This window comes from Acinetobacter sp. KAM396 (genome assembly GCF_021602765.1).
GTDB lineage: Bacteria > Pseudomonadota > Gammaproteobacteria > Pseudomonadales > Moraxellaceae > Acinetobacter > Acinetobacter towneri_A.
Map to the genome: position 1 here is coordinate 55,636 of NZ_BPPH01000002.1, position 57,671 is coordinate 113,306.

General features: G+C 41.8%; 51 protein-coding genes and 4 tRNA genes (2 of these 55 only partly in view). 22 read left to right on the top strand and 33 right to left on the bottom strand.

Features of this window, described 5'->3' with window-relative positions; translation table 11 throughout:
• On the top strand, positions 1-39 hold the final stretch of the coding sequence (gene rplQ / locus L6C30_RS01760; protein WP_004974746.1) for a 50S ribosomal protein L17. 327 nt of this gene lie to the left of the window's left edge; 39 of the gene's 366 nt are visible here — the last part of the coding sequence; the start codon falls outside the window, past its left edge; its stop codon occupies positions 37-39.
• 198 nt (positions 40-237) lie between these two features.
• Positions 238-1,728: an NAD(P)/FAD-dependent oxidoreductase gene (locus tag L6C30_RS01765; protein ID WP_230245408.1), complete on the top strand. Its 1,491-nt coding sequence runs from the start codon at positions 238-240 to the stop codon at positions 1,726-1,728.
• A gap of 81 nt (positions 1,729-1,809) precedes the next feature.
• On the opposite strand, the gene L6C30_RS01770 is transcribed toward L6C30_RS01765, so the two are convergent.
• Positions 1,810-2,982: an acyl-CoA dehydrogenase family protein gene (locus L6C30_RS01770; protein WP_019836856.1), complete on the bottom strand. Its 1,173-nt coding sequence runs from the start codon at positions 2,980-2,982 to the stop codon at positions 1,810-1,812.
• A gap of 185 nt (positions 2,983-3,167) precedes the next feature.
• Between L6C30_RS01770 and L6C30_RS01775 the strand changes: the two genes are divergently transcribed.
• From L6C30_RS01775 to L6C30_RS14960, 5 genes are all read left to right on the top strand, one after another.
• Positions 3,168-3,425: a succinate dehydrogenase assembly factor 2 gene (locus L6C30_RS01775; protein WP_004974752.1), complete on the top strand. Its 258-nt coding sequence runs from the start codon at positions 3,168-3,170 to the stop codon at positions 3,423-3,425.
• Positions 3,418-3,840, top strand: a complete 423-nt coding sequence (locus tag L6C30_RS01780; RefSeq protein ID WP_019836854.1) for a hypothetical protein — start codon at positions 3,418-3,420, stop codon at positions 3,838-3,840. Before L6C30_RS01775 ends, L6C30_RS01780 begins: the two co-directional genes overlap by 8 nt.
• A 445-nt stretch (positions 3,841-4,285) precedes the next feature.
• Positions 4,286-5,332 carry a hypothetical protein gene (locus L6C30_RS01785; RefSeq protein ID WP_004974758.1) on the top strand — a complete coding sequence of 349 codons (1,047 nt, stop codon included), beginning with the start codon at positions 4,286-4,288 and terminating at the stop codon, positions 5,330-5,332.
• 103 nt (positions 5,333-5,435) lie between these two features.
• Entirely contained in the window at positions 5,436-6,017 is a 582-nt protein-coding gene (rrtA, locus tag L6C30_RS01790; protein ID WP_070153792.1) for a rhombosortase, read from the top strand.
• 1,043 nt (positions 6,018-7,060) lie between these two features.
• On the top strand, positions 7,061-8,434 hold the full coding sequence (locus tag L6C30_RS14960) for a TRAP transporter large permease subunit (RefSeq protein ID WP_374706588.1): 1,374 nt from the start codon (positions 7,061-7,063) through the stop codon (positions 8,432-8,434).
• Positions 8,435-8,539: 105 nt separating this feature from the next.
• On the opposite strand, the gene L6C30_RS01800 is transcribed toward L6C30_RS14960, so the two are convergent.
• The 5 genes from L6C30_RS01800 to rnr all read right to left on the bottom strand — a co-directional run bounded on the left by L6C30_RS01800 (position 8,540) and on the right by rnr (position 14,867).
• Positions 8,540-9,433 carry a DMT family transporter gene (locus L6C30_RS01800; protein WP_236162865.1) on the bottom strand — a complete coding sequence of 298 codons (894 nt, stop codon included), beginning with the start codon at positions 9,431-9,433 and terminating at the stop codon, positions 8,540-8,542.
• A gap of 101 nt (positions 9,434-9,534) precedes the next feature.
• Positions 9,535-9,945, bottom strand: a complete 411-nt coding sequence (locus L6C30_RS01805) for a hypothetical protein (protein ID WP_236162866.1) — start codon at positions 9,943-9,945, stop codon at positions 9,535-9,537.
• A 21-nt stretch (positions 9,946-9,966) separates the two neighbouring features.
• Complete coding sequence (locus L6C30_RS01810) at positions 9,967-10,176, bottom strand: YheV family putative zinc ribbon protein (protein WP_171062592.1); 210 nt, start codon at positions 10,174-10,176, stop codon at positions 9,967-9,969.
• Positions 10,177-10,216: 40 nt separating this feature from the next.
• The gene (locus L6C30_RS01815; RefSeq protein ID WP_236162867.1) at positions 10,217-12,256 is read right to left on the bottom strand and encodes a M3 family metallopeptidase; all 2,040 of its coding nucleotides are present in this window, start codon (positions 12,254-12,256) and stop codon (positions 10,217-10,219) included.
• Positions 12,257-12,443: 187 nt separating this feature from the next.
• Positions 12,444-14,867 carry a ribonuclease R gene (gene rnr, locus L6C30_RS01820; protein ID WP_236162868.1) on the bottom strand — a complete coding sequence of 808 codons (2,424 nt, stop codon included), beginning with the start codon at positions 14,865-14,867 and terminating at the stop codon, positions 12,444-12,446.
• A gap of 264 nt (positions 14,868-15,131) precedes the next feature.
• Between rnr and L6C30_RS01825 the strand changes: the two genes are divergently transcribed.
• The 6 genes from L6C30_RS01825 (at position 15,132) to L6C30_RS01850 (ending at position 17,100) form a co-directional block, all read left to right on the top strand.
• A tRNA-Ser gene (locus L6C30_RS01825) sits at positions 15,132-15,221 on the top strand.
• A gap of 15 nt (positions 15,222-15,236) precedes the next feature.
• Positions 15,237-15,313 (top strand) — tRNA-Arg (locus L6C30_RS01830).
• Positions 15,314-15,362: 49 nt separating this feature from the next.
• Positions 15,363-15,439, top strand: a tRNA-Arg gene (locus tag L6C30_RS01835).
• 214 nt (positions 15,440-15,653) lie between these two features.
• A tRNA-Arg gene (locus L6C30_RS01840) sits at positions 15,654-15,730 on the top strand.
• A gap of 193 nt (positions 15,731-15,923) precedes the next feature.
• Positions 15,924-16,421 (top strand): YcxB family protein, encoded by a 498-nt coding sequence (locus L6C30_RS01845; RefSeq protein ID WP_019836845.1) that lies wholly within the window; start codon positions 15,924-15,926, stop codon positions 16,419-16,421.
• Between the two features lie 34 nt (positions 16,422-16,455).
• Positions 16,456-17,100 (top strand): fumarylacetoacetate hydrolase family protein, encoded by a 645-nt coding sequence (locus tag L6C30_RS01850; protein ID WP_308444293.1) that lies wholly within the window; start codon positions 16,456-16,458, stop codon positions 17,098-17,100.
• Positions 17,101-17,171: 71 nt separating this feature from the next.
• On the opposite strand, the gene msrA is transcribed toward L6C30_RS01850, so the two are convergent.
• The 7 genes from msrA to lgt all read right to left on the bottom strand — a co-directional run bounded on the left by msrA (position 17,172) and on the right by lgt (position 22,350).
• Positions 17,172-17,693: a peptide-methionine (S)-S-oxide reductase MsrA gene (gene msrA, locus L6C30_RS01855; RefSeq protein ID WP_070153293.1), complete on the bottom strand. Its 522-nt coding sequence runs from the start codon at positions 17,691-17,693 to the stop codon at positions 17,172-17,174.
• Positions 17,694-17,755: 62 nt separating this feature from the next.
• On the bottom strand, positions 17,756-18,223 hold the full coding sequence (locus tag L6C30_RS01860; RefSeq protein ID WP_070153290.1) for an META domain-containing protein: 468 nt from the start codon (positions 18,221-18,223) through the stop codon (positions 17,756-17,758).
• Between the two features lie 152 nt (positions 18,224-18,375).
• Positions 18,376-19,431, bottom strand: coding sequence for a DUF4105 domain-containing protein (locus tag L6C30_RS01865; protein ID WP_236162775.1), 1,056 nt, complete (start codon positions 19,429-19,431; stop codon positions 18,376-18,378).
• A gap of 70 nt (positions 19,432-19,501) precedes the next feature.
• A complete protein-coding gene (locus tag L6C30_RS01870) occupies positions 19,502-20,014 on the bottom strand; it encodes a dihydrofolate reductase (protein WP_236162776.1) in 513 nt (170 codons plus the stop codon).
• Between the two features lie 89 nt (positions 20,015-20,103).
• Positions 20,104-20,946 (bottom strand): thymidylate synthase, encoded by an 843-nt coding sequence (thyA, locus tag L6C30_RS01875; RefSeq protein WP_236162777.1) that lies wholly within the window; start codon positions 20,944-20,946, stop codon positions 20,104-20,106.
• 99 nt (positions 20,947-21,045) lie between these two features.
• A complete protein-coding gene (locus tag L6C30_RS01880) occupies positions 21,046-21,429 on the bottom strand; it encodes an AzlD domain-containing protein (protein ID WP_236162778.1) in 384 nt (127 codons plus the stop codon).
• Between the two features lie 111 nt (positions 21,430-21,540).
• Positions 21,541-22,350, bottom strand: a complete 810-nt coding sequence (gene lgt / locus L6C30_RS01885) for a prolipoprotein diacylglyceryl transferase (protein WP_236094042.1) — start codon at positions 22,348-22,350, stop codon at positions 21,541-21,543.
• Positions 22,351-22,443: 93 nt separating this feature from the next.
• Between lgt and L6C30_RS01890 the strand changes: the two genes are divergently transcribed.
• Entirely contained in the window at positions 22,444-23,226 is a 783-nt protein-coding gene (locus L6C30_RS01890) for an NRDE family protein (protein WP_236162779.1), read from the top strand.
• 42 nt (positions 23,227-23,268) lie between these two features.
• Here L6C30_RS01890 and L6C30_RS01895 read toward each other — a convergent pair whose 3' ends face one another.
• From L6C30_RS01895 to rdgB, 5 genes are all read right to left on the bottom strand, one after another.
• Positions 23,269-25,488 carry a PhoX family phosphatase gene (locus tag L6C30_RS01895; RefSeq protein WP_236162780.1) on the bottom strand — a complete coding sequence of 740 codons (2,220 nt, stop codon included), beginning with the start codon at positions 25,486-25,488 and terminating at the stop codon, positions 23,269-23,271.
• 190 nt (positions 25,489-25,678) lie between these two features.
• Entirely contained in the window at positions 25,679-26,467 is a 789-nt protein-coding gene (gene tatC / locus L6C30_RS01900) for a twin-arginine translocase subunit TatC (protein WP_070153269.1), read from the bottom strand.
• Entirely contained in the window at positions 26,464-26,949 is a 486-nt protein-coding gene (tatB, locus tag L6C30_RS01905; RefSeq protein WP_070153266.1) for a Sec-independent protein translocase protein TatB, read from the bottom strand. The genes tatC and tatB overlap by 4 nt, the downstream gene beginning before the upstream one ends.
• A gap of 32 nt (positions 26,950-26,981) precedes the next feature.
• Entirely contained in the window at positions 26,982-27,218 is a 237-nt protein-coding gene (gene tatA, locus L6C30_RS01910; protein ID WP_070153263.1) for a Sec-independent protein translocase subunit TatA, read from the bottom strand.
• 169 nt (positions 27,219-27,387) lie between these two features.
• On the bottom strand, positions 27,388-28,014 hold the full coding sequence (gene rdgB, locus L6C30_RS01915) for an RdgB/HAM1 family non-canonical purine NTP pyrophosphatase (RefSeq protein WP_019836835.1): 627 nt from the start codon (positions 28,012-28,014) through the stop codon (positions 27,388-27,390).
• 125 nt (positions 28,015-28,139) lie between these two features.
• Here rdgB and L6C30_RS01920 point away from each other — a divergent pair, with 125 nt between their 5' ends.
• A complete protein-coding gene (locus L6C30_RS01920; RefSeq protein WP_019836834.1) occupies positions 28,140-28,388 on the top strand; it encodes a hypothetical protein in 249 nt (82 codons plus the stop codon).
• Between the two features lie 49 nt (positions 28,389-28,437).
• On the opposite strand, the gene L6C30_RS01925 is transcribed toward L6C30_RS01920, so the two are convergent.
• The 8 genes from L6C30_RS01925 to L6C30_RS01960 all read right to left on the bottom strand — a co-directional run bounded on the left by L6C30_RS01925 (position 28,438) and on the right by L6C30_RS01960 (position 39,441).
• Positions 28,438-29,028: a tetratricopeptide repeat protein gene (locus L6C30_RS01925; RefSeq protein WP_070153255.1), complete on the bottom strand. Its 591-nt coding sequence runs from the start codon at positions 29,026-29,028 to the stop codon at positions 28,438-28,440.
• Positions 29,025-29,618 (bottom strand): methionine biosynthesis protein MetW, encoded by a 594-nt coding sequence (gene metW, locus L6C30_RS01930; protein ID WP_019836833.1) that lies wholly within the window; start codon positions 29,616-29,618, stop codon positions 29,025-29,027. The genes L6C30_RS01925 and metW overlap by 4 nt, the downstream gene beginning before the upstream one ends.
• The gene (locus L6C30_RS01935) at positions 29,618-30,778 is read right to left on the bottom strand and encodes a homoserine O-acetyltransferase (protein ID WP_019836832.1); all 1,161 of its coding nucleotides are present in this window, start codon (positions 30,776-30,778) and stop codon (positions 29,618-29,620) included. The genes metW and L6C30_RS01935 overlap by 1 nt, the downstream gene beginning before the upstream one ends.
• Positions 30,779-30,871: 93 nt before the next feature.
• Positions 30,872-32,569: a 2-isopropylmalate synthase gene (leuA, locus tag L6C30_RS01940; RefSeq protein WP_019836831.1), complete on the bottom strand. Its 1,698-nt coding sequence runs from the start codon at positions 32,567-32,569 to the stop codon at positions 30,872-30,874.
• Positions 32,570-32,793: 224 nt separating this feature from the next.
• Positions 32,794-33,903 carry an alpha-hydroxy acid oxidase gene (locus tag L6C30_RS01945; protein ID WP_019836830.1) on the bottom strand — a complete coding sequence of 370 codons (1,110 nt, stop codon included), beginning with the start codon at positions 33,901-33,903 and terminating at the stop codon, positions 32,794-32,796.
• Positions 33,900-34,583, bottom strand: coding sequence for a Fe2+-dependent dioxygenase (locus L6C30_RS01950; RefSeq protein ID WP_019836829.1), 684 nt, complete (start codon positions 34,581-34,583; stop codon positions 33,900-33,902). The genes L6C30_RS01945 and L6C30_RS01950 overlap by 4 nt, the downstream gene beginning before the upstream one ends.
• Before the next feature lie 160 nt (positions 34,584-34,743).
• Entirely contained in the window at positions 34,744-36,978 is a 2,235-nt protein-coding gene (locus L6C30_RS01955) for a catecholate siderophore receptor Fiu (protein ID WP_236162781.1), read from the bottom strand.
• A gap of 294 nt (positions 36,979-37,272) precedes the next feature.
• A complete protein-coding gene (locus L6C30_RS01960; RefSeq protein ID WP_019836827.1) occupies positions 37,273-39,441 on the bottom strand; it encodes a TonB-dependent receptor domain-containing protein in 2,169 nt (722 codons plus the stop codon).
• Positions 39,442-39,707: 266 nt separating this feature from the next.
• Between L6C30_RS01960 and tig the strand changes: the two genes are divergently transcribed.
• The 4 genes from tig to L6C30_RS01980 all read left to right on the top strand — a co-directional run bounded on the left by tig (position 39,708) and on the right by L6C30_RS01980 (position 44,086).
• Entirely contained in the window at positions 39,708-41,039 is a 1,332-nt protein-coding gene (tig, locus tag L6C30_RS01965) for a trigger factor (RefSeq protein ID WP_019836826.1), read from the top strand.
• Between the two features lie 191 nt (positions 41,040-41,230).
• A complete protein-coding gene (clpP, locus tag L6C30_RS01970; protein WP_019836825.1) occupies positions 41,231-41,836 on the top strand; it encodes an ATP-dependent Clp endopeptidase proteolytic subunit ClpP in 606 nt (201 codons plus the stop codon).
• A gap of 29 nt (positions 41,837-41,865) precedes the next feature.
• On the top strand, positions 41,866-43,176 hold the full coding sequence (gene clpX / locus L6C30_RS01975) for an ATP-dependent protease ATP-binding subunit ClpX (RefSeq protein ID WP_236162782.1): 1,311 nt from the start codon (positions 41,866-41,868) through the stop codon (positions 43,174-43,176).
• A 193-nt stretch (positions 43,177-43,369) separates the two neighbouring features.
• On the top strand, positions 43,370-44,086 hold the full coding sequence (locus L6C30_RS01980; RefSeq protein ID WP_236162783.1) for a DUF2846 domain-containing protein: 717 nt from the start codon (positions 43,370-43,372) through the stop codon (positions 44,084-44,086).
• 108 nt (positions 44,087-44,194) lie between these two features.
• On the opposite strand, the gene L6C30_RS01985 is transcribed toward L6C30_RS01980, so the two are convergent.
• Complete coding sequence (locus L6C30_RS01985) at positions 44,195-45,721, bottom strand: fumarate hydratase (RefSeq protein ID WP_004974861.1); 1,527 nt, start codon at positions 45,719-45,721, stop codon at positions 44,195-44,197.
• 235 nt (positions 45,722-45,956) lie between these two features.
• Here L6C30_RS01985 and L6C30_RS01990 point away from each other — a divergent pair, with 235 nt between their 5' ends.
• On the top strand, positions 45,957-46,568 hold the full coding sequence (locus tag L6C30_RS01990; protein WP_070153231.1) for a class I SAM-dependent methyltransferase: 612 nt from the start codon (positions 45,957-45,959) through the stop codon (positions 46,566-46,568).
• Between the two features lie 129 nt (positions 46,569-46,697).
• Here L6C30_RS01990 and pta read toward each other — a convergent pair whose 3' ends face one another.
• The 4 genes from pta to L6C30_RS02010 all read right to left on the bottom strand — a co-directional run bounded on the left by pta (position 46,698) and on the right by L6C30_RS02010 (position 52,312).
• Positions 46,698-48,839, bottom strand: coding sequence for a phosphate acetyltransferase (pta, locus tag L6C30_RS01995; RefSeq protein ID WP_019836821.1), 2,142 nt, complete (start codon positions 48,837-48,839; stop codon positions 46,698-46,700).
• 55 nt (positions 48,840-48,894) lie between these two features.
• Positions 48,895-50,112, bottom strand: a complete 1,218-nt coding sequence (locus tag L6C30_RS02000; protein WP_026438071.1) for an acetate/propionate family kinase — start codon at positions 50,110-50,112, stop codon at positions 48,895-48,897.
• A gap of 338 nt (positions 50,113-50,450) precedes the next feature.
• Positions 50,451-50,861 (bottom strand): hypothetical protein, encoded by a 411-nt coding sequence (locus tag L6C30_RS02005; RefSeq protein ID WP_019836819.1) that lies wholly within the window; start codon positions 50,859-50,861, stop codon positions 50,451-50,453.
• 185 nt (positions 50,862-51,046) lie between these two features.
• On the bottom strand, positions 51,047-52,312 hold the full coding sequence (locus L6C30_RS02010) for a glutamate-5-semialdehyde dehydrogenase (protein WP_019836818.1): 1,266 nt from the start codon (positions 52,310-52,312) through the stop codon (positions 51,047-51,049).
• 341 nt (positions 52,313-52,653) lie between these two features.
• Between L6C30_RS02010 and L6C30_RS02015 the strand changes: the two genes are divergently transcribed.
• Complete coding sequence (locus L6C30_RS02015) at positions 52,654-53,988, top strand: alpha/beta fold hydrolase (protein ID WP_026438070.1); 1,335 nt, start codon at positions 52,654-52,656, stop codon at positions 53,986-53,988.
• A 61-nt stretch (positions 53,989-54,049) separates the two neighbouring features.
• Here L6C30_RS02015 and L6C30_RS02020 read toward each other — a convergent pair whose 3' ends face one another.
• Positions 54,050-54,940: a class I SAM-dependent methyltransferase gene (locus tag L6C30_RS02020; protein WP_236162784.1), complete on the bottom strand. Its 891-nt coding sequence runs from the start codon at positions 54,938-54,940 to the stop codon at positions 54,050-54,052.
• Between the two features lie 244 nt (positions 54,941-55,184).
• Positions 55,185-56,288 carry a beta-N-acetylhexosaminidase gene (gene nagZ / locus L6C30_RS02025; protein ID WP_236162785.1) on the bottom strand — a complete coding sequence of 368 codons (1,104 nt, stop codon included), beginning with the start codon at positions 56,286-56,288 and terminating at the stop codon, positions 55,185-55,187.
• 195 nt (positions 56,289-56,483) lie between these two features.
• On the opposite strand from nagZ, the gene L6C30_RS02030 reads away from it, so the two are divergent.
• Positions 56,484-57,671, top strand: the 5' portion of a protein-coding gene (locus tag L6C30_RS02030; protein WP_236162786.1) for a carboxy terminal-processing peptidase. Its footprint extends 1,017 nt past the window's final position; the window shows 1,188 of its 2,205 coding nt (coding positions 1-1,188); its start codon is at positions 56,484-56,486; its stop codon lies beyond the right edge, outside the window.

The following is a 57,671-nucleotide window of genomic DNA, read 5'->3' on the forward strand; positions in this document are numbered from 1 at the left end:
ATGGCTTACGTTGAGCTTGTAGATCGCGAAGTTAAATAATTTCGCCAAGAATAACGCACGTTGTTCAGAAAAAGGCCGGTTTTACCGGTCTTTTTTTATGAAAAAAATAAGTTCAATATCAAAAATATTAAATTGTCCCGAATTGATATAAATTTAAGTGACTTTTGCTTAACTTGACATTGTGTATTGTCAAATATGTGCTTTAATAAAAAACATGATTCAAACTGGATAATAAACATGGATAAGCAGGTTGATATATTAATTATTGGGGCAGGGATTTCTGGCATTGGTTTAGCTGCACATTTGATTCAGAAGTGCCCACAGCGTTCTTTTGAAATTATTGAGCGTCGTCAAAATATTGGTGGCACTTGGGATTTATTTCAATATCCTGGTATTCGTTCTGATTCGGATATGTCGACCTTTGGTTATAATTTTAAACCTTGGAAAAAAACCAATGTACTTGCCGATGGTGCATCTATTAAAGGCTATTTAGCGGAAGTCATTCAAGAAAAAGCCTTGCATTCAAAAATTCATTTTCAGCATCGTGTGCTATCTGCCAATTATAATTCTCAAACACGAAATTGGACACTACGTATTGAAAATGCAGCACAGCAGATTGAAAATTGGGTGGCTAATTTTGTTATAGGCTGTACAGGATATTACAATTACGATCATGGTTTTCAGCCAGATTTCCCGAATCAGCAGGCATTTAAAGGCACATTTATCCACCCACAGCACTGGCCTGAGAATTTAGACTATCGTGGTAAAAAGGTGTTAATTATAGGCAGTGGTGCAACAGCCATTACCTTGGTACCTGCTATGTCGAAAGGTGGTGCAGCGCATGTCACTATGCTACAACGCTCACCGACTTATATAGCTTCTGTGCCTGCAATGGACTTCGTTTATCAGCAAATGCGTAAAGTTTTGCCTGAAGATATTGCATATAAAATCACCCGTGCACGTAACATTGGCATGCAACGCGCCATTTATGTTTTAGCGCAAAAGCAGCCGAAATTACTGCGTACTTTGTTATTGAAATCCATCCAAATCCAGCTCAAAGGCAAGGTGGATATGAAACATTTCACCCCACATTATAATCCGTGGGATCAACGTTTATGTGTCGTGCCCGATGGTGATTTATTTAAGATTTTGCGCGAAGGTCATGCCTCGATTGAAACGGATCTAATAAATAGATTTACCGAAACTGGTGTGCAATTAAAATCAGGTAAGCATTTGGATGCTGATATTATTGTGTCTGCTACTGGTTTGAATATTCAAATTCTAGGCGGTATTCAAGCCACGATTGATGGTGAACCTTTGGACACATCGAAGCACATGCTATATCAAGGTGTGATGCTGAGTGATGTACCGAATATTGCAATGATTATTGGCTATATTAATGCGTCTTGGACACTGAAAGTGGATGTGGCTGCTGATTATATTTGTCGTTTGCTCAATTATATGGATCGACAAGGTTATGACGAGGTAATTCCTCAAGGTGACCAAACAGAGTTATTGGAAGATACGGTAATGGGCAGTTTGAGTTCGGGCTATATCGCACGTGCTGCTGATGTGATGCCGAAGCAAGGCAAACATGCACCATGGCGAGTGACAAATAACTACTTAGAAGATCGCAAAACCTTAAAACAGGCAAGTTTTGAAGATGGTATTTTAAAGTTCAAACAGACTGTGCCTGTACAGCTGCGTAAACCTAAATTAGTATCTTAAATTGTCGGGTGCGAAAGTTGTATGATTATGATGCAAGGGATTTAAAATCTCTTGCGCCATTTTCATGTTGTGGTAGATATTTTATAAAGAACGTGAAATCAGCTCTTTCATAATTTCATTGGTACCTGCATAAATACGATTGGCCCGATTGTCTAAGTAAGCACGTGCAATTGGATACTCAAGCATATAACCATAGCCACCATGCAGTTGTAGACATTCATCTACCACTTTGGAATACATCTCTGAAATTTTATATTTGGCAGCTGCAGCAGCTTCGACACTGAGTTGTTCTTGAAGTTGTGACAGCATACATTGATCTAAAAAAGCACGACAAAAATCAATTTCGGTGCGTAATTCTGCCAGTTTAAAGCGTGTATTTTGAAAGCTTTGGATGCTTTTGCCAAAGGCTTGTCGTTGCTGAGTATATTGCAGTGTATGCGCAAAAGCAGCTTCCGCACCTGCTTGACAAATTATCGCGACAATCAAGCGCTCCCAAGCCAGTTCTTTCATCAACATGATAAAGCCCATGCCTTCTGTGCCTAATAAATTGCTGCGAGGCACGCGGACATTATCAAAAAATAATTCGCAAGTGTCCTGACCTTTCATGCCAATTTTATTCAGTGGTTTGCCTTTGCTAAATCCAGCTCGATCCGCTTCTACCAGTATTAAAGACAGATTGGCTGAACCTTTGTCTGTGTTCGCTGTTTTACACACCACAATCGCCATGTCGCATAAATAGCCGTTGGTAATAAAAATTTTAGAACCATTAATCAAGTATTCATCGCCATCCAATACCGCAGAGGTGCGTACAGCTTGTAAGTCTGAACCTGTACCGGGTTCAGTCATGGCAATCGCGGTGATCACTTCGCCAGTTGCCATACGAGGTAACCAGTGTTGTTTTTGTTCAGTCGTGCCAAAGTTATGAATGTAATTGGCAACAATATCTGAATGCAGTGAAAAACCTGTGGCACTGTCGCCTGCATAAGCTTGTTCTTCAATCAAAATCATGCTGTATAAGCGGTCTACCCCTGAACCTGCATATTCTTCAGGCATGGTGCTACACAGCAAACCCAAAGCACCTGCTTTACGCCAAAGCTCACGATCTACATGCTGCTGTGCTTCAAATTTTTCAGTATGGGGGATGACTTCTTGTAAATAGAATTTTCGTACCAAATCACGAAAACTGTCGTGTTCAGTATTGAATAAGGTGCGCGGCAACATATTAGCAATGGGGCGAATAGCGGCAGATTGCATTGTTTCATCTTCCTGATGTTGTTATTTTGAATTCACCTTAGAAGAATTCATAGGGGTGAACAAGGTGCAAAAGTTTCAATTGCAGATGCAATATGATGCTTTTGGTCAATGCTGCATAAAAGTCATCGAAACTTTAAAAGGGGTCGGTTAAACTAGCCTGAGTTTATTTTGAATGGGGAATCCGCATGAGTGATGACATCAGCTTAGAAGAACGCAAAGTGATTTACCGTGCCCGTCGTGGTTTAAAGGAAATTGATGTCTATTTTGACCCGTATGTGAAAAATCATTATCTGACTGCCAGTGCGGAAGAAAAACAAATGTTTGCCGATTTGGTTGAGCAGGAAGACCCAGATTTATTGGATTGGTTTATGGAAGTGTCTGAGCCACCACGTCCTGAGTTGAAAGATTTTATTCGTAAACTGAAACATTATGTGCATGGCTAAACAGCAGTTTCAGCTGAAACCTAGTCTCATCGCAATAGTGTTTCAGCTGATGATCGCTCTACTCATCGTTTGGCTTTTGCTGCAAATGTTAACGCCATGGCTAAGCGTTATATGTATTGTCATTATAGGTTGGACATATTTTAAGTTTGTTCGTGCAAACCGAATTGTTGGTTTAGATCAATTAGATGACCGTGAATGGTCAATTTCCTATCTCGTGCCTCGTGTAGTATCACAACAGATTAAAAGTACAGCTCGTCAAACAGAAATTCAGCGTGTGGAATTGCATCAGGTGATAGATCATCAAATTTATATCGTCTTGGAATTTCAGCAAGCTGTTAAACCTGTGGTGATTTGGTGTGATCAGGTTTCTAAGACGCAGTGGAAAGCGCTAAAAGTATTGGCGAAAATGTTCTAATTTGCAGACAGTTGTATATTTTTATTAATTAAAAAAACAATAATTATCATAATGATAAAATTATCATCTATTTTTCATGCCCTGACCAGTCATTTTATATTGGCATATAAGATTACACCAATCGCTATTTTCAGTTATATTAACTCTAGACAATTGTAGATCAATAGCAATCACATTGCTGAAATGCACAGATTTAAATTTGACTAAAAGATTTTTTAAGATAAGCCCGAATTGGGCACCAGTTAATAAGTAGCATGTGCTGAACCGTCGCAATGCTACTTTTTTTTGCCTAAATTTTGTCGGATGACAGATTTTGGTCAATTTTAGTCACTTTAAAACATGGCACAGTTATCCATCTGAAGCAGCAAGTAGTCGCTTTTATTCAGATATTGCTTCTGCTATGTTTGTTGCAATGGACATAAACACAATTATAGAGGACAGGAAAATGTCGCAAGTCCAAAAAATAGGCCAGGGTGTGGCCGTATTTGCAATCACAAGTTTATTATTATCAGGTTGTTCACAAGTGATCAAAACAGGAGCCAATGTCGCTCTTGGATTTACTGAAAAACATATCGTGCCGCCTATTTTAGCAATGGAAGATGCTGAAATGGTGTGTAATTCTGGTAATTCTTTAACCCCCGCCATTATGGCCACCAAAGATATGGGCGCAGACCCAACCCGTGTTGCGGTACTGATGTACTCGGCGGCAGGCATTTGTGCCGAAGAAAAAGCTTTAGATGCTGAATTGCGTTATTTACGTGCAGCAAAAGCAGGGCAAGTGGGCGAAGCGCAAGATGCGCGGATTCAGCAAAAGCGTTGGGCAGCTTTGGCTGCACAGCGTCAATACACAGGCTATCAATTATTTCAGCATCGTTGGGAAAAGAAATACCGGAAACCTTTGGGCGAAGGTTGTCCAAAAATGAACAGTGATATTGATCAAACCGTGTATATGTTGGGGATGTTGAGTGGCTTGCAAGCCATGACCAATGATATTAATTCAGGCGGGGCAGTGCATGTGCCTAAAGACATTGCCGCGATTGTTGAACGTGGCATGACCTGTTTAAATAATGAAAAATTCTGGGGTGCACCAGAGGCCACACGTGCAGTAATATGGACTTTGCTTCCTGGTGCGGGAGATGGTAAACCTGATCCTTATCAAACCTTAAAGCAGTCGATGCAAATTGGTGAAAATAAAGGCGTGCGTTTATCACACGCTTTATATGCGGTTGCTGCCCAAGCCAGTGGTGAAGATGCCAAAATCCGCGATGCACTCAAAGCCTTTTCTAATGCACGCAGTGACGAAAAACCTGTAAATCCACAATTTAAATTGATTGATGCCATGGCGGGAAGCATGGTACAAGGAATTTCAGACCGTTACTGGACTGAACATACAGGTGTGCGTACGGGTGATCAGCAACGTTTCTGGGATGAGCAAGATGATTCATCTGAATTAGATGATTTATTTAATGAGGATACGGCAGCTCAATTGTAAAAATATCAAGATTGCCCAATTCAATATAGACAAGAAGTTTTAGGATTGGGCAATCCGTTTGCCGAAGCACATAACAAGAATAATTTGGAGGATGCAAGCGCCTATGCAATATTCATCTCAATTTCTCAGTCGAAAAATTGTGTTTATTGCGGCATGTATGTCGGTTTCGGCATGTTTGCAGATTTTTGCAGAGCATTTTATTTATTGGTCTACACATTTATTGGATGAATTCTGGCGTTTATGGACAGGGCATTGGGTGCATGTGGGTTGGATTCATTATTTACTCAATATGATCGCCTTTGCCTGTTTACCTTTTATTTTCCCGCATGCCAAAATAGGGCATTTTGTGGCGCTTTTGCTGCTACTACCCCCAGCGATTAGTCTGAGTTTCTTTTACTTGCTTACCGATGTTGATGCCTATGCAGGGCTTTCTGGGGTATTGCATGGTGCTTATGTGGCGGTGGCGTGTGTGCATTTGCTCTATAAAAAAGAACGTGGTTTTGCCGCATTGGTCTTGCTGCTTATTTTATCTAAATTGATTTGGGAAAATACTTTGGGCAGTTTGGGTACAGCAGAATTAATCGGAAGTCCTGTATTAGTTGAGGCACATTTATTGGGAGTGATTTGGGGAGTAATTTTTGCACTCGCTTATATTGGTTGGGTCTATTGCATTGATTCGCATTAAATTTACATCGGAAAGGACTCACAAAAAATCTCACAATTGACCATTTTTACTTAAAAGAAAATCTATATTGTCATTTTAAAAATAACGACGTTCATTCACATTTAAACTGAATGCAAAAATGCTCGATGGAAGATGGATATTCCGTTGAATAAGGACAGACAGAAATTCGAGTGTCTCGGTTTCTGCATAGAATAAAAACAGGAAAATATATGCACAATAACGGACAACGCAGGTCTGGCTTGGCTTTGCTCAGACATATATGGACAGAATGGATTTCTACATTCGTTATTTTGATCTTGTTGCTACTGACCCTCATTATTGGTACAGGTGAAATGTTACATGGTCAGTTGTTGCGTATGGGTGAACGCCTATACGGTGACCCTGCAACGGGTATGCAATATTCATTTTTGCGTGCCGAACCCACTGCACCTGACTGCGAACGCAACCCCGATATCGATGCGCAGGTACATGCCCAAATGCAAGCCAATGCTGCTGATGAGTTTGCCGATATTTTTGGCACTGCCTCTGAATCAGATGTCCGCGCTTCCATTTTGGCAGCCAAACAAATTTGTGAAGAAAAATTTCAATTTCATGATCAGGCGATTCAGCATATTCAAGCCTATCCAAGCTTGAAAATGTATCGAAACATTGAAACCTCTTTTTTTGGTATTTTTAAATTTGGTACTGAAAACCGTGCCATTTTATTGGTGTTGATGGTGGTCTTTGCCGCAATTAGTGCCACTTTAAAAACCCATCACATTGGTTTACGTGGCCCTGCGACCAAAATTGATTTTAAAGTGTATTCGACCTTAATGGTGGTGGCGAATGGATTCTTAACCTCGTCAAGTATCAGTCAATATCGTTCAGTACTCAATTCAGGCGTACCGATGAGTGTTGAAACGCAAATCATTTACTGGATGTGGATGACTCTGTTTGCAACTCTGACTTTAATTAGTTTATTCCAGCTTATTAAGCCACCTACACCGACCCGTGAAGGCGGTAGTTTAGGTCTTGCTTTCCTGAGTGTACCTTTGTATGCCTATATGGCAATTAGTACAGGTTTCTCCTTTACCTTCCTAATGGATTATCCAATGGGGCAAGGGATATACCTGGGGCAACTGGTCGAATTCTCTAGTATCTTCCTGAACTTGGCATTGTTTATTTGGGCAGGGATGTTGCTCAAACAAACTCGAATTGTGGATTTGTTCCTGAATATTCTGCGTCCGTGGAATTTGGCACCTGAAACTTTAACCTGGCTGATTTTGATTGCTGCGGCATTGCCAACAGCTTATACCGGTGCATCGGGGATTTTTGTCATTGCCGCAGGTGCGATCATTTATAAAGAGGTTTGGAATGCGGGTGGACGACGTCAGTTTGCATTAGCAGCAACTGCCATGTCGGGTTCAATGGGGGTGGTGCTTCGCCCTTGCCTATTGATTGTTGTGGTGGCATCGCTGAATAAAGAAGTCACAACGGACATGCTATATCACTATGGTTTGTATGTGTTTCTCTTGACTTCAACCCTGTTTTTAGTGATTTCGTTGTTCTTTGCTGAAAATAAATTCCGCATTGCTGCACCAAGAATGGCTGCGCCATTGTCCCTACGTGCTATTGGCCCTGTAATGCCCTATATCCTTATTTTTGTGTTGATTTGGCTGTTCTATAAATATGCTTTAGACACCAATATGAATGAATTTACTGCTCCTGTCATGATGCCGGTTATTTTATTGATGATGGTGCTATTTGATAAATTGCGCCATGAACCTGCACCTATTCCAGCCATGGGGCAGTGGGATCAGAGTTTTGATTATAAGCCTACAGCACAACAGACAACAGCTTCATCTGAGCGTTCATTATTGACCGCACCTGATTCACCATTGCGTCAATATGGTTTTTTCAAAGCACTGCATTTATCGACCAGTGAAACGGTGGGTCATATTGGGGCATTGGTGATTTTGATGGCGCTTTCAGTCAGTGTGGGCGGCTATTTAGAACGCATTGAAATTATGGAAGCGTTTCCAACAGACATTAGCAGCATCTTTATTGTGATTAGCCTGATTGTTGCCCTCATGATTTTTGTGGGCATGATTATGGATCCATTCGGTGCGGTGATTCTAATTTCTGCAACGGTTGCGCCTGTAGCTTATCAATATGGGATTCATCCTGCGCATTTCTGGATGATTACCCTAATTGGTTTTGAATTAGGCTATGTGACGCCACCTGTAGCGCTGAATCACTTATTGGCAAGGCAGTCGATTGGAGATGAAGAAGTCGCTGCAGCCGATGCAGAAGTTCGTCATAAATCGTTCTATTATCGTTATGAGCGTTGGATTTTGCCTATGATTTTGATGCTTCCTGCGATGTTGATTATTGCCTATGCACCGTATGCATTTAAGCTATTCGGCTGGTATGAATAAGCACATGGATACTTAATCACTGTCATCTTATTATTTAACAGCACCCTGTAGTTCGCTATGGGGTGTTTTTTTAATAGGTTGATATGCAGGGAATACAAAGCAGCATTATGAATGCGGGGAGTGATGATTCAGGTGTTTTTGTAACACTGGACTGCACAAAATAATGGCAAGCAAAATCAGGGCAAAGCCAATTAAACTAAATAAGTCTGGTGTTTCATGCCAAAAGCTAAAGCCCCAAATCCCTGCAAAAATAATCGCAATGTAATTGACAGGGCCAATTTGCCCAGCAGGGGCAAGACGGTAGGCATTGGACATAAAGATCTGACTGATATTGGCCAGCAATCCTGCACCAATTAAAAAACTCAATTCTTTTAAGTTGTAAGGACGCCATGACCAGAACATCGGTATAACAGAAATGAGTGTCCCAATCATGCAAAAATAAAACACAATGCGTTCAGGCGGTTCGGTTTGAGTCAGGGCGCGTACCGTGACAAAAGCCATCGCTGCTAAAAAACTGGCACTGAGTCCAATTGCAGACATGCTATTAAACATACCTGCATCGGGTTTGGCGACAAATAACACGCCAAATAAACCAATGAAAGCAGCCCATAACATTGGTTTGGTGATTTTTTCTTTAAGGAATAGCCATGCAATTAAGGGAATAAAAATAGGCGATGAATAGGTAAAGACCATTGCATTGGACAGTTTTAGGTTGGCAATTGCGTAGAAAAAACCATACATGGCGGTTAATCCGACCACCGAACGCCAAGTGTGCATCCATAACTTTTCAGTTTTAAAAAAGCCCAAGCCTTTATTGAAAATGAGCGGGATAAAAATAAACAAACCAATAAAATTACGGAAAAATACTACAGTGGCATTATCTACCGTTTCTGAGGCGTAACGAACGCACACCCCCATGAGCGAAAACAGAAAGGCAGAGCAGGTCAACAGCATAATTGCTTTGAGCAAATTTTGTTGGGCAGAGCCAGAAGATGTCATACAAATAAAGCCAGAATAACCTCAGGCTATTCTAGCTTAAATTGGCTACAACACTGACCGTTTATCGTATTTTAAAACGACTGATGTGAAGCAGAGGAGGTTTACTGTGCCAGTTGGGCTTCCAGTATTTTGATTTGCTCCTCTTTTAGTTTAATCAACTCATCGGCATCACTATGTTGCTGTTTTAATAAGGCACGTTGATCATTCAGCTGATTTTGAATGTCATCTAATTTAGCCACTTCTTCTTTGGCAAGGGCTGCATTTTCAGAGACAGGTGCTTTGAGTAAATCTTCTGTGACCAACTGTTTTGGTGCTGCTTCATCTTCTTGCAATGGTGTTGCTTCAGCAGGTACAGCTTTCGCTACAGACGCCGTAGTTGGGGCAGTTTCTATAGGCGCAGTATTGTCGCTATCGCCCATCCATTGAAAGATAAATACGGCAATAATGACAATAATTAACCCGCCCGTAATGGCCCATAAGAGCTTAGGGTTATGTCGTTGATCTTCAGTCATGCGTTGTTGAACCTTATTGTTTTACTTTGACTGACGCGGCTTAAACTGTATCACCCCAATTTCATCTGAAACCTCTGGGATTTCAGGTTCATCAATATGTGTCGGACGGTTTTCCGTATAATCACACTCGATACATTCGATCCATTCAGCTTCGCCAGCGGTGAGCATGACAACCCGATCCATCGCCTGACATTTTGGACATTTTGCGCCTGCAATGAAACGACGTTTAATGGTCATCACGACTCCCCTAACTTCATCTAAAGGTCTTAGTTTAAGCATTTTTGACTGTGTTCGTCCAACCTTGATGACGTAATAGTGCGTCTATTTTTGGCTCGCGTCCGCGGAAATTGATAAATGCGTCAAGCGCTGAATCTTTTCCGCCAACTGCTAGAATAAACTGTCTAAACTGCTTGCCAGTTTCAGTATTAAATAGCCCTTCATTTTCAAAGCGATCAAAGGCATCGCTGGCTAAAACCTCTGCCCATTTGTATGAATAATATCCTGCAGCATAACCGCCTGCGAAAATATGGCTGAAGCTGTGCTGGAAGCGGTTGTAGGCTGTAGTTGGCGCAACGGCATAGTTTTGGCGGATATCATTCAGCATAGCTTGAATCTGTTCCGCATTTAAAGCAGGGTTGCTGCGATGAATACTTAAATCGAACAGGGCAAATTCAATTTGGCGCAGGCTCTGCATTCCCGACTGGAAGAAACGTGCATCTAACAGTGCTTTAAGCAGGTGTTCTGGCAGGGTGTCTTGGGTTTCAATATGCGCACTCAGCATATCTAAACTATCTTGATCCCAAGTCCAAAATTCCATGAATTGGCTTGGTAATTCCACCGCATCCCAAGCGACACCATGTGTACCTGCCACAGCAATATTATCTACTTCAGTTAGCATGTGATGTAAGCCATGTCCAAATTCATGGAATAGGGTGATGACTTCATCATGCGTTAAAAGCGCGGGTTGGTCTGCAACAGGTGGGGTAAAGTTACACACCATATAGCAAATTGGTTTTTGTAAACCTTGTGCCAATTGCATGCGTGAACGGAAACCACTCATCCATGCGCCGCCGCGTTTGCCTGTACGGGCATATAGATCAAAGTAAAAACCACCAATCACTTGACCTTGATCTTCAAGTTCAAAATAACGTGCATCAGGATGCCAAACAGGGGCAGCGCGCTCAATAATATCGACATCGTATAAACGCTTGACGATGCTAAATAGACCTTCAACCACTTTCGGTGCAGGGAAATATGGTTTTAACATTTCTTGTGAAAGGTTAAATTGCTGTAATTTTAATTTTTCAGAATAGTAGCCTGTATCCCACGGTTGTAAGGTATCAATCCCATCTTGGGCGGCAATGGCTTTGAGTTCGGCAATTTCTTGTTCTGCAGGTGCACGAGCATGTTCTGCCAGTTCACGCAGGAATTGATCGACTGCTTCGACACTTGGTGCCATTTTGCTGGCAAGGGATAATTCTGCATAGTTGTTAAAACCGAGCAATTGCGCCATTTCTTGACGTAAACGCAAGATTTCTTCCATGATCGGGGTGTTGTCAAATTCAGACTGGGCTGATTGATCGGACGCGCGAGTAGTGTATGCCTGATACAAGGTTTCGCGCAAAGCACGATCATCGGCATAGGTCATAATGGCTAAATAGGCAGGAATATCCAGTGTTGCCACAGGTTGTTCTAGCTCGCGTTGCTGACCATATTGTTTCAGCAATTCAACGCTGCTTGGTGGTAAACCTTTGAGCTGATCTTCTGATAATACTTTGTAATAGGCTTGAGTAGCATCCAAGACATGATTGGAAAAATCCGATGACAGTTGCGATAAACGCGCTGAAATTTCAGCATAGCGTTTTTTGGCTTCGCCTTCTAAGGCCACGCCTGACAGTTTAAAGTCACGCAAGGCCAGTTGAATTGCGCTTTGTTGTGCAGCAGGCAAATCTTTAAAGGTGTTGGCATCGTGAATATGTTGATAAGTTTGATATAACACTGTGTGCTGACCAAGCTGAGTATAGTAGTCACTTAAACTGGGTAATAACGCCTGATACATTTCACGGGTTTCAGTATTATTCATGACCGCATTTAAATGTGACAGCACGCCCCATGCTTCGCTCATATTATTTTCGAGCTGATCAATCTGTTCTAAAACATTTAATTGCGCCGTAATACTTTCAGGTACTGCAGTCAGCTTATTTAAAAAGCTTTGTCCCTGCTGAATAGCATGCTCAATTTTTTCTTTTAAATCTGCCAGTGTAATTTGATCAAACTGTGGAACAGGTAAAGTTGCTTGCTGTAATTTCATTTTTTGAGTGCCATCTAAATTTCTTTCATGATTAATAGATGTAGGGCTTTTGAGGGCTGAAATCAAGGCAAAAGGGCAGATTTAGCTAATCAAGGTCATAACTTTGTCAGAATATGGCTGTTTGAGGCGATCCCAAAAAACAAAAAGAGCCGTAGCTCTTTTTGAAGTGGTTGGAAAAAAGCCGATGCTAGTCAAATTTAGACTTGGCATTGGCTTTTTTCTTTTTCTCTTTGGTCTTTTTCTTGGTTTTTTCTTTCGGTTTTATTTCCGACTTCGCTGAGGTTTTTTTACCATAAGAACTCGGTTTGTTTTTTTGCTTTTTCTTTGGTACAGGTTGCTCACCGTTTTCACTTAAAGTCGCCTTGCTTGGACGCTCAGAAAAAACTTCTTCGGTGGCTTCACGGTTGAATGGTTTTGCCACGCGCGGTGCGCGCATACGAATAGCACGACCTGCATGGGTGAGTTGTTGCATAAGTTCAAAATCAATTTTGCGGTCTTCTAAATTCACGGCCGCCACTTTAATTTTGACTTCATCGCCTAAGCTAAAGGTTTGACCACGTGCTTGTCCAATTAGACTTTGACTAGCTTGATCAAATACAAAGAAATCATCGCCTAACTGGCTGACATGAATCATACCATCGACATAAAGGTCTTTGAGCGTAACAAATAGACCGAATTCTGCCACTGCAGAAATTATGCCCACAAATTCTTCACCTAAATGCTGCTGCATATAGTGGCATTTTAGCCATGTCGTGACAGAGCGCGAAGCTTCATCTGCACGACGTTCAGTTGCAGAATAATGTTCGCCTGCATCATCTAAAGCTGCGCCCGAAAGTGGGGATGGCTTGTGTTGTAAATGTGCTTTAATGGCACGGTGTAATAACAGGTCAGGGTAGCGGCGAATTGGTGAAGTGAAATGCGTGTAGGCATCATAAGCTAAACCAAAGTGTCCTGCATTGTTGGCACCATAATAGGCCTGCATCATGGAGCGTAATAACACCGCGTGAATACTTGGCGCATCAATACGATCTTTAGTGGCTTCAATCACCGCTTGATAGTCGGCCTGAGTTGGTTGTTCTGGGAAATGTAGCCCAAGTAATTTGACAAAATCACGGACTTTTTGAATACGTGAAAACTCTGGCGGTTCATGCACACGGTACAGCATCGGCACATCATGTTTGAGTGCATATTCTGCTGCTGCGACGTTGGCGAGTAACATACATTCTTCAATCAGTTTATGTGCATCGTTACGGGTGCGGGGCAAAATTTCTTTAATTCCACCTAACTCATCAAAGGTCATGTAGGTTTCAACGGTCTCAAACTCCATGGCATGACGTTCGGCACGTAAGCCTTTCAGCACTTGATACAGTTGGAACAGAGTGTTTAATGATTTGCGCACCTCCCGATCTTCTGGAATTGCCGCACTATCACCCTCAAAATATTGTGCCACTTGGGTATAGGTTAGACGTGCTTTAGAATGCATGACCGATGGATAGAATTCAAAACCTGTGACTCGACCTACGCGTGACAGTTTTAAATCACAGACCATACATAAACGGTCAACCTGCGGATTGAGTGAACATAAGCCATTCGATAAAGCTTCAGGCAACATTGGCAATACAAAATGTGGGAAATACACCGAAGTCCCACGTTCCTGAGCTTCATTATCTAATGGTTTGCCTGAGCGGACATAATGGCTGACATCGGCAATGGCGACAACGACTCGGTAGCCACCGCCTGGACGTTTTTCGGCGTACACCGCATCGTCAAAGTCGCGGGCATCTTCACCATCAATGGTGACTAAGGGTAAATCGCGTAAATCAATACGTCCTTCACGATCTTGGGCAGTCGGTTCCTGAAAGCTTTCGGCTTCCTGAATGACATCTTCAGGAAATTCATAGGGCAGACCAAATTCTAAAATGGTTTGCGGGATAATAATTTCAGTATCAGCTTTGTCTGCCATCGACTGAATAATATGTCCTGTGGCGAATTCTTCACGGGTTGGATAGTCGTCAATGGCAATGCGAACAGAATCGCCCAGTTTAACTTGGGCATGTTCAATTAGTTCTTTTTCAAGGGTAATGGGTTGATGGCTATTTGGTTGGGCGGGCTGAATAAAATATTCACCATCGTATTCTGACAATTTACCAATGATTTGTTTGACACGACGCTGAGTGACTTCTGTAATAAAGCCCCATGCCTTGCCTTTACGATCTACCGAAGTCTGGCGGACTTTGACTTGATCGCCATTAAACACCAAACGTAGTTCACGTTCAGGCAATAAAATATCTTCATGACCTGCAATATTGGCTGTGCCTAAACCTTTACTGTTGATGTACACCGTGGCGTCATGAGTCGGTTGTTCTGCAGCAAGCTGGAACTTGAATCCATCTTTCATGAGCTGACCATCACGCACCATGGCAATTAAACGATGGCTTAACGCATCAATACTTTTTTGATCGGCAATGGCGAAATGCTCAACCAAGTCTGCATGTGACTGTGCCGCTTGCAGTGTTTCAATAGTTTCTAATATTAAGGTACGGCTTGGAATAGGATTTTCGTAACGTTCGGCTTCAGCTTTCGCTTCAGGATCGACCCAATTTTTCATCATGGAATAAACTTCATGTCAGAAGGTAGGTTTAGCATAAGTCATGTACGTGAAGACTGCACGTAAATGATTGCAATAATGTGTTTTCTGTCGTTATTTTACGATGTTTCTGGTTTTTGTGTAGTGATTGCCAAAAGTTCAGGCGCAATTCTGGTGATGAATCCTGAAAATTGTTTAAAAAATATTTAATTGAGCAAAAATATGCAAAAATTGTGGTGTCTAAGCTTGCAGTGCTAGCACTTAATTTGTATTATGGCGGCACGTTACGGTGAGATGGGTGAGTGGCTGAAACCACGTCCCTGCTAAGGACGCATACGGGTAACTGTATCGAGGGTTCGAATCCCTCTCTCACCGCCACGCTTTACTTATGTCGCGCTCATAGCTCAGCTGGATAGAGCACTTGGCTACGAACTAAGGGGTCGGGAGTTCGAATCTCTCTGAGCGCACCAATAAGTAAACTGAACAGTAACGTATTGCCTAAATTGGCAAACAAGTAATGCGCTCATAGCTCAGCTGGATAGAGCACTTGGCTACGAACTAAGGGGTCGGGAGTTCGAATCTCTCTGAGCGCACCAACTTGAACAATCAACCGCTTAAATGCGGTTTTTTTGTGCCTGAAATTTGCTGATATAGTGTGTATCTGCATTTACCCGAAGCTAAGCCAATGCAATAATTGTATTTCGGTAAAATTTTTTGAATCGTCGAATATCTGTGCATTTGATTGCAAAATGATGAATTAATACTTAACAGCCAGACAAAAACACGTATAATGCACCCCATCAAGTCGTCGCGCTCATAGCTCAGCTGGATAGAGCACTTGGCTACGAACTAAGGGGTCGGGAGTTCGAATCTCTCTGAGCGCACCAACTTGAAATAAAAAACCGCACTTTTGATGCGGTTTTTTTGCATCTACACTATCTAAAAATGATGAAATTTCTGTGTCAAAAGTATGACTATTGTTTTACATCTGGCTTTGAGCGAATAAACACTAAAAAAATAAGGAATGTGCTCAATCTAGTGTAAGATTTAGCTCAATTTGAATGACTTGATGATGAGCTTATGTCTGACACGCAGCCAGCATTGTCTTTGCGCTATATTTTAAATTTAGAAGAATCTCAAGACGGCTTTGCCCTTGCGACTTTTGGTAAAAAACAATTCACCCGTTTTATTACACCACTGATGAGTGTGGCGATTATCGCTTGGGGCTTTTATTTGGGCTTCGATGGGGTAGGTCGCTATTATGTTGCACTCGGTGCGTTCTTTTTAATCTTGCAAACCTTAATGCGTTATTGGTTTTTGCCAATGATGTTTAAGCGCCAGTTTGTCAAATACCAATTTGGAAAAAGCGAGCAAGGTATTGATTTATTTCAAGACTATGCAGAATTGTATGCCAATGGTCGTAAACAGGTATTTCATTATAACGAGGTGCAAAATTTCGCTGTGGGTAAACTCACCTATATGCTGGAATTGAAAAACCGTACAGTGGTGATTGTGCCGAAACGTGCATTTAATCTGCCTGCAGAACAAACGGTTTTTGAAAATACCTTTAAAAAGTAAGTTCTAATTTTCCCAATTTACGAATTATTTGAGGATGATGATGAGTACACGTCCATCTAAAATTGTCTGTGTCGGTCGCAGTTATGCAGACCATGCCAAAGAATTAGGTAATGCTGTACCTGATCGTCCTGTGTTATTTATTAAACCGCCAAGCAGTTTACGCAGTTTAAATGATGGGATTACGTGGAATAAAGTCTGGGGCAATTGTCATTATGAATGTGAACTGAGTTTACGCATTGACCAACCCTTAAATGCAGACACAGATCCTGCCAAAGTGTTGGATGCTGTAGGTGCAGTGACTTTAGGTCTGGATTTAACTTTGCGTGAGTTGCAGGACGAACTCAAGAAAAAAGGGCAACCATGGGAACGAGCCAAAGCATTTGATGGTTCTTGTGTGTTGGCAGATTGGGTGGATGTATCGGAAATTCAGGACTGGAAAAACGTGCACTATCGTTTGGTCATTAATGATGAATTACGTCAGCAAGGCGATACCAGTTTATTGATTTTTGATATTGCGGCATTGTTGGCAGATATTAGCCAAGTATTTAGTTTAGAACCTGGTGATGTGGTCATGACTGGTACGCCTGCAGGAGTGGCAGCATTACAGTCGGGCGATCAGTTGAAGATGACCTTACAAGGACGTACTCAGGCATTTGTCTGGACGACTTTTGTAAAATAAATAGTGGTGTAAACGGTGATGTCATCAAAAGATGAGTATCACCGTTTTGTACTTGCTTTTAAATCCAATGGTTATACTTTCAGTAAATGCTGAAATTTACTGCGTAATTTATTCAGTTTCGGTGGAATGGAAAAATTGCAGTAGCCCTGATTTGGATTTTTGGCAAAAAAATTCTGATGATAGTCTTCTGCAGGGTAAAATTCAGGTGCTGCACTGAGTTCAGTCACAACATTCACACCTTCAGCTTGTAATGCTGCAATCATCTCGGTGGCAGCTTGTTGCTGTGTAGCATCTAAATAATAAATCACAGAGCGGTATTGTGTGCCGACATCATTGCCCTGACGGTTTAATGTGGTTGGGTCGTGTGTGGCAAAAAATACCTCAAGTAATTGTGAATAGCTGATCTGCTGCTCATCAAAATCAATCAAAATGACTTCTGCATGTCCGCTGTCGCCACGGCAAATATCTTCATAGCTTGGGTTTAAGGTGTGTCCACCTGCATAACCGCTGGTGACTTTTTCTACGCCCTGCAGTTGTAAAAATACAGCTTCGACACACCAGAAACATCCGCCACCAAACAATGCTTGTTGCATGATTTTGTCCTTATATTTTATGAATCAACCATTTTAAGCCTATTTATGGTTAGACTTAGCCATTAACGTACAGCCGTTGGTGTTTCAAATTGAATGAGTAAATTTCCATGACGATCTAGCAATTTCAGGGTTTTACCATAGACCTGATAATGTGTGACTTTGTTCAGGGCTTCATGAAATTTCTGATCTAAGTTATTGTTATTTAAGCAAGCCATTCGCGTGGTCGCCAATTGACCCAATTGTAGGGTGTCACGTCCTGCGGTATAGCTAGCGTTGATTCGGTTACAACTATCTGAACCTGAGACTATTTGTGTGGTGGCATCAAAGTTTAAATATGGCAAGTTTTGGCGGTTTGCTGCAGTATTTAACATACTGTTGCCCAATTGAGTAGCCGTCCATGTACGTTGTACCAAGTTAGCTTGATTGATTGCGGTAATTTGGCTGGTGCTCGTTTGAGTTGGCATATTTTCACATCCAGAGAAAAGCATGACTGAAGCAAATATTGCGAAAACAAAAGATTTTTTAAACATGAAATGATCTCTAATTTTTTGAACTTGTTGCTATCTAAACAAATTATGCGCCGTGGCTCTAGTTGAATTTGTATGTTTGCTGCAACTTTTTCAAGAATGGGTGTAGTTTGCTATTTCAATGAATTGTATCTGGACAAAATGACCAAAATAGCTCAAGGCAGCACTTTGTTTTGATCGGTTGGGTGCGAGTAAGGCGTGCTGATTTTTGCTGAGGAATCGAGCTGTACCCCTTGTCGAATAAGTCTGGAAAAGTCCTGACTGTGGATATCTTTTAAGTTTTCCACACGTGGGTTAATGTGGGCGCGTTGATACCAAGTTTGCATATCCCAACGATGATCCAGCGCATGCAAATCATATAAATAATTGGGTAAATAACCCGAAGCAAACAGGCGATAGTCTGCAGTGAAGCGTTTTTGTGATACAGACTGAATCATATCAAACAACAATGTGGTGCAATTACTGGTTAAAGTGTTGTACCACCGTGGCTTGGCCGCCAAAGCATCGGCTTTATGCAGATATTCCTGAAACAGTGCTTGTGCTTCTTGATGATTCATTTGAATTGGGAAAAAATAAACTTGTTCACCCCGAATATTACTGCGAGTGTAAATGATATCTTTTTCATCGGCAGCAACAAGGCTCAACTCATATTTCCGAAAGAAGCCACCAATCGCAGAAAACTCTTCATGTCTTTCTTTGCGTATTTCAATGGAAAAAGTCAGAGGCGCTTGATCGGCAAAGTCAAAACTAACCAAGGTATGCGCAATTTTAGGCCCCATCCAGTATGAGGTGATGATATTCACCCCAGTGATCTGTTTCAGATTAAATTGTCGGGTTTCCCAATGTTCGGTATAGCGATCATCGGCATGCCAGTCAAAATTGCGGACATTGTGCAGCGTGACCTGATCTTGTACTTGTTCATAATGCAGCATACGGGCTACTTCAGGGTTCCAGTCACGGTCTTGCTTGGCATCCATCCCAAAATACCAAAACAGCCCCAAGGTAAAACCCAAAAGATAAACCAAAATATCCTGATTGCGACTGAGCAAATGCTGAGTGATATAAATGCCCAAAATGCTGAGGGTGAAGGCTAGCCAAGTCCCAATCAGCACACGGCTCATTAACCAACCCAAAGGCTGATGAATCCACAAGGCCATACTGAGCCAAATAGAAGAAAGAACGACACCTAAACTGAAGATGAAATGCAGCATCCGCCATTCCTGAGGCAAAGTTAAATTCCGTTTAAGTCATCATAATCAAATATTGCCAAGGCTGTCAGCATTATTTTTGATAGCGGGCAAACTCAAAGGCAATCCCTGATTTTTCATCGACATGCTGTTCCGAGGCCACTTTTTTAAACTCGGCAGGAATGGCAGGGTAATGCGCATCTCCCTGCACATCCAATTCAATATGCGTCAGTTCCAAACGGTCAGCAATCGGCATGGTTTGGCTAAAAATTTCACCACCACCAATAATAAATAAAGTGTTTGGTTTTTCTGAAGCTTGAACATCGGCAACGGCTTGTTGTAAGGCATCTTCAATGCTATGCGCCACTTTTGTGCCTTCAAATGCCCAGTTTGGGTCGCGGGTAATCACCCAATTGACACGTTTAGGCAGGGTACGCCCCGTCGACTCCAAGGTTTTGCGTCCCATAATCACTACGCCACCTTGGGTGATTTCTTTGAAGTGTTTTAAGTCTGTCGAAATATGCCACGGCAATTGGTTACCCTGACCAATGCAGCGTTGTTGATCCATAGCAACCACGTGTACAACTTCTAAATTTTGAAATGACATAATTCGGCTCGTATTTTCTTAGTCTGGAAAGTGTTTTAGGGATGTTCAGATCCTTTAAATGTTGAGATGCTAAATCTAGCAACAGCTAATTAAACTGCGACAGGCGCTTTAATTGCAGGATGTGACTCATAGCCTACAATTTCAATATCTTCAAATTTAAAGTCGAAAATATCCTTGATTTCAGGATTGAGTTTTAACTGACATAAAGCCAATGGTTCACGGCATAGCTGTAACTGTGCCTGTTCAAAGTGGTTGGCATATAAATGCGTATCGCCACCTGTCCATACAAAATCTCCGACTTCTAAATCACAGACTTGTGCGATCATGTGGGTCAGTAAAGCATAGCTGGCAATATTAAAAGGCACACCTAAAAACACATCGGCACTGCGTTGATATAACTGACATGAAAGTTTGCCGTTGTGTACAAAAAACTGGAACAGGGTATGACAAGGAGGTAAAGCAACTTGACCTGCTTCTTGCGGGTTCCAGCCCGACACGATCAAACGACGTGAATTTGGATTGGTTTTAATTTCATTGATTAACCATGCAATTTGGTCAAAACCATCTTGCTCATACAAACCATTAGCTTTTTGTGTGGCACCAAAGTTACGCCATTGATGTCCGTACACAGGGCCAAGTTCACCTTCAGGACGGCCAAAGCGCGCGGTTTGTTCTGCGGTAGACCATTCATCCCAAATACTGACTTTATGTTCTTGTAGATATTTGACGTTGGTATCGCCTTTTAAAAACCATAACAGCTCAATTACGATAGAACGGAAATGTACTTTTTTGGTAGTCAGCAGTGGAAAACCTTGTGCAAGGTTAAAACGCATTTGGTGCCCAAACACTGAACGTGTGCCTGTTCCGGTACGGTCACCTTTGTCGCCACCATGGTCAAGAATATGTTGGAGTAGGTCTAAATACTGGCGCATAGCGTTCTCTGGTCAAGCAAAAGTGAATATTTTTTGTTTGGGCAATTCGATGCCCAGTAAATCAGAAAGAATAATAGCAGAGTTTTTTAAGTTGTGACTTTATTGTGTGTCGGAAGTGTGATGTTGATGCAGCAATGACAGTGGTGAAAACAGGCAAATTGTCAAAGCGGTAAAGCCAATGCCTTGTGCACCCGACAGTAAAATTTCACCGTGTTGAATCTGCATGAAAATGAGTGCGAGTAACAATGCTAGCGGAATCCAAGTCAATAGTCGTGCTAACCAACCTGTTGGATGTTGCGCAGTAAAATGAATTTTGCAGTAACGACAAATTAAAAAAACAAGACCTGCAGCTAGAAACATTAAAATCGCATCGAGCTTTAAGGGTTCTAAGAAATATAACGCTGCAGTGACCAGCGCGATTAACAGCAGCAGGGCAATTTTCTTTTTGACGGTAATCTGTGGGTTAAACCAAAATTCAAGCATGTGAGATATTGATGTCTGAAAAGTATAAGTACTAGATGGCACTGTAGCATAAAAAAGGCGAAGATTGACTTCGCCTGAATAGATGAAAGCTGCATGTAAATGGATAGCGGTTTAGCTGTTTTTCTGCGGACCCCAATCATAAATTTTCTTTTGATAGGCATACCACATCATCCAGATACCGACCAAAATCATTGGCAAGCTCAGGAATTGTCCCTTACTCATCCATGCAATAAAGAGCTGACCATGATCGGGTTCGCGGAAAAATTCGACAACAAAGCGTGCCAAACCATAACCAATCAGGAATAGGGCAGACACTGCCATGCGTGGACGTGGCTTGGAGCTAAACCACCACAATACAATAAATAGAATTAAACCTTCGCATAAGGCTTGATACAACTGAGATGGATGCCGTACCAATTGCAAAGGATCGGTCGGGAAAATCATCCCCAAGGCAAAGTTAGGATCGGTCACAGGGCGACCATATAATTCGCCACCAATAAAATTACCAATACGACCAAACATCAGACCTGTAGGTACGCATGGGGCAATAAAATCCAAAGTTTGAAACCAAGTCATTTTGTATTTTTTACACCAGAACAGCATGGCTAAAATCACGCCCAAAAAGCCACCATGAAAACTCATGCCGCCTGTCCAAACTTGGAATAACCATAGCGGATTTGCCAAAAATTGTTCAAAGCCATAGAAAAATACATAACCGACACGTCCACCAATGACTACGCCCAAAGCGCCGTAAAAGATCAGGTCGGAAACCATGTCTGGTGTCCATCCACGCTGTTTGGCACGGTAAGTTGCCAAACCCCATGCAAATAAAAATGCCAGTAAATACATCAAGCCATACCAATGGACTTGCAAAGGCCCGAGCGAAATCGCAACGGGGTCAATATTTGGATAGGTGAGCATTCCTGTTCCTTGTGATTCTGTTTTGCACAGATTTTAGCTGAATGTGATGAAAAATGTTGTACATTCAATGTGTAAAGATTAAGAGTTTGAATTATGTGTATTGTTGCATTGGCTTGGCAGGTCTTGGCAGACACACCCCTGTGTTTGATTTCAAATCGGGATGAGTTCTATCGGCGTTCGACAGCAGCACTGGCAGCATGGCCCCAGAGTCCAATTGTTGCTGGGCAGGATTTAGAATCGGGCGGTACGTGGATGGGGATCACTCAGTCGGGACGCTGGGCAGTGATTACCAATTATCGTGATGCGAATGATGTTCGTGAATATCCAACCTCACGTGGGCATATTATTCAGGCCTTTTTAGAATCTGAGCAAACGCCTATCCGTTTTGCCCAAGCCTTGGAAAAACAGCAATGTGAATATGCAGGTTTTAATTTATTTGTGGGCGATACCACTCAAGCGGTGTATATGAGTAACCGCGGTGAAGCACCACAGGTTCTAGCTAAAGGCGTTTATGTGGTGTCAAATGGGTTGATGAGTGACCCTTGGGAAAAAACTGCACGTTTACGCAAACGCTTTACGCAGGAGTTTTTACCGATGCTGCAATTGCCTAATCTTGCATCGGCAGAGCTAAATGCTGCAGCGTGGGATATTTTAGAAGATGAACGCAAGGTTGCGAATGAGTTGTTACCGCAAACAGGGATTTCATTGGAGATGGAAGCGTTGTTGTCATCAACTTTTATTCAAAGTCCACTGTATGGGACACGCTGTTCCAATTTTTTACGGATGCAGGGAAATCAATTTACATGGTTGGAAAAAAACCAGTATGGTGAACAAAAGGGAAATATTGTGCAACAACAGTTGAATATTGAGGCATAAAAAAATGCCGAAGAAATGTCGGCATTTTTTGATTGCTTAGGTTTAGCCTAAAACAACACCACCATCTTTACGAGTAATCACTGCGAGTGCAGAGCGTGGTAAAGCTTTTGAACTTGGGTTGGTTTGGCTATCTGGCCAGTGGCTGTTAAAGCCATCGTTACGATTACCATTTTCCCCTGGGTGTTGAATGCTGACGAAGAATGTTTTCAAGTCAGGTGTAAATGCAACCCCTGTAATTTCTGCTTCAAGTGGACCAGTTAAGAAGCGTGCTAAGTTATTTGCTGTTGGCTTCGCTCCAATATGCGTTGTCACAGTACCAACTTGTTGAGATGTGCCATCTCCAACTTGACCAGGTAGTGCAACTAACATCATGCAGTTAGTGCGTTTTAAATAAGCTCCATCATCTGTTTGAATCCACATTACACCGCGAGGGTCAAATACTAAACCATCTGGGCTTGAGAAGTCATTCTCTGCAGTTAAGCCAGACAAGTTTGCAGCTGCAAGGTCGAATGGTGCACCAAATGCGTAGACATCCCATTGGAATTTCAATGCAGCGTGGTTGCCATTGTCTTCTCTCCAGCGGATAACATGGCCATTCGGGTTACCATCTAGTTTGCCATCGCTATTGTTATCATAGTCACGTGGGTTTGCTGGATCAGTTTTACCACCGCGGTTTGCTGCGTTACTGTTGGTTAAGGTTAAATAAACTTCACCAGTGATCGGGCTTGCATTGACCCATTCTGGGCGATCCATTTTGGTTGCACCAACACTGTCTGCTGCAAGACGGGTAAACACCATTACATCTGCTTGGCTGCTGAAAGGATATTTGGTATTACTTGAATTTAAACCGTTGATACCGTAAGTAAGCTCTACCCACTCACCTAAACCATATGCTTCTGTACCATTTGCGCTAAATTTAGCAACGTATAATGTACCTTCATCTAAGTATTTTGTACCTGCTTTTAAGCCACCGTTTGCATCAGCAGGGTTCCAGACAGCTTTTGATACGAATTTATAAACGTACTCACCACGAGCATCATCACCCATATACAGTACAACAGGTTTGCCTGCTTCTACTGGAGCATAGCCGCAGTTTTCATGTGCAAAGCGACCTAATGCTGTACGTTTAATAGCACGTGAAGTTGGGTCAAAAGGATCAATCTCGACAATCCAACCAAAGGTATTGAGTGCATTGCGGTAGTCATCAAGTGCAGTTGCACCAATACTACTTACATCCCAGCGTGAGAATTCATCTGGAATGATTTGCTCTTCTAGTGCAGGAGTATGCCATAAATAGTCAAAACCTGTGCTACCTGCTTTTTGCCCATAACGTGTTAAAGCAAAATCGGTGTGTGCAGGAACTTTAGCGGCATCATCCGTTCGACGTGCAAAAACACCAGTAAAGTTTTCTTCAACAGTTAAATAGGTTCCCCATGGTGATGGGCCACTACCGCATTGATTGTTGATACCGCGGGTTGTTTTTCCTGTAGGATCAAACTTAGTTTTTAATAAATCATGACCTGCAGCTGGACCGCTGAAATCTACTTCTGTTGCACTGGTAAAACGACGGTTAAATTTAGAATCTTTCACTAATTCAAATGTAGCAAGGTCTTTTTTACGTTTAACTTCATAAACGCCCACGCCATGTGCATTTACTTCACGGCGTACGTCGTCTGACAAACGTTGATTTTCATAAATCTTATCTACAGGGTTGGCAATTTTGCGTGTATACCCACCAAGTAAGTGTAAACGTTCTACTTCTACATATTCATGGTTAATCACCAATAAACCATGATCAGAAACAGTGTTGTCTAATTTGCCATCTTTTAAGCCATAGAACCATAAACCATCATGGTTATCGCCTACACGAAGTTCAAAAGATTCACCAGCACGTTGTTGAGTATCACTCCAATCAGATAAACCACTAATTAAAGGCATGCCCACTGGTAGGAAGGCTTCAACTTGATACTGTTCAGGTACAACAACCTGATCTTTTTTACTATGCGGTACTGGAGTGAAATTAATTGTTTCAGGTGCTTTTAGCTCTGGTTGTTTTGTAGGCGGGGTAATAATTGGATCATCATTCTCATCTGAACAGCCAACTAAACCCGCTCCCCCCAACATCATGGCGGCAGTCATGCCAATGCCACCGCGCACTACACTACGACGGCTTACGCGTGCATTTAAAATTTCTTGAAAATGTGGGTTATCTGATGTGTTTGAATCTTCCACATGCTCAATTAACTGATTTTCTAAATTCATTTTTATTCCTAGCAATTTTGCAGAACTTTGTTAAAGCTATGCACATACTAGAGTTCAGTTGTGACATTCGGGTGAACTAATCATGACAGTATCGTTATGATTGATAAAATAATAAGGTCTAACTATTTGTAATGAATGAGAAATATTTAACTTTTCAGATATTGATATGTAGTGCTGATCCCAAATAGGATCAGCTGGTTTTAGTTTGCTTTTTTAATAAAATACGCCCTAAAAGAATACCTAATTCAAATAATAACCACATTGGAACAGCAAGCATTAACATGCTAAGCGCATCTGGTGGTGTAACAAACATCGCTATAAAAAAACAACCAACAATAATATAGCGTCGCTTTGTAACCAAAGATTCAATCGTAACAATATGGGCTAAAATTAGCATGACGGTCGCAACAGGTATCTCAAAAGTAATACCAAACACCAAAAAGAGTTTTAAACAAAAACTTAAATAACTATTGATATCTGTCATTGGTGCAACAGAATCAGGTGATGCCTGCATAAAGAATGTTAGGACTGCGGGTAAGGTAATGAAATAAGCAAAGGCAATCCCTGCATAAAATAATACGATACTTGAAAATAAAATAGGTAGTGCGATTTTTTTTTCTGTTTTATAAAGTGCGGGTGCTAAAAATTGCCATATTTGATACAAAATAAATGGCATGGCAATAATAAACGCCACATAAAAGTTCAGTTTAAAGGGAGCCATAAATGTTGCTGTTACGTCAGTCGCAATCATATTTGCATGTTCAGGTAAGCGACCACGTAATGGAGAAGATAGCATTTCATAGAGTTGATTTGCAAAAGGTAGCATAATAAAAAACAGAGCGATAATAAGCCCTACACATTTTATTAGACGGCGACGTAACTCAATTAAATGTACAGTAAAAGGAAGCTGTTCAAGTGCTTCATTCTCTTCAGTTGTTGTTTGATTGAATTGTTCAGTTTGATTAGTGGTACTGGTCATGTGGTTACGACCTTTTGCTCTTGTTTTTGTAAAGGAGTGTTTGATGTTTGCTGAGTTTGTATTATCAGACCAGATGGTTCTTCAGATTGAATACAGGTTTTAGTTTGAGTCATATCCGATTCAGCTGTATGCAGTCCAGAATTTCCCATTTTTGTTTTGTTATCAAGTTCTTTAATATCGGGTGATATTGCTTTTTCGAGTTCTTGATGTTGTTGATTAACTTCTTGCTGAATTTGATCCAATTGAGCCTGCATATTTTTTTCAATATCTTTAAAGCGGGCAATTTCTTTTTCCATTGTTTCTCTAATTTCAGTGATTTCTAGTTCACGCTCAATATCCCGCTGGACATTAGTAATCAGCATTTTAATTTGACGATACCACTTAATGACAGAGCGAATTGCTGTCGGTAATTTATCTGGTCCTAAAACGATGACTGCAATTATAGAAAAAACCAGCAGTTCGCTCATGCCAAGATTTAACATGATTTATCCTCAAGCATGATCAATTCAAACTGTTAGCTTTTGATATGGCTTTTAGAATCAGTTGTTACATCACTGCTATTGGCTTGATGTTCAATCGTACGAGGTTCTTTCAGTTGTGCAGTTTCAGCCTCATCATCTTTAATTGACTTTTTAAAATCTTTCACCGCACCGCCGACATCTTTACCTAAGTTTTTAAGCTTAGATGTACCAAATAATAAAATGACCACAATTGCAAAAATCAGCACGTGCCAAATAGATAATCCTGCCATGATTTAGACCTCTCAATAGTTGAGCCTATCACAACAGGTCTGTATGACAATGCGGTGACGAATGTGTTGCGATTTGACGACAAGGGATGTTTGACCTGATTTGTAAAGCTTGAAAATAAAACAGCCCGTGTTTGAAAACGGGCTGTAAGATCAATCACATCTGTTAAATCTAAGCTTGTAAACTTGCTTTAAACAGTTGCATCGCCTGACCACGGTGACTGATTTTATTCTTTTCTGCTTTCGACATTTCTGCGCTCGATACTCCTAGTTCAGGCAACCAAAAGAGCGGATCATAGCCAAAACCATGTTCACCACGAGCTTCTGCTAAAATCTCGCCTTTCCAAATACCTTGGAAAATTTGTGGTAATGGATCATCGGCATGTTCAACCAAAGCTAAAACACAAACAAACATACCTTCAATTGCTGCATCGTCTTGACGTAGTGGCTTGAGTTTATTCAAAAGTTTTTCATTATTGGCTGCATCATTGCCATGTTCGCCTGCAAAACGTGCAGAGTAAATTCCTGGTGCGCCGCCTAAAATAGGCACACATAAACCAGAATCATCGGCAATCGCGGGCTTTCCTGAAATTTTCGCGGCATGGCGCGCTTTTAAAATGGCATTTTCAACAAAGCTCAAACCATCTTCAACCGCATCTTCAATATTTAGTTGACCTTGAGGAATCACTTGCACAGGCAAGTCTAATTGCGCAAACAGGGTTTCAAATTCTGCAATTTTTCCCTTGTTATTGCTTGCTAAAACCAAAGTACCTTGAGCGCGCCAATCAGTTGCAGCCATAATTCAGATCTTAATTTAAAATAATCTTGGATATTTTAACGGATTTTGCAGACTTAAAAGTTTAATCTTGCACAGATTTGTTTTAATACATGCAAATCATGCTAGATATAAGAAGTAGGGGAATCATGACGAGCAAAATTTCAGAGATCTACCGTTATTCGAGTCAGCACCGTACATTATTGCAGCAAAGTGAGCGCTGTGGTTGTTTTTACTGTCTGGAAACTTTTGCTTATAGCGAAATTGAAGATTGGTGTGATAATGAGCAAACCGCAATTTGTCCGTATTGTGGTATAGATGCAGTATTGGGTTCTGCTGCAGTAGAAGAATTCAGCCCTGAATTGCTACAGGCTATGCAGGCGGTTTATTTCGGATAAAACAAAAAGCACCCGAAGGTGCATTGAGTTAATTTAAGCGCAATTAAATTTATTGTGCTTGAATCCATTGGTCAGCACGGTCACGTGCTTGACGAATTTGTTCTTGGGTCAAGTTCGCTGCCAATGCAGTTTTCTTACCTTCAGACAAAGAAATGACTTTATTGTCGAGCATGCCATCTCTGGTAGATAACTCATACCACTGATACGCGCCCATATAGTTTTTCTTTTGTTCTTCCATCATGGCAAGGTTAAAGCTAGCACGGTTATCACCACGGCTAGCTGCCTTTTCAAAATATTGACGTGCCAAGACTTCGTCTTTTTTCGTGCCAATACCATCCGCCAGCATACGACCTACATTGAGTTGCGCAGCAGATAAACCTTGATCTGCAGCTGCTTTGTACCAAGCAAACGCTTGACGACTGTCTTGCTGAACGTCTTTACCTTGTTGATATTTTGTTGCTAAGTAAAATTGTGCGCCTGCCTGACCTGCTTTGGCTGCCTTGATCAAGCCATTAATATCCATGGTTGAATATTGAGCCGCTTGGCTCGCTACAGAAGATGATGGTGAAACATAATCTGCATGGGCTTGAATGCTCAACAGTCCAACCAATAGCGTGGTGCTTAATAATAATTTTTTCATAGAGCGCTCACTCGATAAATTGCGACTTCACCAAACAAATTAGGTAGATGCTTACTGAGTAAACTATCTTGTTGATTCCCATTCACGGCAAGTCGGTTAATGATACGAATGTTATTTTCAGCACAAAGTGCCTCAAAATCACGAAATGTACATAAATGAATATTAGGGGTGTTGTACCACATATAAGGTAATGCATCTGAAACAGGCATTTTTCCTTTTAAGGCAAGAAAAGAGCGAGTCTTCCAATGCGCAAAGTTTGGAAAGGTAATAATCGCCTGTTTAGCCACACGCACCATATCTCTTAATAATACGTCAGGTGCATCTACTGCTTGCAAGGCTTGTGCCATGACCACATAGTCAAAAGACTGGTCGGCAAAGCGGCTAAGCCCCAAATTCAAGTCTTGTTGGATGATATTTAACCCGCGACTGATCGCAATTGCAATCTTTTCTTGATCAATTTCTAATCCGTATGCACGAATATTGTGCTGTTTGCTCATGTGTGCCAACAGTTCACCATCGCCACACCCCAAATCGAGTACTTTAGAATCGGGTTTAATCCACTTTTCGGCAAGTTGCTGATCAAGACGCATTACACGGCCTCCTGTGGGGTTGCTTGAAGATGTTCTGTTCCACCCAAGAATGCACGCATGGCTTTCACGTACAGTGGAATTGGGAACAAGAACGAGTCGTGTCCTTGTTCGGCATCAATATCCAAATAGCTGACAGGCTTATGATTGCTAATTAAGGCATCCACAATTTCCTGCGAACGCTCAGGGCTAAAACGCCAGTCGGTGGTAAAAGACACTACTAAAAACTTGCATTTTGTATTCGCCATGGCTTTTTGTAAGGATTGTTCGTATTCACGTGCAGGATCAAAATAATCCAGTGCCTTAGTCATAATTAAATAGGTATTGGCATCAAAATTACGGCTAAATTGTTCGCCTTGATAGCGTAAATAGCTTTCGACCTGAAACTCAACATCAAAACCATACATAAACTTGCCAGACTTTAAGTCACGACCAAATTTCTGTTTCATGGCTTCTTCAGACAAATAGGTGATGTGGCCGACCATGCGCGCCAAAATCAATCCACGTTTTGGATAGCTATCATGTTCCAAATAACGTCCATGATGAAAATCTGGGTCAGATAAAATCGACTGACGCGCGACTTCGTTAAAAGCAATATTTTGTGCGGAGAGTTTTGGTGCACTGGCAATAATGACGCATTTTTTAAGACGATCAGGATAATCTACCGACCATTGCAAAGCCTGCATGCCACCTAAAGAGCCGCCAATAATTGAATACCAAACCTCAATGCCTAAACGGTCAGACAGCATGGCTTGGGTTTTGACCCAATCTCGCACCGTCACTAAAGGGAAGTCAGGGCCATAGGGACGGTTGTCATTTTCAGGGTTGGGTGATGTGGGCCCCGTAGAGCCGTTGCAGCCACCAATATTGTTTAAGGCCACCACAAAAAAGTGGTTGGTATCAATGGCTTTTCCTGGGCCAATACAGGCATCCCACCAGCCTGCTTTTTTATCGTCGGCATGATGATAACCTGCAGCGTGATGATGCCCTGATAGTGCGTGACAGATTAGAATCGCATTGGATTTATCGGCATTGAGTGTGCCATAAGTTTCGACCATGAGTTCAAAGCGGGGCAGAACACGACCACATTCGAGTTCTAAAGGTTCTTCAAATTGGAATTTTTTTGGAACAACAATGCCTACTGAGTCAGCTGGAAAAGACACGGGAATAATTCGCCTTAAATCCTGAGGATGAATAAATAAAAGGATACCACTTGGGGTATCCTTTTCAAAATGCTTTTACATGTTAGCGCAAGATTATACTGCTGCTGCAACCACTTGATCTGTGCTTAACACACCTTGTTCAATCAAGCGGTTGGTGCAGGCAATAATTGCATCAATAGATGAGGTCACGATGTTGTCATGTACCCCTGCGCCAAAGGCAGATTTACCTGTACCTTTGACTTGCAACTCAATCAATGCCAACGCTTTTGCATGTGCGCCAGAGCTAATGCTGCGTTCTTCATAATTCAAAACATCAATTGGTAATTGAAGTGCATTCAAAATTGCTGAAATTGGGCCATTGCCTTCACCGCGTAAGCGTTGCGTTTCACCGTTCACGACCACATCTAACTCAATGACCTGATTGCCATTTTCATCAGACAACTTGTAGTTTTTCGTCGCATAGTGCGCATCTTTTACTGCAACGTAAGTGTCTTTAAACAAGTTCCAGATTTCGCTTGCGCTAATTTCAGTGCCTTGCTCATCGGTACGTTGTTGCACAATTTGTGAGAATTCGATTTGTAAACGACGTGGTAAAGTCACGTTGTAGTTCGATTCTAACAAGTAAGCAATCCCGCCTTTACCCGATTGTGAGTTGACACGAATCACCGCATCATAGTCACGACCTAAGTCTTTCGGGTCGATTGGCAAGTAAGGCATATCCCAAATTTCTTCGTTTTTCTGGAATTCAAAACCTTTCTTAATCGCGTCTTGGTGTGAACCAGAGAATGCTGTAAACACCAAATCACCTGCATACGGATGACGTGGATGCACTGGTAATCCTGTACATTCTTCAACTGTAGCAATAATTTCGTTGATGTTCGAGAAATCTAACTCTGGTGCAACACCTTGGGTGTACATGTTCAAGGCAATTGCAGCAACGTCTACGTTACCGGTACGTTCACCATTACCAAATACACAGCCTTCTACACGGTCTGCACCTGCCATAATTGCCAATTCAGACGCAGCAATACCACAACCACGGTCATTGTGACAGTGTACTGAAATGATCACGCCATCACGACGCGCAATGTTGCGGTGCATCCATTCTACTTGGTCGGCATACACGTTTGGTGTAGACACTTCTACCGTTGCAGGCAAGTTTAAAATCACTTTATTGGTTGGCGATGCTTCCCAAATTTCAGTCACGGCATCACAAACATCTTTAGCCACTTCCAACTCAGTTGCAGTAAAACATTCTGGGCTGTACTGGAATACCCATTCTGTTTCAGGTTGCTTCGCTGCGTATTCTTTTACTTTGCTAGCTGCATTGATCGCCAATTGTTTGGCACCCGCAACATCAACATTCAAGACTTTGTTGCGGAAGGTTGGCGAGTTGGCATTATAAATATGCACAATCGCACGTTTAGCACCTTGTAAAGATTCAAAAGTACGTGCGATTAAATGGTCACGCGCTTGTACCAAGACTTCAATATACACGTCATCTGGAATATGACCTTCTTCAATCAATTTACGCGTGAAATCGAAGTCAACTTGAGATGCCGATGGGAAACCAATTTCGATGTGTTTAAAACCAATTTTCACAAGCATTTGGAACATTTTGAATTTTTGTTCGATGTTCATTGGCTCAAAGATCGCTTGGTTACCGTCACGTAGGTCGGTACTCATCCAAATTGGCGCTTTGGTAATTTCGTTATTTGGCCATTGGCGGTCTGGTAAATCGACACGCTGGTACATACGACGGTATTTTTTGCTTGGATCTGCCAACATCATGTGAAAACTCCTTGAATAGTAGCGGTTGCATCGCGTGGATAACGGCAACTTACTATAAATATAGATTGTGTCTATTCTATCAATTTACAAGCTGTTTTCAGGAGGCTATCGCTAAAAGTAGAATCATGGCACTTGTAAACCAATATCTGTATCTTAATTGATCTGCAAGGGTAATAATTCCCTGTTTTTTACATATACGGCATGTGCTGTGAAATATTTTTCGGCTATTGGTTGTTTTGGTGATAAATATAACTGCTGTTGATTAGTTCGATGCAGTTTGTTCCCATAAGTGCCATTGAGACTTCAAATTCTTCTTTTAACAACTTGATAGTATGCGCTGCCCCTAGCGCGCCTGCAACTGCCAAGCCATAAATATATGGACGACCGACCAAAACTGCATTTGCTCCCAAGGCCAGTGCTTTAAAAATATCTGTGCCACGACGAATACCACTGTCCAATAAAATGGGGAAATCTTGCGGTAAAATTTTTCGCAGCGTGCCTAAAATTTGAATTGGGCTGACTGCGGTATCTAAGATTCGACCACCATGATTAGACACAATAATACCGTGTGCACCGTACTGATACGCCTGCTGCGCATCGGCAGGATGTAGAATACCTTTGAGTAAAATAGGCAGCGGGCTGTGTTGTAACAACCACACAATATCTTCCCATGTGGCAGCCTGCTGCATCAATCCATCAAAAAGAGGATGCTGATTTTCCTTGAGATGAGAGGTATTTACAGGTGTTTGATATACTGCCCGAATATGTGCAGGTAATTGAAAATAAGCGCGACGTTCACGATCCCGAATGCCCATGTGTGGTGCATCAACCGTGAGTACAATGGCTTGAAAAGCATGATATTGAGCTTGAAAAATCAAATCCAAAGCGGCTTTACGACTGCCTTGCCAATACAGTTGAAACCATTTTGCTGCGGCTGAAACCTGATTCAGTGCGCTCATTGAGGTGGTGCTTAAATGGCTGAGAATCATAGGCGCTTGTAGGGCAGATGCCGCTTGCGCTGTGGCAATTTCCCCCTGCGGATGAAACAGTTGTTGATAAGCTACGGGAGCTAAAAAAATTGGGTGGGGATAGTGTTCACCTAAGAGCTGAATTTGCGTATTTGCCTCTGCAAAAGAATTTAAATGGCGGGGCAGTAATTGAATATCGGCAAACGCACGTAGATTGTTTTTCAGACTATATTCATCACCCGCAGCGCCTTCTAAATTGGCCCAAGTGGCTGCATCTAAGTGTAATTGTGCCTGTTTTTGATAGTCGGCAATGGTGTGTAAGTGTGGCGGAATGTGATTCAAAGCTGCCAAGGGGAGGCTATTCATAACTGACTCCATTGACGAATCAGATTGTGATAATGTGCAGTCAGTGCCAATACTTCTGCTGTATCTCCAAGTTGTTGACGCAATTGCAAAATAGTCATATCTAAATTGAACAGCATACTGCGTTGCCAGTCATCTTTTACCATACTTTGACACCATGTAAACGCTGAAATTCTTTGACCTGCTGTAACAGGTTCGACCCGATGTAAACTAGTAGCAGGGTACACGATGGCATCACCTGCACTGAGTTTGACTTCATGACTAGCGTAATTGTCTTCAATAATCAGTTCACCGCCCTGATATTCTTCAGGCTCACTTAAAAAAAGGGTCATGGACACATCCGTGCGAATCGGACGTTGTACCTGTGCGCAATATTGCACGGCATTATCTACATGATTGCCATAGGTTGCTGTGTTTTGATAACAATTGAACATTGGCTGGAGGATATGCAAAGGGAGCGCGAACGACTGTAATAAAGTCTGCTGTTTCAGTGCGCTGAGGATGTCTTGTGACAGTGTTGCATAGCTTGGATGTTGCAGGTCAAACTGCAAATTCTGTTTAATTTTCTGTGCTTGAGCCCCTGCACTGAGTTGACCATTTTGCCATGCAGATGCGGTGTCCAATTCAGCACGAATTCGTTGGACTTGCATTTTGCTGAGGACTTCTGGAATGTGAAGCATCATACCGATTCTTCCTAAAAAAGTTTGAATTCAAACAGCCGAACATTCGATGGGGTGGTTCAACATGCAAAGTTCGAGCAATAGATAGTATGAAAAAATAATCTATCGCTCGAATCTAAATCTGTACCCTGTTTTAAGCGGGCTACTACAGATTTGCTATAACCTAGAACTTGTAGTTTAAACTGATTGCTGCCGAGCGTGGCTGCCCAAGCACGACACGACCACCACCATTGTTTAGCGTGCTGATGTATTCTTTATCGGCAAGGTTATAAAGGTTTAAATTTAACGAGGCATTTTTGTTGAAGTTGTAGCCTGCCAATGCATCAAACACGATATAGCCTGGAATATTTGGCATGTTGGCAGGTGCATTGCTATCAGTCACAACTCGTTTTTGTTCATCGACATAACGTGCGCCCAAACCTAATTTAAAGCCCGCCCAGTCGTAGGTTGACCATAAACTTGCAGTCCATTCAGGCGACCAACGTTCCGATAAGGTTGTGGCACTCGATGAACGTTGATTCAGTTGTTTCACTTTCATGTGCGCAACGCCTGCAGACAAATTCCAGTTTTCGGTCATTTGACCAACGGCACTCAACTCAATGCCATCGACCCGTTTTTTACCCTCTTGTACAGCAAGCTGAGAAATTGGATCTATAGTCGATTGATTTTCATTTTCTGTACGATACGCTGCAGCAGCCAAAGCCAGCTTGCCTTGGAGTAACTCCCATTTACTGCCTAATTCATAGTGATGGGTTTCTTGAGGCTTTGCATTGATTGCGTCATTGCCCGATTCAGACAGGCTAAAGTTGGCGCTGCCGGGCGGAGTCAGCGATTTTGCATATGCAGCGTAAATGCTGCTATTTAATGTAGGCTTATACACAGCGCCAAGTTTCCAGCTAAACAACGTATCGTGCGTGCTCAGATCTGTGGCCACCAAAGCATTTCCCCCACGTGGCAGAGTAAGCCCTTGATAATCGGTTTCATAATAATCGACCCGTACGCCACCATTCAGTTGAAAACGCTCTCCAAATTTTAGAGTATCAAATAAATATGCGGCTGCCGTTTGGGTTTCACCATCGGTATAACCACCATTGTAAATTAGTGGTGGCATGGCTTGATTGCGATCTGGACGATAAAGATTGGCCCACGGTGTATCGGCAGTGGCTTCGCCAGGCATCTGGGTTGCCATGAGTTTGCTAGATTGCTGTTCTTTTAAAAACTCCATGCCTGCAACAACATCATGCTGTACTGCGCCCGTTTTGACACTCCAGTTTAAAGTGCTTTGATTGGCCAGAATTTTATTTTCTTGATCAATGCCTTGACGGGAGCGATTCACTTCCCATTCGGCAGGGTTTGATGAACCATTGGTTCGAAGACCATTTGCACCTGTATTGATGCCTGTTAAAACCCGATTCATGTGGGTTTTCGCTACACGGGTGATATTGGTCAGTTGGAGTTGATCGGTTAAATCACTTTCAATTTTTGCGGTGAACATATCAGCATCGACATCTTCATAGTCATTGACATGACCATAAAAATTTTCCCGATTGACTTTAGGCGCAGTGGCTAACAGTGAATCGGTATTGTAAAAGCCTTGCATGCCCACAGTTGGAATGCCACCATCTGGAATATTGCGTTGTCTGATGTGTTGAGAATATAAATAAAGGCGTGTGGCAGTGTTTAATCCAAAGGCGATAGAAGGGGCGATGGCATAACTATTGTTTTCAATATAGTCGCGTCCTTCTATGCCGCCTTCTTGCCCCATCACATTCAGGCGAAAGGCGGTATTTGGATTGATGGCCTGGTTAATATCTGCAGAAAGTCTTGTATGTTGTGCTGTGTTGTAAGTTGCAGAAATTTCCTGACTGCTTTCACTTTGCGGTAATTTGCTGACCAAATTGATATAACCCGATGCTGCACCACGACCCGCTTCTGAACCCGATGGGCCTTTGACAACTTCAATTTGATCAATGTTAAATACATCACGGCTGATTGCGCCTAAATCTCGGACACCATCAACATAGGTCGAGGTTTGGGTGGAAAAACCACGCATTTGAAAGGCATCGCCAGCACTAGTATTGCCATTTTCTCCCAATTGTAGAGTAATGCCTGGTGTATTGCGTAAGGCTTCAACTAAGGACGTTGCGCCTTGTTCTTGTAGCATTTCTTTTTTAATCACAGAAATTGTTTGTGGGGTATCTAACAACGGCTGAGTGTATTTTGCGGAACTTAAGTTATCAGCCTTGTATTTGCTTTCAGCTTCAGATTTAACGGTAATAGTGGGAAGCTGGGTGACGTCATCTTCAGGATTTGCTGCATGAGCAAGTAGTGGAAGAGAGGCGGCTAAAGCCATCAGTTGCGCAGAGCGGTTGTGTTTGCGACTTTTGATCTGTGCCATTTATGCGATTTCCCTAAGCATGAACCATCACGAGGTCATGCTTTATTCGTTGGTTCAAGCTCAAAATGTGAATAAAGTGTGAAGTTATTGTTATGACGTCTATAACAAGTGTTGCTAATTGTATTGAGAATCATTATCAATCTCAATGTGTGAGCAGTAGGTTTGTGCGGTTTTTATTTGAAAATAATAATCATTATCAATATTTTTATTTAAAAAAACGATACAACAGTAAAAAAAGGAGAGAGAAAAGGTAGAAAACCCTGCCGAAGCAGGGTTTAAAAAGAAATTTAAGGCTTAGAAGTCATAAGAAACAGAGAGCCAGTAATTGCGACCTGCTAAATATGTGCCCGAAACAGCTGAACCAATGTCTAAGTATTTATAGGCAGTTGCAGTTTGAGTTTTACCTTTGTTGACATAGGTATAGCTCTGATTATCTTTGGTGAAGTCCTTATCTAATAGGTTATTCACCGCCATATTGAAACGAAGATTATCTGTTACTGTATAGCTTGCACCTAAGTTAAATACGTTATAGCCACCAAATTTATCGCCCATGATTTTGTATTCTTCAAAATCGCTAGTTTGTGGTGTTGTTGGTAATTGTTTGAAGCGCAAACGGGCTGACTTGTATTCGTGTTGTAACCACACATCAACGTTCGGATTAATGTGCCAAGTCGAGGTCAGGTTAAAGGCATTGCGAGGATTGTTGTTATAGTACAGTCCTTCATCCTTACCATCTGTAATTTCACTTTTGGTGTAAGTATAGGCCGCTTTAATATCCCATTCAGGAATAATGCTGTACTGTAAAGACGTCTCAGCACCATAGATTTTGGCTTCGTTGGCATTTACACTTCTAGAGCAATCATCTACTGGGCAAATCGCTAAATTAGAGATGTCTTGGGAAACAATCGCATCTTCAATTTGGCTGTAAAAGCCTGTGGCGGTAAAATTCAGCTGATCATTAGGCTGTAAATTAAAACCAAGTTCGTAATTGGTCGATGTTTCTGGTTTTAAAGCAGAGTTACCAAATACATAGGTCGAACCCTGACCACTCATATTGATTAAACCATCGTAGAGTGCCTTAGGCGAAGGTGCTTTATAACCTGTGCTGACACCACCCTTAATGGTTAAAATATCATTGGTGTTCCAGACTAAATAAGCACGTGGACTAAACTCGCCACCAAAACCAGAGTGGTCTTCATAGCGTGTACCAAACGTGAAGGTCAAATTGTCGAGTAAGCTCCACTCATCTTCGGCATAGATTGCCCAAGAGTCTTTCTCAAATTCATCTTTGCCGCTTTTATGTTGAGCAATATTGTCACGAATGGTGAGCTTTTTATATTCTGCACCGACTGTAACTTTGTGCGCACCAAAGGTGGAAATTAGATGGCTATCTGCAACCAGATCGGTATTTTCTAAAGTACGGTCACTGCCAATGAGTGGATTGTTCTGCTGCGCAGTTTTGTCAAAAGCATCGGTTGGTAGAGTACGACCTTTAGTTTCAGTGTCTGAATGGCTAACATAGCTTTTCCAAATCCCGAAATCGTAATCACCTTCATGTCCCAAAGAAATTTGAGTACGGTTAAATTCCAATTCATCTTTATAACCTGATGCTTTGGTTGCGGTATCTAAAGTCCCTAAACGGTTATCTTCATTTTTATATTGCTGGCTAGAATGAAAACCATCTATCCAAAATGAATTTTGATCATCCAGTTTAAAGTCGAGTTTAGCACCAACATCGTAATTGTCTGCTGTACTTGGGCGTGGGTCACGACCTGTTGAGCCCTGAATGCGTTCTGAACGCTGACGGTCTAAATAGCTACCACGTAGTTGTAAGCCTAAACGTTCATTGATCAGTGGGCCATTGACAACAAAACTGGTTTTCCATGAATCGGCTTCGGCATTGTTTTCCATCACATTGCCGCTAACAGTGACATTACCATTCCATTCTTCTGATACTTTTTTGGTAATGATATTAATCACACCGCCCATTGCCTCTGAGCCATAGCGCGTTGCCATAGGGCCACGAATTACTTCAATGCGTTCAATTGAAGCAAGTGGTGGCAAAAATCCATTTGATGTTTCACCAAAACCATTCGGGGTGACATCTGAAGATGTGGTTTGACGACGTCCATCAATCAGAATCAGCGTGTATTCTTGCCCCATACCACGCAAACCGATATTTAAGTTTGAGGTTTTACCTACGCCGTTACGAATATCGACTCCAGGTACATCGGCCAATAAGTCAGCAATGCTGGTGGCATTTTTCTTTTCAATATCTTCTTTGGTGACCACACTAATAGAAGCAGGGGCATTTTTTAGTTCTTGTTCAAACCCTGCCGCTGAAACCACAATCGTGGAAAGTTGATGGGTTGAAGTCGCATTGGTAGAGCTATTTGCAAAAACTGAAGTTGATGCTGCCCCAAGTAAAGCAAGACACAGCGGGTGTAGGTTAAACTTAGCCATAAAAATAAAATCTCTAATAATGAATTGATGATGCCAATTGGACCTAGATGGTAATTAGAATCATTCATGCAGAATTTGACTAATAATAATGATAAGGATTCTTATTTACAACAAAAAATATACAAAAGTTGAAAATTTACAAAAAATGTTCCGCGAACGAATTAAAATTCGGTCGAGATCAGATCGTATTTTGTATATCCTTAAATGTTGTCATATAATGTGGCACTTTTTTATAAACTGTTATTACTAACTATATCGAGGAAGCCATGCAAGTAACTTCTGAAGCGGTTTCGGGCGTTGCCCGTCGTTTAAATGTATCTGTACCGACGAGCCGTATTAACGAGCAGTTTGAAGCTCGCTTGAAACGCACTGCCAAAACTGTGAAGATCAACGGCTTCCGTCCAGGTAAAGTGCCTCTAAACGTTGTTCGTCGTGAATACGGTGCGGGTATTTATCAAGAAGTGGTCAACGACATTATTCGTGACACCGTGTTTGAAGCAATCCAACAAGAAAAAATCAATGCTGTGGGTATGCCAAACATCGAAAAAACTGAAATGAAAGACGACGCTTTAGTATATGAAGCGACTGTTGAAGTTTATCCAGAAGTTGAAGTGAAATTTGACGGTTTGGAAGTTGAACGCAAGTCTTCTGAAGTAAATGATAGCGATGTTGAACAAATGCTTGAAAACCTTCAAAAGCAACGAGCTTCTTGGGTTGAAACCAAAGGCATGGCGAAAAAAGACATGCAAGTGACTTTTGACTTTGAAGGCACTGTAGATGGCGAGAAGTTTGAAGGCGGTGAAGCTGAAGACTTTAAACTGGTACTTGGTTCTGGTCGCATGATTCCTGGTTTTGAAGATGGTATCGTGGGCATGAAAAAAGGCGAAGAGAAAGTGATTGATGTAACTTTCCCTGAAGACTACCAAGCAGCGAACCTTGCAGGTAAAGCAGCACAATTCAAAATCACATTGAAGCTGGTTGAAAAGCAAAAACTTCCAGAAATTGATGCAGAATTCCTACAAATCTTCGGTATTTCTGAAGAAGAAGGCGTAGACAAGTTAAAAGCTGACGTTCGTAAAAACATGGAACGTGAAGTGAAAAACGGTTTACGTAACCAAGTAAAAGGCGCAACTTTTGATGCACTCGTTGCGGCAAACGAAGTTGAAATTCCGTCTGCAATGGTTGCTCAAGAAATTGACCGTCAACGTCAACAAATGATTCAGCAATTCACACAGCAGTTTGGTGCGCAAGGTGCAAAAGCATTTGACTCAAGCATGCTTCCAGATGAATTGTTCAAAGAACAAGCTGAAAAATCTGTAAAACTTGGCGTATTGGTTAGCAAAGTATTAGAAAATGCTAAACTTGAAGTAGATCAAGCGCGTGTAGATGCTTACATCGAAGACATGGCTTCTTCTTATGAAGATCCAAGCGAAGTGATTGAATACTTCAAAAACGACAAACAACAACGTTCACAAATTGAAGCTGTTGTTTTAGAAGACCAAGTTGTAGATCACATCTTAGCTTCTGCAAAAGTTACAGATACAACTGTAAGCTATGAAGACTTATTGAAAGAGCAGCAAGCTCGTCAACAAGGCTAATTTGTTTTGATACAAAAAGGCGCTTCGTGCGCCTTTTTTATTGCATCGCGGATTGCATTTTTTTCAGAGATTGATCGCTTCTCACTCAAAATATCTACGATTTAGGCCGTGAATATTTTGCAATTTAGACAATTATCCCTCATATTGTGAACATGAGTCGTGTCACACAAATTTAGGAATAAATAACCATTATGTATGTTCCAACAATTGAAAATGCTTTAATTCCCATGGTGGTCGAACAATCCTCTCGTGGTGAGCGTTCTTTTGATATTTATTCACGTCTTTTACGTGAACGTGTCATTTTCTTAACGGGTGAAGTCGAAGATAATATGGCCAACTTAATTGTGGCGCAGATGTTGTTTTTAGAAGCTGAGAACCCAGATAAAGATATTCACCTTTACATTAACTCACCAGGTGGTTCAGTGACTGCAGGTATGGCAATTTACGATACCATGCAATTTATTAAACCAGACGTCGTGACTTACTGTATGGGACAAGCAGCATCTATGGGTGCATTCCTGCTCAATGCAGGTGCAAAAGGTAAGCGGTACTGTCTTGAAAATGCCCGTGTCATGATTCATCAGCCGCTGGGTGGTTTCCGTGGTCAGGCATCAGATATTGAAATTCATGCGCGAGAAATTTTATTCATTAAAGAGCGTTTGAATCGTTTAATGGCAGAACATAGTGGTCAGGACTATGAAACTGTCGCAAGAGACACCGACCGTGACAATTTCATGACTGCACAGGCAGCAAAAGAATACGGTCTTGTGGATGAAGTTTTAACAAAACGTCCATAAGTTTTAAAGATTGAAATATTGGAGTGACTATGTCCGAACATCCTCAGGGACAAAAACATTGTTCATTTTGCGGTAAAACGCAGTCTGAAGTCGGGAAGCTGATTGCAGGCGAGGACGCATACATCTGTAATGAATGTGTGGACGTATGCTTAGACTTGGTTCAGACCAGTCAACAAGTTGAGTCGGGTGATTGGGCAACACGTCCATTGCCAAAACCACATGAAATTCGTGCTGCGCTTGATCAGTATGTCATTGGTCAAGATACTGCGAAAAAAACCTTATCGGTTGCAGTATATAACCATTACAAACGCCTAAAAGTGAGCAATCAGGCGCATAAAGCAGGCGATCCTGTCGAAATTTCAAAAAGTAACATTATGTTGATCGGTCCAACGGGTTCGGGTAAAACCTTACTTGCACAGACCTTAGCGCGTCTATTGGATGTGCCTTTTGCAATGGCAGATGCCACGACTTTAACCGAAGCGGGTTATGTGGGTGAAGATGTCGAAAACATCGTGCAAAAGCTGTTACAAAAAGCCGATTACGATGTAGAAAAAGCACAAAAAGGCATTATCTACATTGATGAGATCGACAAGATTACACGTAAGTCTGAAAACCCATCGATTACTCGTGATGTGTCTGGTGAAGGTGTTCAGCAAGCTTTGCTCAAAATGATTGAAGGCACAGTCGCTTCTATTCCGCCTCAAGGTGGACGAAAGCATCCGCAGCAAGAATTCATTCAAATTGACACTTCAAATATCTTGTTTATTTGTGGTGGTGCATTCTCTGGTTTAGAGAAAATTGTGCAGCAACGCCAAGAAAAAGGCGGCATTGGTTTTACCGCAGACGTGAAGAAAAAAGATGAAGGCAAGCAATTGTCTGATTTATTCCGTCAGGTAGAAGCAACCGACTTGGTGAAATTTGGTTTAATTCCAGAGTTCATTGGTCGTTTGCCTGTGATTGCAACGCTAGACGAGCTAGATGAAGATGCATTGATGCAAATTCTGACCGAGCCGAAAAATGCTTTAACCCGTCAGTATCAATACTTATTCGAGATGGAAAATGTCGATTTAGTTTTTGAAGATGCAGCGTTACGTGCAGTCGCGAAAAAAGCCCTTGAGCGTAATACGGGTGCGCGTGGTTTGCGTTCAATTCTGGAAAATGCCTTGCTCGAAACCATGTACGACTTACCAAGTCGTACCGATGTTGGCACAGTGGTGGTGACTGAAGCAGTGATTGAAGACGGTGCGAAGCCTGAATTTCAGGTCGAGCGTCAAGCCAAAGCTGAAGAGCCAGTTGAAGAAAAAGTTGACTTAAAAGTATTGGGCAGCAAAACTGCTTAATACGCTATTCGTCTGAAACGTGCCGAAACGCTAGGTTTCGGCACGTTTTTTATTGTCAAAAAATTTAAGGCAGTGTTAATCTTAAGCCTAGGCGTGGATGCCCATTATTCAAAACAACAATTGCAAAATGAATTTCCAGCTTGATTTGCAAAAACTTGACTTACAAAAATAAGAAACGCAGCGAGGGATAGACATGCGTGGTGTCGCAATCTTGGTCGTGACCAGTTTAATGTTGCTGGGATGTCATGGCAAAAAAAACGTGGTGCAACAAACGCAACCACCCAGTACCTTAAAAGTTTTAGATTTAGAACAAAAACCGGGATTTGTAGAACAGCACCGTTTGGGCATGATGACGATTGGTGGTTGGGTCAATCAAAAACTAGGACAAAATTTTAAACCTGTTCAGGCACAACATGCCGATGCTGCCATCGTGTATTTATATCGGCCAGATTCCAAATGGAACAGACAGGAAATTGTCGCGACCAGTATGTTTATCAACAAACATCGGATTCCAAGTTTATTACACAATCATTATTACTGGGTTGAACTGGCACCGGGCGCGTATCGTCTGAGTGTGAGTCGCCCTTTGGGTGCATTACATTTCCAAAAACCGAAGTATTTGGATTTTCAGGTGCACGCAGGGCAGTCCTATTTTATTAAGTATGATGAAGAAAACCTAAGTACCCGCAAAGAAGTTTCAGGACCTTTACTTCTCATGCCTGCAAGTACGGCACAACAGGAAATTGCATTTACTCAACTAAAAACAGAAAGCTATAACTTTGTCGCGGAAGATCAAACCACAGGCAAGTTGCGTAAAAAGCCACAAAAAATCAAGCATGAAAAATATGACCCTGCAGAAGATGTACATTTAACCCAACCCTTTAAATTGTGGGATCCGAGAACGTGGTAAAGGCTTGTATCTTTATCTCGCGCATCGCTTTCATTCATTTCTAACACGCATAAAAAAGCACCCTAAATTTGGGTGCTTTTTGGTTTGGCTTATTGCTAAATTGGAATATTATTCTGCTGCTGCATCTACAACAGGAATTTTGCCAATTTTAGCTTGCCAGATTTTTGGTGCAATCGCGTGGATTGATGTACCGTTGACATCAACTGCAACAGACACAGGCATATCTTCCACTTTGAATTTGTAGATTGCTTCCATACCTAAGTCTTCAAAAGCAACCACTTCTGCTTCACGTACTGCTTTAGATACGAGGTAAGCTGCACCACCTACAGCCATGAGGTAAGTCGCTTTGTGATCTTTGATCGCTTCAATTGCTGCAGGACCACGATCTGCCTTACCAATCATACCGAACAAACCAGTGTGTTCTAAGACTTGGCGGGTGAATTTGTCCATACGGGTTGCCGTTGTTGGACCTGCAGGACCAACGACCTCATCACCAACAGGATCGACAGGGCCAACGTAGTAAATGAATTTGCCTTTTAAGTCGACTGGTAATTCTTCACCATTGTTAATCATGTCGACCATGCGTTTATGTGCAGCATCACGACCTGTGTAAATCGTACCGTTTAATAACAACGTATCGCCCGGCTGCCAAGAGTTCATTTCTTCTTGAGTAATGTTGTCTAAATCTACACGTTTAGATTTTGAAGAATCCCAAGTCACTTCTGGGTAGTCTTCAAGTTTAGGCGCTTGAATATGCGCTACACCTGAACCATCTAACTGGAAGTGTGCGTGACGAGTTGCAGCACAGTTTGGAATCATACCCACTGGTTTGCCTGCAGCGTGGCAAGGGTAGTCTTTAATTTTAATATCAAGAACCGTCGTTAAGCCGCCCAAACCTTGTGCGCCAATACCAAGAGCATTCACTTTCTCGAAGATCTCGATACGGAGTTCTTCCATTTTATTTTGTGGACCGCGACGTAATAATTCGTCCATGTTGATTTCTTCCATGAGTGCTTCTTTTGCAAGCATCATGGCTTTTTCAGCAGTACCACCAATACCAATACCGAGCATACCCGGTGGACACCAGCCTGCACCCATAGTCGGAACAGTTTTAAGTACCCAATCTACAATTGAGTCAGATGGGTTCAACATTGCCAATTTAGATTTGTTTTCTGAACCACCACCTTTAGCAGCAACAGTAATATCTACTTTGTTACCTGGTACGAGTTTGTAGTGAATCACTGCAGGGGTATTGTCTTTGGTATTTTTACGGCCAAATGCAGGATCAGCCAATACTGATGCACGAAGTACGTTTGAGTTTTCTAGATAACCTTGACGCACACCTTCGTTAATTGCATCATCCAAGCTCATCGTTAAATCAAATTTAACGTCTAAACCCACTTCAAGGAATACGTTTACGATACCAGTATCTTGACAGATTGGACGATGACCTTCTGCACACATACGTGAGTTAATTAAGATTTGTGCAATCGCATCTTTCGCAGCTTTGTTTTCTTCACGATCATAAGCACGACTCATCGCTTGAATGAAGTCTTGTGGATGATAATAGGAAATGAACTGAAGCGCGTCTTTAATCGAAGTGATCAAGTCATCTTGCTTGATAATAGTTGTCATATCAAAAATCTCTTGAGCGGGCGGATAGCTAGCGGGCTAAATTATAAGACAAAATGCAGCAATTGTGGGCACTTTGATCAAGCTTTGGGCGAAAGTTTAATAACACTGATCAGCTTCAAAGTATTTGTGAAATATCCATCAATTCATATCGCTCAAACGCACTATGATTTTGTTGTTTTGTTTGTGCAAATTCAGCTATTTAAAGGACTTTTTTACAATAGTGATTGAGGTAAATATGAATGATTCCTCGTATTTAGCTGCTCAGATTATCTCTATTTATCGACGGTATGCAAAATCTTGGACGGACTTGCGTGGTCAGTTGTTATATGAAAAAACTTGGCTAGATCGTTTTCTTGGCCTTTTGCCTGCGCAGGCCAAAATTTTAGATTTAGGCTGTGGTTCGGGGCGTCCAATTGCTGCGTATCTATTGCAACATGGGCATCAACTTACAGGGGTAGATAGTTCAGACACCATGCTGGAAATGGCACGTGAACATTTTCCTACACAGTGTTGGATTGAAGCCGATATGCGCTCAGTGAATTTGAATCAGTGCTTTGATGGTATTTTGGCGTGGGATAGCTTTTTTCATTTAACGCCAAACGATCAGCGCTGCATGGTCGAGAAATTTGCGCTGTGGTCTACCAGCAATACAGTATTAATGTTTAGCAGTGGACCTGCTGCGGGCGAGGCGATTGGGGAAATGTTTGGTGAGGCACTTTATCATGCCAGTTTGTCGCAGGATGAGTATCGACAATTGTTAAAAGATCATGGCTTTAAAGTTGTGAAAATGCTCGCGGAAGATCAGGATTGTGCAGGACATACGGTGTGGTTGGCGCAGAGGTTTTGAAAAATTCATTGGATGGCGTTAATCAATTTTTGTAGCGATTTATTTGTAGTGATCTATGAATCTACAGAGAGGGATAAAAAAACCACCCAATTTTTCAATCAGGTGGTTTGTAAAACTTAACTTTACGAATTATTGAGCTGCTTGTTGCTCTGCCTGAATCGCAGTCAATGCAATGGTAAACACAATGTCATCTACCAATGCACCGCGGGATAAGTCATTCACTGGCTTATTCAAGCCTTGTAGCATTGGACCAACACTCACCACATTGGCAGAACGCTGTACTGCTTTATATGTCGTGTTACCTGTGTTCAAGTCAGGGAAAATGAACACATTGGCGCGACCTGCAACTTGAGAGTTCGGTGCTTTAGAGCGACCAACACTTTCAACCGATGCCGCATCGTACTGTAATGGACCATCAATCAGTAAGTCAGGACGACGCTGTTTTGCAATTTCAGTCGCTTTCGCTACTTTTTCGACGTCAGCACCTGCACCTGAAGTACCCGTTGAGTAAGAAATCATGGCAATACGTGGGTCAATACCAAACGCTTTTGCAGAGTCTGCAGACTGAATCGCAATTTCAGCCAATTGTTCTGCATCTGGGTCTGGGTTAATCGCACAGTCACCGTACACATAGACTTCATCAGGTAACAGCATAAAGAATACTGAAGATACCAATGAATAATCAGGTGCAGTTTTAATGAGCTGGAACGCAGGGCGAACTGTATTGGCTGTAGTATGTACAGCACCAGACACCAAGCCATCAACCTGATCAAGTGCTAACATCATCGTACCTAATACGACGGTGTCTTGCAGTTGTTCACGTGCTTGATCTTCAGTAAGTTTGCCTTTACGCATTTCCACCATTTTTTCGACATAATTTTCACGAATCAAGTCAGGATCAATGATTTCTAAGTCGTGTGGAAGCTCTATACCACGTGCTTTGGCAACATCAACTACCGCTTCTGGTTTTGCTAATAATATGCAGTGAGCAATACCACGTGATTGACAAATCGCTGCGGCTTGAACGGTACGTGGCTCATCACCCTCTGGAAGCACGATACGTTTTTTAGCTGCGATTGATTTTTGCACCAATTCATGACGGAATGCAGAAGGTGATAAACGTGGTTTGTACGAATCGCTAATTAAATGAGACAACCACTCTTGATTGATGTGGCTAGCTACAAAACGTGTAACTTGTTCTGCTCGTTCAGTATCATCTACAGGAATTTCGTTGCTAAGATTTAACAACTGTTGCGCTGTTTCAAATGTGCTTAATTTAGTATGTAAAATTGGCAAGCCATTTTTCATAGCTGCTTGGCAGAATTCTAATGCTGCTGCGCTTGGCGCTTTTTGTTCAGTTAACACCAAACCTGCAAGTGGAATGCCATTGCTGCTAGCTAAACTGCTGGCAAGCAATACATCGACACGATCAGCACCACTAACAATGAGTTCGCCTGCCACAAATTTATGCATTTCGTGTTCAATATTTGATGCAATTAAGCTGCTGTGTAATACACGACGCTGTGTTGCTTCACCTTGGTTGATCCATTCTGCTGAAATGTGCGCAGCTAAGTCAGACATGCGTGGCACACTTAAAGTGTTGCTAAAAGGCACTAAGCCAATCACTGGCATGCAGTCTTTACCAATCATTGGATGTGTGGTCTGAATTTTGCTGACAAATTGGTTGGTGTCGCTAATTAAACGTAAATTTGGATCTAGCGTAACAGGAATTTGTGCAGAACCTTCAGGCAAACCTTTGGTGCGCATGAACAATACGCCCGCAGTACGTTCACCAGACGCACCACCAAAGAAACGGAATTGATTGTCTACTTTTGACGCTGTTTTAACAGGATTGTTGATGTCGGCATTGCTCACAATAATGACTTTTGCATCCAGTGCTTTGGCCAAATTTGCATTCAATTCAGTTGCAAATGGATCACGTCCGTTTGGCAACACGCCTTCGACAATAATAATATCGTGATGTTTAGAAATTTCACGATGTAAACGAACTGCATCTTCAAGCAATTCGTCATTTTCATCATTTTTTAAACGCTCAGTCAGTGCAGCATAAGAAATCGGTTCAACTGTTTCATGCTTGAACAGGTGACGATACAACGCAGTCGTGCGGTCTGCTTCAGGTTGTAATTCTTGTGAAAAAGGTTTTAAGAAACCTGCTTTTACGCCTTGGCATTCCAAAGCGTAAATTAAACCTAAACATGCCGATGTTAAACCAACACCAATTTCTGTAGGAACCAAAAGTATTGTTTTCATAATTTTTTCTAAATCGTAAAGGGACTGATTGAAAGTGGCTGAGCAGTACGATTGCTTAAGCAATCGCAGCGTCACATTCAGACTTTTTTGCAGCTGACTTTAGCTCCTCTGCAACTTGCGCAGTTTCTTTCGCAATACGGCCTTCTTCGTCAGTTGGTACAACCCAAATTTGTGGACCGCCTGTACCGGCATCAATACGACCTTCAGTACCGCGTTTTAAGCTGTCATTGCGTTCTTTGCTGAAGTTAAAGCCAAAGTGTGGCAAGTAAGATACAGTTTTTTCACGGATGTAAGCAGAGTTTTCGCCAATACCGCCTGTGAAGAATAAGCCATCTAAGCGTGGTAAACCACAGCTAAGTGCAGCTAAAGATTTAGCTAAACGGTAGCAGAATACTTCAATGGCAAGCGTTGCATCTTCGTTACCTTGTTCAGATGCTTCAATGAGGGTGCGCATGTCATTCGATAAGCCTGACAAACCAAGTAAACCACTTTGGCTGTTCAGCATTTTGTCAATTTTGTAAATATCCCAACCTAAGTTGCTTGCAAGGAAGCTGTGTAAGCTTGGGTCTACATCGCCACTACGCGTACCCATCACCAAGCCTTCAAGTGGGGTTAAGCCCATAGACGTATCTACACTTTGACCATTCCAAATTGCACAAGTCGAGCTACCGTTACCTAAGTGAGCAGTTAACCAACCACCTTGTTTAAAGCTGCCAGCCAACTCTGAACCACGCTCTGAAACGTAAGCATGGCTTGTGCCGTGGAAGCCATAACGACGTACGTTGTGGTCGGTATATAAGAATTTAGGTACTGCATAACGGTATGCACGTGCAGGCATGGTTTGGTGGAATGCAGTATCAAATACAGCCACTTGCGGAAGTTCAGGGAACAAACGCATTGTTGCCTCAATACCTACCAAGTGTGCAGGGTTGTGTAAAGGTGCAAGCGGAGTTGCTTCACGAATACGTTGCACGATTTCTTCGGTTAATAATTCTGCTTTGGTTAAAGTACCGCCGTGTACAACGCGGTGACCAATAGCTTGAGGCTTATATTGAGATAAGCGACCAAGAATAGTTTCCAATGCTTTTTCATGGTCAGCATGTGGAATAGAAAGTTCGAGAGGTTCACCACCTACGGTAACACCTTTAATGCGTGCATCAGCAGAACCTAGATTTTCTGCCAAACCAAAGATACGATCTCCAACGCTTTCAGATACAAGCGCATATTTGATAGAAGAAGATCCGCAGTTAATCACTAATACTGATGTAGTCACTTTTATGTACCCGAATTCTAATTGAAGTTATCCCTAGTCAATCAAGCTGCATTGCAAGTTATGCAAATAGCAATCTAATACGCTGTAAACTTGATCATGACATATGTTTTATCATGTGTTTTTTATTGCTCCTAGATAGACTTTAGGAGATTAGACTTAAGCATTATCGACCATGAAATCAGAAATAATTAAAATTTATCAGTCCGAAACTTTCATTTTTTGATGAAATGATGGTTTTAATTACTGCTTAATTTCTGTTGTATTCTCTTAACATAGCACACTTCTTTCTTTAGGCGTGTGGCAAACTGTTTTAAATTATTTCCTCAATTTTTGTCAGTTTATTTTGATTTGGCAGCGTATTTAATTTCTGACCAACGGACAATCACATAAGCAATCAGTGCCACCATAAAAAACACCAACATCATCCACGCCAAGCCTTGTAAGGTTTCAATAATCGTGCGGTAAATTTCCAATACCCAGCGTTCTTGCGTCAGCTCAATCACAATTCTTTTGTCATTTTCGGCATAAGTAAGTGGCGTAATGTATTTTTCCATATCGTAAATACGAATGCCTGAAGATGTACCGACCACCATACCTGCAAATTTAGTGTACTTTGCCCATGCTTCATGAATTGGGTCGTGAATGATACGCGCCAAAATTGCATTGATGGAGTTAGAAAACAAACGCATGACAATGAATGACACCAAAAGTGCCAAAGCAAAGGTACTAATAATTAAATAATAAAACATAAGCATCGCCACTCTTTTTGATGATTTTTTTAATCTTGATGGTGATTTTTATTTTAAGTGAGCGCGAGATAGAAATGTGTAGTGGAACTGTGTCTTAAAATAGTGTGTTCAAAAGAATGGAATAATGTTCAGCTTTCTGTAAAACTGAACATTATGTTTGGCTATTACAAAATTACAGATTGATTTTATTGGCGGATTTGACCATCACCAAACACCACCCATTTTTGTGAGGTTAAACCTTCTAAACCAACAGGGCCGCGGGTATGAATTTTGTCGGTAGAGATTCCAATTTCAGCGCCTAAACCATATTCAAAACCATCAGCAAAGCGGGTAGAAGCGTTAATCATGACTGAACTTGAATCTACTGCAGCCAAGAATTGACGCGCTAAACTAAAATTTTCAGTAATGATGGCATCGGTATGATGTGAACCATATTTATTGATATGGTCAATTGCCTCATCAATTCCTGTAACCACTTTAATTGCCAAAATTGGGCCTAAATATTCGGTGTACCAATCTTCTTCGGTTGCTGTTTTGACACTTGTGCCCAAAATCTTTTGGGTTGCAGGGCAGCCGCGTAATTCGACTTGTTTTTCTGCATACAGTTCGGCAATGCGTGGCAAGAATTGTGCAGCAACAGCTTCGTCAACCAACAAGGTTTCCATCGCATTGCAGACACCATAACGATGAGTTTTGGCATTCAGCGCAATAGGCAGAGCTTTTTGTAAATCGGCCTGTGCTTCTACAAATACGTGACAGTTACCATCCAAATGTTTAATCACGGGAATACGTGCTTCATTGCTGATGCGTTCAATCAGGCTTTTACCGCCACGTGGCACAATCACATCTACATATTCAGACATGGTAATTAATTGCCCAACAGCAGCACGATCTGAAGTGTTAATCACTTGCACTGATGTTTCTGGCAAACCCGAAGTTTTTAAACCGTGTTGAATTGCAGCAGCAATCGCTTGGTTCGATTCCAGAGCTTCAGAACCACCACGTAAAATAATCGCATTGCCTGACTTTAACGCTAAAGACGCCGCTTCTAGGGTCACGTTGGGACGTGATTCGTAAATCATACCCACCACACCTAGTGGCACCCGCATTTTACCCAATTGAATACCTGATGGGCGATAAGCCATATCGGTAATTTCTCCAATTGGATCCATGAGGCCAATCACATCTTTTAGACCTTGTAACATGCCTTTAAAGCGTGCGGGGTTAAGTTCTAAGCGATCAAGCAGTGCGCTATCCAAGTTGTTGTTACGACCTTTGGTCATATCAATTTGGTTGGCAGCTAAAATAGCGGACTCGCTATTTTCCAATGCCGTATAAATAGCCGATAACGCATTGTTTTTAGATTGGGTAGAAGCGCTTGCTAAGACACGAGAGGCTTGGCGTGCTTGTTGTCCTACCGTTTGCATATATTGTTCAATAGACTCTTGCATAGCGGTTTGATCACTTAGAAATTTCAACTCGATATTAGCAGTCTGTGCCTGCACAATGAAGCATCTCGGCAGAAAATTGACTAAATTGTTCAATCTTTACATATTTTTCAATGCTTTCATCTTTAAAATAAATATTTTGAAATGCTTCATGATTTAAAAGTAGATGAGCGGTCATAGAAAATCTTGCGTATAAAATCAGCACCTGTATAGAATGATGCGATAACGACATTGATGTCATTCACAACAATAAGCAGGATGCCACTTTAATTCAGATAAGTGGGTAATCGTTCAATTACGAACACTTGCACAATAAAAATAAAATACGCATGGAGGTAAGGAATATGAATTCCATGATCCAGATGGATACGGATGTACAGGACGCAAGTTCGCATGTCTGTTTTTTTGATATTTACGATAAGCACAGCTTTAAACAACCCGCTCGTACCACTTGGATCAATGGTTGGAAAGTGGAGTACATGGCAATTGCTCAGCCAGAAACCGCACATTTAACCCCAATTGTGATTATTGGCGGTGCATTCCAAAACTTTAATTCGTATAAATATTGTGTGGAACAGCTCTTTCGTGCTGGGCCAATTATTTTAATTGATATGCCATCTATGGGCGCCAATCAGCAAATGACCAATGTGGAAACAGGTGAGTCGGCAGGAACACTAGAACTGCATGATTTAGGTCAGATGTTGGGTGACTGGCTAGATATTGTGGGCTTAGATAAAGTGTCCGTCATGGGCATGTCATTGGGTTCGGTGGTGGCATCGTGTCTGGCAGATCAACGTCCTGAATTGATTGACCGCATGATTTTAATGGGGGTTATGCAAAAGACCCGTAAAAGTTGGCGCATGTTGCTTGAAGAATCGCTGCATTTAATGAAAGAGCAGCGCATGGATGAGTTTGGTCAGGCGGTGATTTTGTACTTGGTCAATCATGCCAAAATGGAACAAACTCGCATGTCTCCGACTGCAAAGCGTTTGTTTTACCGACAAATGGCCGACTTTACCGCCACAGAGCAAGATCGCTACGATGTGAACTGCAACCGTTTATTGCGTTTAACTAATGTGCCTATTCCACAATGTAAGGTTTTGGTGGCGTGTGGGCAATATGATAGTTTTACCTTACCGCATGAAAATGCCAATTTCGCTTTACAGTGCCCGAATATGGAGTTTGCCATGATTGCCAATGCAGATCATGTGCCGCAACTACAGCGCCGAAAAGAAACCATGAATTTGTTTGCGACCTTTTTAAGCGATGAATCTATTCAGGACTTAGATGGCATCATTCCTCTGACACGTGCGCAGTTGTTGACGATGGAACGTCGTGGTGAGGCGCGTATTCGGGTGCAAAATCCGCAATGCCATTTGCAATATCGTTATTCTGATTTGAAAATTGCTACAAATATTGTGGATTTAAACTTCTTTGGTGTATTGCTTAATTTTGAAAATGCAGCGTTGGCGGCACAAGCAGCACAGTATGAACGAGATCTGGCCATAGAGTTACAGGATGAAGAAGGTAGTTTTAGCATTGAATGCTTAATTTTTGAAAGCGATGGGCAACAATTACGTGCATTATTTAAGCATGGTAGTTTTGAGGTGGCAGAGCGTTTGTTGCGTTATGTGGAACGTCAAAAAGTGGCTGCACAAAATTTGGAATTTGTCTGTTAGTCGGTGCAATCAGTTTGCTTAGTTTAAAATTATCCAAAGAAAATAGAAGCAAAATAGCGTGTTAAACCACGCTATTTTTTTTGTAGGCATGAATCATCCAAACTAAATCGCCTAAATGTTCTGTCGTTGTTTTTTCTAAAGAGGTATTTGAAAAATACAGTTTTGGTTGTTGTAGCTGCACTTGCTCAAAACCTGCGCTTTGAAAAAATTGAGTTAATTCCTGCGGAGTTTGAAAGTGGAAAGTGAAAGCACTGCGTGACATAAATTTCAATAATCGGCTGCAGTTCCAAATAAAGTTGGCGAGCTTGTTCTTGACGGGTTCAGGGTAAATATCGGTTAAATAATGCAGTTCTGGAAAGTCTTGGGTGTAGTTACACATGCCATTTAACAGCTGTTGCAGCATGTCTTTGGTGAAGTAGTTAATTAGACCTTCACTAATAATCACCAAGGGCTGCGAGTGGTCAAAATATTCAAAGACTTGTTGAAAGGAGTCACTAAAAATATCGGCGGTGAGCACTGCGGGTGCATCGTTGTCAATTTCTCGTAACGCTTGGGTTTTAATTTGCGCTATATCGGGCAAATCCAGTTCACGGTAATTCAGTTCAGGATATTTTTGTCGAAAATTCCAGCTACGTGGTGACAGTCCTGAAGCAATTTCGAGCACTTGTAATTGCGGATGTTGTTGAATTAGTGCGGTTAAGTGAGCATCAATCATTTGATGACGTTGTTTGAGGGTGTTGCGCATACTGCCGCCCACATGACGTTCTGCCCAGTTTTCTAAAGGATGTACCAATTTGGCTAAAAACTTGCCTTTACGGGTCGCAAATACAGGATGTGAAATCCCCATTTGATACCAGATGTACCCCGTATAATGTGCGGTAAAAGAAATATGCCGATGTTTGGACAATGCAGTCGTGTCTGAGTGAGTTGGCTTGGCATCTGAGTTGTGCATTTTAGTCCTTTTTTCTGTCGTGATTTTGCTGTTCAGCAATGTTTTTGTCATTTTCGTATAGACCTTAATTGTTTGTATGGTGGTCGTTGTCTTTTTAGGCATGCTTTGACACTCAAGCTGCGGTGTCAGGCATATACTTAAAATAGAATAAATTCATCATAATCAAAAAGGAACACGCTGTCGTGTTCCTTTGTCGTATAAATGCTGTGAAAAAGTGAAGGCGTGTGGTTAGTTTGTGGTGATCTCAAGTTGCAGCGTTTTTAGTGGCACTTGAATAATCGGTCGGGTCGTGACTGGTTTGCGCTGCGAGTAGCGTGGCACTTTGTTCTTTAAATGCCAAAATACGATCACGGACGCTTCGCCATTCATCGCCTAAATCCAAAACTTCAGTAATGTTAAACTCCGCATTAGGCTCAGGGATTTTACCGCGCATGCGTTCTAAACGTGCCTGATTCGGCAAGGGTAAATCGGCAATCGCACTTAAAGCCAATCGTTGTGCTGCACGGTTGTTGCAGACCAGCCCCATGTCACAGCCTGCGAGCAAAGCGGCTTGAATACGCGCATCAGCATCGCCTGCTACACAAGCGGCCTGCATGCTTAAATCGTCCGAAAAAATTACTCCATCATAGCCCAAGTCTTTGCGAAGCACTTGCTGTAGCCAAAATTCAGAAAAACCTGCAGGGTTCGGGTCGACCTGATCATAAATGACATGCGCAGGCATGAGCGCATCTAGTTGATTTTGCAGTTGGATAAAGGTTTGCATATCCTGTTGCTGAATTTCAGCAAAAGAACGTGAATCTATCGCGGCAGCAACGTGAGAGTCGGCTTTAACCGAACCGTGTCCCGGAAAGTGTTTGCCTGTGGTTGCCATTCCCGCACGATGCATTCCACTTAAAAAAGCCTCTGCCAAAGCAATAATATTGGCAGGACGGGCAGCAAAAGCACGATCTCCAATCACATCACTGACACCATTTAGATCTAAAACAGGTGCAAAACTAAAATCAATGCCTACCGCTAATACTTCGGTGGCCATCAACCAGCCACATTCTTCGGCTAAACCTAATGCACGTTCAGGTTCGCTTTGATATAACTCGCCAAATCGGCCCATGGCAGGCAATAGCGTAAAACCTTGTTTTAAGCGTTGTACGCGTCCGCCTTCCTGATCGACTGCAATTAAAATATCAGGGCGCACCTGACGCATGTGATCAGTCAGGGCGCGTACTTGCGCAGGAGATTGGATATTTCGGGCAAATAAAATAACTCCACCGACTTGCGGAGCGCTTAATAGTTCAATATCTTCTTGAGTAAGTTCTGTGCCAGCGATGTCGAGCATCAATGCGCCAATCATATTGGGTGTCCGTATTCGATTTTTATCAATTAAAAAAACAATACCTGAATTCTGCAATGATTTGCTACATTTTGACAGCACAGATTATGATAAAACTACACGACAGACCCAAATTAAGTTGTATAAGATTTTGAATCTGCTCAATTCATTGTGAAAAGCAGAGATTGGTCAAAAACCAAGGACGTAAATATTTTTATGAAACTTCAAACTATCGCTTGTGCGGTTGCAATAGCAACTGGCGGTTTTTTCTTTTCTCACGCCATTAACGAGGCAATTGCAGCCAATAATACCGCTGTCGTTGCTAACAGTATTGTGCCGACGCAGGAACAAGCTTTGGTTTCGCGTCAATTGGCGACCTTGGTCGATCGTCAGCATTATTTAAATCAGCGTTTAGATGCCGCAACGTCGCAGCGCATTTTTGATTTTTATATCGACAGTTTAGACCCAGACCATACTTTGTTTTTGGCTAAAGAAGTTGAGCAATACCGCAAACAATATGCCTCAACTTTTGGTGCTTCTTTAAAAGCAGGCAACTTGGCGGGGCCGTATCAAATTCATGCACAGTATCGTGAACGCTTAAAACAGTTTTATCATTTCATGTTGGCAGAGCTGAAAAAACCACAAAATTTAAAACAGCCAAATGTCACGATTGAAACAGATCGTGAAAAAGCACCGTTCTTTAATACTGAAGCAGAAATGCGTACACATTGGCAAAAAATGCTGGTGTCGCAGCTCATTAATCTGACCATTAGCAAAGAAGAAGAATTGGCAAAACAAAAAGCCATTAAAGACAACCCTGAATTGACCAATGGTCAGGATTTGGCAAGTCCAGAAGATTTGACTCCAGTTCAGACTCTAACTAAGCGTTATACCCGCCAGTTAGAGCGTATGGATCGTTTAAAGAGCGATGATGTGCTGGATAAAACTTTGAATGCGATGATGCTGACTTATGATCCGCACAGCAATTATTTCCCACCTGTCGATGCGATGGAGCTGAATCGTCAAACGACTTTGCAGCTTGAGGGGATTGGGGTATCGATTCGTCCTGAACGAGGCAATGAAGACTACACCAAAATTGAAACCATTGTTGAAGGTGGCCCTGCCAGTAAAACAGGGCAGGTGAAATCGGGTGACCGCATTATTGGTGTGGCGCAAGATGGCGAAAAAATGGTGGATGTTGTGGGTTGGCCGAGCAATGAAATTGTGGGGCTGATTCGCGGTAAACGTGGCACCAAAGTCACTGTGCGTTTGTTGGGTGCGGGTGCGGCGATGAATCAGGCGCGTAATGTGACCATTGTGCGTGATGTGATTCAGGAAGAAGATGCGGGAGTTCGCTCACGAACGATTGACATCAAACGTGATGGTCAAACTTATACCTATGGT

What these genes read in the sequence shown, in the direction of transcription:
- L6C30_RS01765 (WP_230245408.1), top strand. Translation starts at nt 238, where the DNA reads ATGGATAAGCAGGTTGATATATTAATTATTGGGGCAGGGATTTCTGGC.
- L6C30_RS01770 (WP_019836856.1), bottom strand. Translation starts at nt 2,982, where the DNA reads ATGCAATCTGCCGCTATTCGCCCCATTGCTAATATGTTGCCGCGCACC.
- L6C30_RS01775 (WP_004974752.1), top strand. Translation starts at nt 3,168, where the DNA reads ATGAGTGATGACATCAGCTTAGAAGAACGCAAAGTGATTTACCGTGCC.
- L6C30_RS01780 (WP_019836854.1), top strand. Translation starts at nt 3,418, where the DNA reads ATGGCTAAACAGCAGTTTCAGCTGAAACCTAGTCTCATCGCAATAGTG.
- L6C30_RS01785 (WP_004974758.1), top strand. Translation starts at nt 4,286, where the DNA reads ATGTCGCAAGTCCAAAAAATAGGCCAGGGTGTGGCCGTATTTGCAATC.
- rrtA (WP_070153792.1), top strand. Translation starts at nt 5,436, where the DNA reads ATGCAATATTCATCTCAATTTCTCAGTCGAAAAATTGTGTTTATTGCG.
- L6C30_RS14960 (WP_374706588.1), top strand. Translation starts at nt 7,061, where the DNA reads ATGGCAATTAGTACAGGTTTCTCCTTTACCTTCCTAATGGATTATCCA.
- L6C30_RS01800 (WP_236162865.1), bottom strand. Translation starts at nt 9,433, where the DNA reads ATGACATCTTCTGGCTCTGCCCAACAAAATTTGCTCAAAGCAATTATG.
- L6C30_RS01805 (WP_236162866.1), bottom strand. Translation starts at nt 9,945, where the DNA reads ATGACTGAAGATCAACGACATAACCCTAAGCTCTTATGGGCCATTACG.
- L6C30_RS01815 (WP_236162867.1), bottom strand. Translation starts at nt 12,256, where the DNA reads ATGAAATTACAGCAAGCAACTTTACCTGTTCCACAGTTTGATCAAATT.
- rnr (WP_236162868.1), bottom strand. Translation starts at nt 14,867, where the DNA reads ATGATGAAAAATTGGGTCGATCCTGAAGCGAAAGCTGAAGCCGAACGT.
- L6C30_RS01845 (WP_019836845.1), top strand. Translation starts at nt 15,924, where the DNA reads ATGTCTGACACGCAGCCAGCATTGTCTTTGCGCTATATTTTAAATTTA.
- L6C30_RS01850 (WP_308444293.1), top strand. Translation starts at nt 16,456, where the DNA reads ATGATGATGAGTACACGTCCATCTAAAATTGTCTGTGTCGGTCGCAGT.
- msrA (WP_070153293.1), bottom strand. Translation starts at nt 17,693, where the DNA reads ATGCAACAAGCATTGTTTGGTGGCGGATGTTTCTGGTGTGTCGAAGCT.
- L6C30_RS01860 (WP_070153290.1), bottom strand. Translation starts at nt 18,223, where the DNA reads ATGTTTAAAAAATCTTTTGTTTTCGCAATATTTGCTTCAGTCATGCTT.
- L6C30_RS01865 (WP_236162775.1), bottom strand. Translation starts at nt 19,431, where the DNA reads ATGCTGCATTTCATCTTCAGTTTAGGTGTCGTTCTTTCTTCTATTTGG.
- L6C30_RS01870 (WP_236162776.1), bottom strand. Translation starts at nt 20,014, where the DNA reads ATGTCATTTCAAAATTTAGAAGTTGTACACGTGGTTGCTATGGATCAA.
- thyA (WP_236162777.1), bottom strand. Translation starts at nt 20,946, where the DNA reads ATGCGCCAGTATTTAGACCTACTCCAACATATTCTTGACCATGGTGGC.
- L6C30_RS01880 (WP_236162778.1), bottom strand. Translation starts at nt 21,429, where the DNA reads ATGCTTGAATTTTGGTTTAACCCACAGATTACCGTCAAAAAGAAAATT.
- lgt (WP_236094042.1), bottom strand. Translation starts at nt 22,350, where the DNA reads ATGCTCACCTATCCAAATATTGACCCCGTTGCGATTTCGCTCGGGCCT.
- L6C30_RS01890 (WP_236162779.1), top strand. Translation starts at nt 22,444, where the DNA reads ATGTGTATTGTTGCATTGGCTTGGCAGGTCTTGGCAGACACACCCCTG.
- L6C30_RS01895 (WP_236162780.1), bottom strand. Translation starts at nt 25,488, where the DNA reads ATGAATTTAGAAAATCAGTTAATTGAGCATGTGGAAGATTCAAACACA.
- tatC (WP_070153269.1), bottom strand. Translation starts at nt 26,467, where the DNA reads ATGACCAGTACCACTAATCAAACTGAACAATTCAATCAAACAACAACT.
- tatB (WP_070153266.1), bottom strand. Translation starts at nt 26,949, where the DNA reads ATGTTAAATCTTGGCATGAGCGAACTGCTGGTTTTTTCTATAATTGCA.
- tatA (WP_070153263.1), bottom strand. Translation starts at nt 27,218, where the DNA reads ATGGCAGGATTATCTATTTGGCACGTGCTGATTTTTGCAATTGTGGTC.
- rdgB (WP_019836835.1), bottom strand. Translation starts at nt 28,014, where the DNA reads ATGGCTGCAACTGATTGGCGCGCTCAAGGTACTTTGGTTTTAGCAAGC.
- L6C30_RS01920 (WP_019836834.1), top strand. Translation starts at nt 28,140, where the DNA reads ATGACGAGCAAAATTTCAGAGATCTACCGTTATTCGAGTCAGCACCGT.
- L6C30_RS01925 (WP_070153255.1), bottom strand. Translation starts at nt 29,028, where the DNA reads ATGAAAAAATTATTATTAAGCACCACGCTATTGGTTGGACTGTTGAGC.
- metW (WP_019836833.1), bottom strand. Translation starts at nt 29,618, where the DNA reads ATGCGTCTTGATCAGCAACTTGCCGAAAAGTGGATTAAACCCGATTCT.
- leuA (WP_019836831.1), bottom strand. Translation starts at nt 32,569, where the DNA reads ATGATGTTGGCAGATCCAAGCAAAAAATACCGTCGTATGTACCAGCGT.
- L6C30_RS01945 (WP_019836830.1), bottom strand. Translation starts at nt 33,903, where the DNA reads ATGAATAGCCTCCCCTTGGCAGCTTTGAATCACATTCCGCCACACTTA.
- L6C30_RS01950 (WP_019836829.1), bottom strand. Translation starts at nt 34,583, where the DNA reads ATGATGCTTCACATTCCAGAAGTCCTCAGCAAAATGCAAGTCCAACGA.
- L6C30_RS01955 (WP_236162781.1), bottom strand. Translation starts at nt 36,978, where the DNA reads ATGGCACAGATCAAAAGTCGCAAACACAACCGCTCTGCGCAACTGATG.
- L6C30_RS01960 (WP_019836827.1), bottom strand. Translation starts at nt 39,441, where the DNA reads ATGGCTAAGTTTAACCTACACCCGCTGTGTCTTGCTTTACTTGGGGCA.
- tig (WP_019836826.1), top strand. Translation starts at nt 39,708, where the DNA reads ATGCAAGTAACTTCTGAAGCGGTTTCGGGCGTTGCCCGTCGTTTAAAT.
- clpP (WP_019836825.1), top strand. Translation starts at nt 41,231, where the DNA reads ATGTATGTTCCAACAATTGAAAATGCTTTAATTCCCATGGTGGTCGAA.
- clpX (WP_236162782.1), top strand. Translation starts at nt 41,866, where the DNA reads ATGTCCGAACATCCTCAGGGACAAAAACATTGTTCATTTTGCGGTAAA.
- L6C30_RS01980 (WP_236162783.1), top strand. Translation starts at nt 43,370, where the DNA reads ATGCGTGGTGTCGCAATCTTGGTCGTGACCAGTTTAATGTTGCTGGGA.
- L6C30_RS01985 (WP_004974861.1), bottom strand. Translation starts at nt 45,721, where the DNA reads ATGACAACTATTATCAAGCAAGATGACTTGATCACTTCGATTAAAGAC.
- L6C30_RS01990 (WP_070153231.1), top strand. Translation starts at nt 45,957, where the DNA reads ATGAATGATTCCTCGTATTTAGCTGCTCAGATTATCTCTATTTATCGA.
- pta (WP_019836821.1), bottom strand. Translation starts at nt 48,839, where the DNA reads ATGAAAACAATACTTTTGGTTCCTACAGAAATTGGTGTTGGTTTAACA.
- L6C30_RS02005 (WP_019836819.1), bottom strand. Translation starts at nt 50,861, where the DNA reads ATGTTTTATTATTTAATTATTAGTACCTTTGCTTTGGCACTTTTGGTG.
- L6C30_RS02010 (WP_019836818.1), bottom strand. Translation starts at nt 52,312, where the DNA reads ATGCAAGAGTCTATTGAACAATATATGCAAACGGTAGGACAACAAGCA.
- L6C30_RS02015 (WP_026438070.1), top strand. Translation starts at nt 52,654, where the DNA reads ATGAATTCCATGATCCAGATGGATACGGATGTACAGGACGCAAGTTCG.
- L6C30_RS02020 (WP_236162784.1), bottom strand. Translation starts at nt 54,940, where the DNA reads ATGCACAACTCAGATGCCAAGCCAACTCACTCAGACACGACTGCATTG.
- nagZ (WP_236162785.1), bottom strand. Translation starts at nt 56,288, where the DNA reads ATGATTGGCGCATTGATGCTCGACATCGCTGGCACAGAACTTACTCAA.